The sequence below is a fragment of the Amycolatopsis echigonensis genome (assembly GCF_014174495.1).
Lineage (GTDB): Bacteria > Actinomycetota > Actinomycetes > Mycobacteriales > Pseudonocardiaceae > Amycolatopsis > Amycolatopsis echigonensis.
This window is the reverse complement of the sequence record NZ_JACJHR010000056.1, coordinates 1-56,040: the sequence shown is the minus strand read 5'-3', so window position 1 is coordinate 56,040 and position 56,040 is coordinate 1. Positions and strand designations below refer to the sequence as shown.

Sequence of the window (56,040 nt, the reverse complement as noted above, 5' to 3'; positions counted from 1 at the left end):
GGTGAAGGTGCCGCCGATCAGCTCGTCCGGCTTGATCTTGTTGGCCCGGGCCCGCGCCGCCAGGTCGGCGATGCGGTGCGCGAGACCGGCCAGGCTCAGCTCGCCCGCGTCGTGGATCACGACCGAGAGCAGGCCGCGCTCGGTGTCCACCGCGATGCCCAGGTGCACGGCGCCGTGGTAGGTGATCTCCTTCGTTTCCTCGTTGTAGGACGCGTTGACGTTCGGGTGCTGCTTGAGCGCCTCGACGGTCGCCTTGGCGAAGAACGGCAGGAACGTGAGGTTGACGCCCTCGCGCTCCTTGAACGCCGCCTTCGCGCGCTGGCGCAGCTTGGCGATCTTGGTGACGTCCACCTCGTGCACCTGCGTGAGCTGCGCGGAAACCTGCAGCGACTCGCGGGTCTTGGTGGCGGTGATCTGCCGGATCCGGCTCGCCTTCTGCACGGTGCCGCGCAGGGCGGCGACCTCCGGCGAGACCGCGGCGGCGCGCGGCGCGGACGGAGCGGCGGCGGCCGGAGCGGACGGGGCGGCAGCAGCCGGGGCCGGGGCTTGCTTCTGCTTGGCCTCCGCCGCGGCGAGCACGTCCTGCTTGCGGATGCGGCCGCCGACTCCGCTGCCGGTCAGCGACGCGAGGTCGATGCCGTGCTCGGAGGCGAGCTTGCGCACCAGCGGCGTGACGTACGGGCCGTCCGCGGAGCCGTTGTCCGCCGGGGCCTGGGCGGCCGGAGCGGGCTTGCTCTCCTGAGCAGGTGCCGGAGCCGGAGCGGCGGGCGCGGGGGCCGGAGCCGCCGGGGCCGGGGCGGGCTTGCTTTCCTGGACCGGGGCCGGGGCGGGCTCGGGTTCGGCAGCGGGCTCCGGCTTGCTTTCCTGAGCCGGAGCGGCGGCCGGGGCGGCGCTCGCGTCGCCGATGACCGCGAGCACTCCGCCGACCTCGACGGTCTCGTCCTCGCCCGCGCGGATCTCCAGCACGGTGCCGGCGACCGGCGACGGGACCTCGGTGTCGACCTTGTCGGTCGAGATCTCGAGCAGCGGCTCGTCGACCTCGACCGAGTCGCCGACCTGCTTCAGCCAGCGGGTGACGGTGCCCTCGGTGACGCTCTCGCCCAGCTCGGGCAGCTTCACCTCGGTGCCCGAACCGCCGGCGGCCGGCGCGGTGTCCGGCTGCGACGGAGCGGACTCGGCCGGGGCGGCCGACTGAGCCGGAGCAGGGGCTTCCTGCTGCTGCGGGGCGGGCTCCGGCTCGGACTGCTGGGCGGGCGCGGAGGACTCGGGCACGCCGCCGGTGCCGTCGTCGATCACCGCCAGCTCGCCGCCGACCTCGACGGTGTCGTCTTCCTTGGCGCTGATCTTCACGACCGTGCCGGCGACCGGCGACGGTACTTCGGTGTCGACCTTGTCGGTCGAGATCTCGAGCAACGGCTCGTCGACCTCGACGGTGTCGCCCTCCTGCTTCAACCACCGGGTGACGGTTCCCTCGGTGACGCTCTCGCCGAGCTCCGGCAGCGTGACGGAGTAGGCCATTGTTCGCTGGCTCCCTTGATCGCTAAGACGTGGTCTGGATTGTGCTGGTTGCGCGTCAGCTGTGCACGTGCAGCGGCTTGCCCGCGAGGGCGAGGAACGCTTCGCCGAGTGCCTCGGTCTGCGTGGGGTGCGCGTGGATCAGCGGGGCGACGTCCTCCGGGAACGCCTCCCAGCTGTAGATCAGCTGCGCTTCGCCGATCAGTTCGCCGACCCGGTCGCCGACCATGTGCACGCCGACGACGGGGCCGTCCGGCGCCTTCACCAGCTTCACGCCGCCGGAGGTCTTGAGGATCTGGCTCTTGCCGTTGCCGCCGAGGTCGTAGGTGAACGTGGTGACGTCCGAGCCGTACTTCTCCTTGGCCTGGGACTCGGTGAGCCCGACGGACGCGACCTCGGGGTGCGAGTAGGTGACGCGCGGGATGCCGCGCTCGTCGATGGCGCGCGGGTTCAGCCCGGCGATCTCCTCGGCCACGAAGATGCCCTGCTGGAAGCCGCGGTGCGCGAGCTGAAGGCCCGGCACGATGTCGCCGACCGCGTACACGTTCGGCAGGTTGGTGCGCAGCCGGTCGTCGGTGAGCACGAAGCCGCGGTCGATCTTGACGCCCGCCTCCTCGTAGCCGTGCCCGGCCGAGTTCGGGCCGCGGCCGACGGCGACCAGCAGCAGGTCGGCTTCCAGCGTCTCGCCGGACTCCAGCGACACGCTGACGCCGTTGTCGTCCTGCTTCGCGCCGGTGAACCGCACGCCGGTCTTGAAGGCGATCTTGCGGCGGCGGAACGCGCGCTCGAGCTGCTTGGAGGCGTACTCGTCCTCGTTCGGGACGAGCCGCGGGAGCGCCTCGACGACGGTGACGTCCACCCCGAAGGAAGCCCACACGCTGGCGAACTCCACGCCGATCACGCCGCCGCCGAGCACGACGACCTTCTTCGGCACGTAGTCCAGCGTCAGCGCCTGCTCGCTCGCGATGATGCGGCCGCCGAGCTCGAGGCCGGGAAGGGTGCGCGAGTACGACCCGGTGGCGAGGATGACGTTCTTGCCGGTGTAGCGCGTGCCGTCGACCTCGACGGTCGTGCCGCCGACGAACCGGCCGGTGCCCTCGACGAGGTTCACCTTGTGCGCCTTGGCCAGGCCCTGGAGGCCCTTGTACAGCCGGGAGACGATCCCGTCCTTGTACTTGTTCACCCCCGCGATGTCGATGCCCTCGAACACGGCCTTGACGCCGAAGGTCTCGGCGTCGCGGGCCTCGTCGGCGACCTCGGCGGCGTGCAGCAGGGCCTTGGTCGGGATGCAGCCCCGGTGGAGGCAGGTCCCGCCCAGCTTGTCCTTCTCGATCAGCGTGACGGAAAGGCCCAGCTCGGCCGCGCGGAAGGCCGCGGCGTAGCCGCCCGATCCGCCTCCCAGGATCACGAGGTCGGCGGAGGTGTCGCTCACTTCAATAACTCCTCGGCAGCGATAGGGGTGGAGCTTCGGTCGCCGCGGCACCCGGTATAACCGCGCGCGCGACAACCGCCATCTTGTCACTACGCCGATCGGCGTTGCGACCTAGCCGGGCCAAGGCGGCGCTGCGACACCGGCCACACACGCGGCCGGGAATAATGAAGTCGGGACTCTCGCCGGAAGAAAGGTGGTCGAAGTGGGGATCTTCGACTCGTTGCGCCGCCGCGGCAGACGCGGTCCGGCCGCTGGAGCAGGCCGCTCCGGCAGCTCGGCCGACACCCGCTACCTCGAAGAATGGGCGGCCGCGCGACGCGGCGTGGAGGCGTACGTCGAGCCGCCGACCACGGTGACCGACACCACTGTGGTGCTGGTCGCGCACGACGGCGAATGGACCCGCCGCCGGATCGGCAGCCTGGCCGCCGCCCAGCGGTTCGGGCACAAGCACACGATTCCGGTGTACGAGGCCGCGCGCGTCGGTTACCCGAAGCGCATGCGCGAGTACACCGAACGGCAGAAGCGCCGTCCGGCCGGCTGAGTCAGGCGTTCGCTTCCCGTGACTGGGGTGCGTCGGCTGTTCGCGAGCTGTCGCCCGGCCCAAAGGGCTGCCGCCGAGTCCGCGGGCTGGCTCGGCATCACCGCCCGCGGCGACAGCCGCGCTCCGCGATCGTGCCCGGGCCGAACGCGGGAGCGAGGTCCGGCATTCGAATCAGGCACTCGCTTCGAGCAGCCGGTGGTGGTGTTCCAGCAACGCGCGGAACGACTCGTGCGCGGTGCTGCCGAAGGCGAGATCCACTTCGACCGTTCGCCAGCTGTCGCCGGTGTGCGCGAGCAGGACGGTCGCCGGGTCGGAGATGATCACGACCGTGCCGTCGGCGCGCAGTTCGCGGGCGGGCAGCAGCCGCGGGAACACCACGTCCGCGGGCAGTCCGTCCGCGATGGTCAGGAATTCGCGGTAGTCGCCGGGCAGGCGGAAGCCGAGGCGGTGTTCGGTCTCGGCGAGATCCTCGGGCGACGCCGGGGCGGGGGCCTGCTGCCCGCGCAGCCGGAGGATGGCCGCGACCAGTTCCGGCAGGCTGCCCGGGCCGGTCGGATGGCGTTCGCGCAGCGCGGCGATCAGCGCGCCCGCGCACTGGTCCGGCCACTCGGTCCCGAGGCCGAGCGGGTCCGCGCCGGCCGCCAGCCGGGCGGCGAGCGGGCGGGTGGCGGCGAGCGTCGCGACGTCCGGGTCCGGGTGGTTTTCCACGAGCGCGGCCCACGCGTCGAGGTCGCCGGCGGCCAGTGCTTCGCGCACCGGATCGGGGCGCTCCGGAGCGAGCGCGGAGACCGCGCCGGCGATCGGAGAACCGTCGAACAGACCGTCCAAATCGGACGTTCGGCGGGCGAGAAGTGCGTGGTGGGCTTGCTCTTCCGCGTCCAGATCGAGCGGAACCAGCGCGTCTGCCCATTGTGGACGGTCGCCGCGCGCCTCGAAGAGCATCGCCCAGGCGCGGGCGCGCACCGCGTTGTCGGCGAGCACGGACGCCGGGCGTCCGGTCACCGCGTGCCATTGCGTGACAAGGCGGTCCGCGGCGTCGGACGCGCCCGCGGTGGCCAGGAGAAGCGCGGCGTGGCCGATCCGGCGGTCAGCCGTGGCCTCGTCGCCGGTGAGCACGTCGCGAACGGCGGTCTCGAGATAGTCGTCGCGCTGCATGAGCGCGAGCGTGCCACACGGCCGCGGACACGACGGAGGCCCCGCACCGGCGTGGTGCGGGGCCTCCGGTCAAGCGTGGGGATCAGCCCTGGTCGGCGATGTCCGCCAGCACCGCGGCGATGGTCCGGACCGGGATGCCGGTGCCGCCCTTGCCGGTGTAACCCCACGGGCCGCCGGAGTTGAACGCCGGGCCCGCGACGTCGAGGTGCACCCACGGCAGGTCCGCGGGCACGAACTCGCGCAGGAAGACGCCCGCGACGAGCATGCCCGCCCAGCGCTGGCCGGTGACGTTCGCGATGTCGGCCAGCCGCGAGTCGAGGTCGCCGCGCAGTTCGTCGGGAAGCGGCATCGCCCAGCCGCCCTCGCCGGTGGCCTGCATGATGCCCGCGACGCGGTCGCGGAACTCGTCCGAGCCCATCACGCCGGAGATCCGGTTGCCCAGCGCGACCACCTGCGCGCCGGTCAGCGTGGCGGTCTCGATCAGGTAGTCCGGGTTCTCCTCGGCCGCGCGCACGATCGCGTCGGCCAGCACGAGCCGTCCCTCGGCGTCGGTGTTGAGCACCTCGACGGTCTTGCCGCCGTACATGGTCAGCACGTCGCCCGGGCGGTAGGAGGTGCCCGAGGGCAGGTTCTCCGCCAGCGGGATGTGGGCGGTGACCTCGAGCGGGTACTTCAGCTTCGCGGCCAGCACGACCGACGCGAGCACGGCGGCCGCGCCCGACATGTCGGAGGTCATGTGGTCCATGTTGGCGGCGGGCTTGAGCGAGATGCCGCCCGAGTCGAAGGTGATGCCCTTGCCGACCAGCGCGACCTTCTTGCGCGCCTTCGCCGGCTTCCAGCTGACCCGCAGCAGGCGCGGCGGCCGCGACGAACCGCCGCCGACGCCGAGGATGCCGCCGAAGCCCTTGCGCTTGAGGATCTTTTCGTCGAGCACCTCGAACTCGAGGCCGTTCGCGTCGGCGAGCTTCTTCGCGCGGTCCGCGAAGGACGCCGGGAACAGGTCGTTCGGCGGGGTATTGATCAGGTCGCGGGCGATGATCACCGATTCGGCGATGAACCCGGCCGCCTTCAGCGTGGCCTTGTGCTCGCGCGCGGTGCCCTCGGCCGGGCTGACCAGGTCCGCCTTCGCCAGCGGGCCGTCGCCCTTCTCCGAGCGGTACTCGGTGAAGACGTACGCGCCCAGCGCGATGCCTTCGGTGGCGGCGTGCAGGTCGACGGCCGAGAGCGTGACGAAGGCCCGCTCGGTGCCGTTCAGCGCGCGGGCCGCGGCACCGGCCGCGCGGCGCACCTGCTCGGGGGTGATCGCCCCGTCCTTCCGCTTGCCGAGGCCGACCGCCAGCACGACGCCCGCGGGCAGCTTGCCCAGCGTCGGCAGCTTCACGATTTCCTCGGCCTTGCCGGTCGCGCCGAGCGTGCCCAGCACCTCGGCGAGCTTGCCGTCGAACGCCGCGTCGGCGACCTCCGCACCGGCGGCCAGCTCGAGGCCGTCCTCGCCCTGCAGGGTGCCGATCACGACGACGTCGGCGCGGGTCTTGCCCACTGCCGCATCCGTGTTCTCGGTGAGGGCAAGCTTCGGCACGGTCACTTCTGGCTCCTCGCGACGTCGCGGTGGCGCCGGGCGATCTGCCCGGTCGATCGTGAGCCATGCTAATGACAAAGCCATCCGGACGGGGGGAGGGGGATCGCGGTGCGGCTCGCGGGAGCACTCCTGGTGACGCTGGCGGCCGGTGCCGCCGGGGCCGGGTACTGGGTTCTCGCCGGGGTCGTGCTCGCCGCGCTGGTCGCGGTCGGAGGCTCCCGGCTGCCCGCGCTCGGCGACGATCCGGCTGGCCGGATCGTCGGCGGATTATCCCGGCTGGCTCAGGTCGTCGTGCTCGCGCAGGCGTTCGGCGCGTACGTGTTTCCGCTGCGGCCCGGATACGCCGCCGCTGCCCTGGTGGTGTTCGTCGCCGCGGCGGCCCTCGCCGGGCTTCAGCTGCCGGATCTGCTGGTCAAGTGGGTAATCGGCCTGCTCCTGGCCGCCGCGGCGGTCCTGGTGGCGATGTGCCTGGTGATCGCTCCGGTGTCGCAAGCGGGCGGAATCGGGACGCCGAACGCGGCCGGGATCGTCGTCGCGGCGTTGTTCCTGCTGCCGTTCCTGGTTCCGGAACCGGGCGAGCGGAGCACCGGACGCGCGCTCGTTCTGAGCCTCGTCGCGCTCGCCGTCACGGCGGTGACGCTGCTGCAGCTGGGCCCGATCCGGCTCGGATTGTCCGGGACGGCGATGCGGGATCTGCTCTCCGCCGCGGACGCCGGACAGCTCCAGCCGTTGCTCACGGTGATCGCAGTCCTGGCGACTCTCCCCGCGGCATTCACGACTTTCGTCGGGGCACGACAGCGATTCGCGCCGTCCGGCGGGGCTCCGGTCGCAGTGGGCGCGCTGCTGGCAGTGGTCGCCGCGGCGTTCGCTCCGCTGCCGGCGGTGCTGCTCGCGGCAGGCCTCGGCGCAGTCGCGGAACTGCTGCTGCGGATGCGGGTTCGCCGCTACCGTGGCGTGCATGACTGAGCACCGCTGGGCGCCGGGACAGACAGTCGTCGAACGTTTCGTCCGCCCGGACGGCAGCATCGGCCAGCATCATCCGCTGCGCGTGATCTCCGACGACGGCGAGACGCTGCTCGGCTGGCTCCCGCTCGGCACGCCGATCGTCGGCAGCAGGCTCGCGGACGGCCGGACTCTCCGGGAAGCGCCGCTGGGACAACGGTTTCGCGAGCCGCGCGTGTGCGTGCCGGACGTCTGGCACGGCACCTCGACGCTGCGGCTGATTCCGGACCGGGCCTGGTCGTCGGTGTGGTGGTTTTTCGAGGCGGACGGCCGGTTCCGCGATTGGTACGTGAACCTCGAGGTGCCGCGCGGGCGCACCGAAACCGGCCCGGACCGGATCGACGGCATTCTCGACCTGGTCGTGACGCCGGGCGCGGGCTGGAAGTGGAAGGACGAGGACGAAGCGGAGGCGGCTGTCGAGGCGGGGCGGCTCACCGAGGCCGACCTTGACCAGCTGCGCGCCGAGGGTGAACGGCTGGGCGCGCTGGCCGAGCGGGGCGCGTACCCGTTCGACGGCACGCACACCGATTTCCGGCCGGATCCGGACTGGCCCGCGCCGGCGCTGCCCGCCGGACTGTGCTGACCTACTGGGCCAGCAGGACCAGCGCGCCGAACAGCACGATGTCGACGACGAGCAGGATCACCACCGATTTGGTCGGCAGGTCCTTCGCGATCACCCTGCCGTGCAGGTTCTTCCACCAGTAGATGCCGAAGCCGGCGACTACGAGGCCGAGGAAGAAGCCGAACCCGCTCGAAAGCAGGCCCCAGCCGACCATCCCGAGCAGCCCGGCACCGAAGGTCAGCAGGGCGGCGGTGCCGAAGGTCTTGACGTCCGGCCCGGCCCCGGCCCCGGCCTGGCGTGCTGGTTGAGTGCTCACAGCGTTCATCGTAGTGGGGTGACGCTGCGAGCGCGGGTCTGTGCGGCGAGTGAAACCACAGGACTTCCGACTAACGTGCTTCCGACCAAGCGCTATCGTTTATGCATGACGACAGCGACGCAGTTCACCCACGTTCCGAACCCGAGCCCCGCGAGTCCTGAACGCGTCGCCGAGGTACTTGCCAAGCCGGGGTTCGGCACGCACTTCACCGACCACATGGTCACGGTCAAGTACAGCACCGAGAAGGGCTGGCACGACGCCAAGGTCGGGCCGTACGAACCGTTCACCCTCGACCCGGCCACGTCCGTGCTGCACTACGGACAGGCGATCTTCGAGGGCCTCAAAGCCTACCGTCAGCCGGACGGCTCGATCGCCGCGTTCCGGCCGGACGCCAACGCGCGCCGGTTCCGGGACTCCGCCGAGCGGCTGGCGATGCCGCAGCTGCCGGTGGAGACCTTCATCGACTCCCTGCGCGAGCTGATCGCCGTGGACGAGCGCTGGGTGCCCACCCGGCAGGGCGATTCGCTGTACCTGCGCCCGTTCATGATCTCCACCTCGGCCGGTCTCGGCGTGAACAGCCCGGCTGACGAGTACGTCTTCGCGGTCATCGCTTCGCCGGCCGGCTCGTACTTCACCGGCGGCGTGAAGCCGGTCAGCGTGTGGCTGTCCACCGAATACGTGCGCGCGGCCCCCGGCGGCACCGGCGCGGCGAAGTGCGCGGGCAACTACGCGGCGTCCTTCGTGGCGCAGGCGCAGGCCGTGGAGAAGGGCTGCGACCAGGTGGTGTGGCTGGACGCGGTCGAGCGTCGCTGGGTCGAGGAGATGGGCGGGATGAACCTGTTCTTCGTCTTCGGCTCGGGCGACGACGTCCGCGTGGTCACGCCGGAACTCACCGGTTCGCTGCTCCCGGGCGTCACCCGGAAGTCGTTGCTGCAGCTGGCGAAGGACGCCGGGCACAAGGTCGAGGAGCGCCGGATCTCCACCGACGAATGGGAGAAGGCGGCCGCCTCGGGCGAGCTGACCGAGGTGTTCGCGTGCGGCACGGCGGCGGTCATCACGCCGGTCGGCCACGTGAAGCACGGCGGCGGCGAGTTCTCGATCTCCGGCGGGCAGCCGGGCCCGGTCACGATGGCCCTGCGCGAGCAGCTCGTCGGCATCCAGGAAGGCACCCGCCCGGCCCCCGAGGGCTGGATGGTCCCGCTCACCTGACGCTCTAGCTGTCCGTGAAGGGCTCCTTGCGGGAATCTGATTCCCGCAAGGAGCCCTTCACGGCTATCAGGACGTGAGCGGGCCGGATACGCCGGACTGCTCGTGGGTGGTCATTTCCGCGAGCACGCGGCTGGCCATCATCAGCAGCGGGAGTGCGGTGACGGCACCGGTGCCTTCGCCAAGGCGGACGTCGAGGTCGAGCAGCGCCCCGAGGTCGAGGTGTTCCAGCGCGAGGGCGTGCGCGGGTTCGCCGGTGAGCTGCCCGGACATCCACCAGCGGCGGGCGCCGGGGGCGAGTTCTTCGGCGACGAGCGCGGCCGAGCAGACCACGAGTCCGTCGAGCACGACCGGGGTGCGGCGGACCGCTGCCTGCGCGAGAAAGCCCGTCATCGCGGCGATGTCCGCGCCCGAGGACGTCCGCAGCAGCGCGAGGGGGTCGGCCAGTACCGCGCGGGCCCGGCGCAGTGCGTCGCGGACCGCGGCGGCTTTGCGCATCCAGGTGTTGTCGTCGATGCCCGAACCCCGGCCCACCACGGCGACCGGCTCGCTGCCGGTCAGCGCCGCGACCAGCACCGACGCCGGGGTGCTGTTGCCGATCCCGAGGTCGCCCGCGATCAGCAGGTCCGCGCCGCCGTCGACTTCGGCGTCGGCGATCGTCCGGCCGGCGTTGACCGCGGCTCGTACCTCGGCGTCGGTGAGCGCGTCCTCGACGTCGATCGAGCCGGAACCACGGCGCACCTTGAACTCGCCGATCGACCGCATCGCGGATTCCTCGGTGTCCACGGCCATGTCGACCACGCGCACGCCCGCGCCCGCCGCCGCGGCGAGGACGTTGATCGCCGCGCCGCCGGTCAGCATGGTCCCGACGAGCTGCGACGTGACCTCCTGCGGATACGCCGAGACGCCCTTCTTCGCGATGCCGTGATCGCCGGCGAACACGACGACGCGCGGCCGGGTGAACGGCCGCGGCGGCGCCTGGCCCTGGCACGAGGCGATCCACACGCCCAGCTCCTCGAGCCGCCCGAGCGAGCCGGCCGGTTTGACGAGCTTGTCGTGCAGCGCGATCGCGCCCGACCGGGCCTGCTCGCTCGGCGGTTCGATCTCGCCGAACTCGATGCCCGTTTCGCCGGTGTCCACAGCCAGGTTTCCTTTCGCCGCGGGGAGTCCCGGCGCCCAACCTACCGTCGGCCGGACCGGGCCCTTAGGGTCGGTCGGCGTGCGGGAATCGACGGCGGCCGGGGTCGTGCTGGCCAGTGGTGCGGGGACCCGGGTCGGGGCCGCGCTGAACAAGGTCTACCTGCCGGTCGCGGGCCGGCGCGTGGTGGCGTGGTCGCTGGACGCGTTCGCCGCCGCGCCCGGGATCGGCGTCCTGGTGCTGGTGATCCGGCCCGAGGACGCGCCGCTGGCCGAGGAAGTGGTGGCCGAACTGCCCGTTCCGGTGGAGATCGTGACCGGCGGCCCGACGCGGCAGGCTTCCGAGCTGAACGCGCTGCGCCATCTCGCGCCGCGGATCGCCGACGGGACAGTGGATTCGGTGCTGCTGCACGACGGGGCCCGTCCGCTGGTGAAGCCGGAACTGATCTCCGCGGTGCTGGAGCGGACCCGCGAAGACGGGGGAGCGGTGCCGGGCCTGGCCGCGGACGACGTCGTCTCGATGGCCGGACCGGACACGGTCGCGGGCCCGCTGCCGGGCGCGATCCGGGTCCAGACCCCGCAGGGCTTCCGGGCGCGACCGCTGCTCGCGGCGTACGAACAGGCTGCCGCGGAAGGGTTTCTCGGCACCGACACGGCTTCGTGCATGGAGCGGTTCTCCGCGCTGCCGGTGCGGTGGGTGCCCGGCAGCGCGGAGAACGTGAAGATCACCTATCCGCACGACCTCGCGGTGGCGGAACGGTTTCTGCTGCGCTGATCAGGGGGAGACGGTGAGCGCCGGGTCGGTGACCACGACGTCGCCCAGCGCCTCGTCGATCGCCGTGAGCAGCTCCGGCTCGAGCTTCACGCCGGAGGCCTTGACGTTGTCGTAGACCTGCTCCGGACGCGAGGCCCCGATGATCGCCGACGCGACGTTCGGGTTCTGCAGCACCCACGCGACAGCCAGCTGCGCCATCGACAGACCGGCGTCGGCGGCCAGCGGCTCCAGCTTCGCGACCGCGGTGAGGGTCTTCTCGTCGAGGAAGCGCTTCACCATGTTCGCGCCGCCGTTCTCGTCGGTCGCGCGCGAACCGGCGGGCAGCGGCTGGCCCACCTTGTACTTGCCGGTCAGCACGCCCTGCGCCACCGGCGACCAGACGATCTGGCTCAGCCCCTCGCGCTCGGAAGCGGGCACGACCTGCGCCTCGATGACCCGCCACAGCATCGAGTACTGCGGCTGGTTCGACACGAACGGGATCTTCAGCTCGCGGGCGAGCGCCGCGCCGCGGGCGATCTGCTCGGCGTTCCACTCCGAGACGCCGATGTAGAGCGCCTTGCCCTGGCGGACCAGGTCGGCGAACGCCTGCATCGTCTCTTCCAGCGGCACCGTGCGGTCGAAACGGTGCGCTTGGTAGAGGTCGACGTAGTCGGTGCCGAGCCGCTTCAGCGACGCGTTCGCCGACTCGAGGATGTGCTTGCGCGAGAGGCCCTTGTCGTTCGGGCCCTTCGGGCCGGTCGGCCAGAAGACCTTGGTGAAGATCTCCAGGCTCTCCCGGCGCTGGCCCTTGAGCCCGCGCCCGAGCACCGACTCCGCGGCGGTGTTGGCGTAGACGTCAGCCGTGTCGAAGGTCGTGATGCCCGCGTCGAGCGCCGCCTTGATGCAGGCCTGCGCCTGGTCCTCCTCGACCTGGGACCCGTGGGTCAGCCAGTTGCCGTAGGAGATCTCACTGATGTTGAGGCCGCTGCGGCCGAGACGTCGAAACTCCATGCCGACAGCGTAAACGTTTCGTTCGCGAGGCTAACGACCCGTGTGCCGCACGGCTCAGTTCGGGATCGGGTCCCCGGCCTTCAGCCGCGGCTTCGGGACCCGCAGCTTCCGGATCTGGCTCGCCCGGACGAACGCGTACCAGCCGACGCCCCGCGTGGCCGCCGGCGGCTCCTTCGGGAAGCGCTCGCGGACCAGCTTCGAGATCTTGCGGCCGTTCACGAAGCCCTCGATGGCCATGACCAGCAGCATCGCCATGCAGACCAGGGTGATGTACTGCTGCACCGCCGGCGCGGGCACCAGCAGCGCGAGGAACACCAGGATCGCCAGCGGCATGAACAGGCCGAGGATGTTCCGCCGGGAGTCGACCAGGTCGCGGACATACGCCTTGACCGGGCCCTTGTCGCGCGGCGGCAGGTACTTGTCGTCGCCCGACATCATCCGCTCGCGGCGCTGCCGGGCGGCTTCCCTGCGCTCTTCCTTGCTGACCGGATTGGCCTTGCGCAGTTCCTTGTTGCGCTTCATCGCCTCGCGCATCGAGGTGGGCGGCGGCGCGACCGGTCCGCGCTTGCGCCCCTCGGCCTCGCGCCGCTTCGGCGTCGCCTTGCCCTTGCCCGGCGTGTACGACTTGCTCGTGACCGCGGAATCGTCGGCGGCGGTCTCGGCCGCGGACTCGTCGGCGGCGGGGTCAGTGGTGCTTCGGCGCAGGAACCTCACCTCACCAGGGTATTGCAGGCGTCACGGCTTTGTTCACCAGGTCGTTCCATATGCGACGATGGAGGGGAACAGATCGGGCGAGTCCCGTGTTGTGCCTAGGACACGAGATGTACCCGCAGCGAGTTCGACCAAGAGGGAGTGCCATGACGACCGCTGAGCAGACCGGTGCGGCTGCGGCCGAGACCGCCGAGGAGACCCACGGCGTGACGTTGACCGACGCCGCGGCCGCCAAGGCGAAGGCGCTGCTCGAACAGGAGGGCCGCGACGACATGCACCTGCGCATCGCCGTGCAGCCCGGCGGCTGCGCTGGCCTGCGCTACCAGCTGTTCTTCGACGAGCGCACGCTCGACGGCGACCTGTTCCGCGACTTCGACGGCTTGCGGGTCGCCGTGGACCGGATGAGCGCGCCGTACGTGTCCGAGGCCGTGATCGACTTCGTCGACACCATCGAGAAGCAGGGCTTCACGATCGACAACCCGAACGCCACGGGCTCCTGCGCCTGCGGCGACAGCTTCCACTGAGCCCAGAGCCGACAACGGGCCCCGGCGCGTCTGCGCTGGGGCCCGTTCTCGTTTCCGGGCTCAGGACGTTCGGCTGCCGCGGTGCGCCGGCTCAGACGTAAGCGTCGAGGTCGGCGACCTGCGCGTGGCAGGCGTCGTCGACCGACCACGGCTGTGCGGCCCGCGGGCGCGGCAGCCGGGCCTGGTCGGCGGGGCGCTCGGGCCGCAGCGCGGACGGAAGATGGGCGCAGTCGGCGATCAGGTCGCCGATGGTTTCCGGTTCGGTCGCGAGGTTCACGGATGCCACGCTATTGAGCCGGATGCGAACGGGAAACGAGTACCGGCCGGTAGTGTCGGAACGTGGCGCGGAAAATACCCGGAAGGGTCATGACCAGCGGGTAACTTGCGTCAGGGCGCGAAAACGACAGCTCATCCACCTCGTGAGGAGAACCGGTGGCAGACAAGCCCAGGATCGCCGTGTCGGGCAGCATCGCGACGGACCATCTGATGCACTTCCCGGGGAGGTTCGCCGAGCAGCTCGTCGCCGAGCAGCTGCACCGGGTGTCGTTGAGCTTCCTCGCCGACGACCTCGTCGTGCGCCGCGGCGGCATCGGCGCGAACATCGCCTTCGGCCTCGGCGTGCTCGGCGTGCAGCCGGTGCTCGTCGGAGCCGTGGGCCAGGACTGGGCCGACTACCAGTCGTGGCTGCAGCGGCACGGCGTCGACACCTCGGGCGTGCTGGTGTCCGAGGTCGCGCACACCGCGCGCTTCGTGTGCACCACCGACGAGGACATGTGCCAGATCGCGACGTTCTACGCCGGCGCGATGGCCGAGTCCCGCAACATCGAACTGGGCCCCATCTCCGACCGCGTCGGCGGGCTCGGACTGGTGCTGATCAGCCCGGACGACCCCGAGGGCATGGTCCGGCACGCGCAGGAATGCCGTCAGCGCGGCTACACGTTCGCCGTCGACCCGTCGCAACAGCTCGCCCGCATGGACGGGGCGCAGGTGCGCTCCTTCGTCGAGGGCGCGAAGTACCTGTTCAGCAACGATTACGAGTGGGAGTTGCTGCTGCAGAAGACCGGCTGGACCGAGGCGGACGTGCTGGAGCGCGTCGGGCTGCGGATCACCACGCTGGGCGAGAAGGGCGTGGAGATCGTCGGTCGGGACGGGACCGCGCTGCAGATCGGGGCGGTTCCGGAGCGCGGGAAGGCGGATCCGACCGGGGTCGGGGACGGGTTCCGGGCCGGCTTCCTCGCCGCGATCGACGGCGGGCTGAGCTTGGAGCGGGCGGCGCAGCTGGGGTGTTTGATCGCGGTGCTCGTGCTGGAGACGGTGGGGACGCAGGAGTGGCGGCTGGAGCGGACGGGGGCGCTGAGCCGGTTGGGGGAGGCGTTCGGTCCGGAGGCGGCTGAGGAGATTTCGGCGGTTTTGCCTGGTTGAGGGGTGGCTCGTCGCCTGGCGGCGACAGTGCGCCCGGGTGGTGCGTGGGGGCACCCCGAAGCTTGATTGTGCTGACGGACGGCGGGTGTTTGTCAAGGCGGGAAAGATGCCTTGACAAACACCCGCCGTCCGCAGCTTGGCTTCGTATCGGGGTGCGGGGGTGGTGTGGGTGCACCGCTGGTTGGGTGCGTCGGCGGTGGTTTTGCTGGTGCGGGGTTGGCGCGCCAATGTGGCGTTGGGTGAGTTAGTGCGCCCAACGCCACATTGGGCGGTGCGGGGGGCTGGTCGTCAGAGTTTGACTGGGTAGACCGGTTCCGGGATTTCCGGCTTGATGCGGTGTTCCACGAAAATGCCGTGCCACAGCATGAACACCAGCAGTGCCCACAGTTGGCGGCTGCGGTCGAACTGGCCCGCTTTGTGCTCTTCCAGCAGGGCTAGCACGGCGTTCTTGTCCAGCAGCTCGTCGGTCTTCGAGTCGTTGATGATGCCGCGCGCCCAGTCGTACATCTCGTTGCGCAGCCACAGCCGGATCGGCACCGGGAAGCCCAGCTTCTTCCGGTTCAGCACGTGGCCGGGGATGATCTTCGCCAGCGCCTGGCGCAGCGCGTACTTCGTGGTGCCGTGCGCGAGCTTCTGGTCCAGCGGGATCGACGCGGCGACCTTGAACACCTCGGCGTCCAGGAACGGCACCCGCAGCTCCAGCGAGTTCGCCATGGTCACCTTGTCCGCTTTGACCAGGATGTCGCCGCGGAGCCAGGTGTACAGGTCGACGTGCTGCATGCGGGCCACCGGGTCCCAGCCGCGGGAGACGTCGTACCAGGGGGCGGTGACGTCCTTGAAGCCGACGCCTTCCTGGTACGTCCGCAGCACGGCGCGCAGCTGCTCGTCGCGGAAGTTGCGGGCGTTGCCGTAGTAGCGGTCCTCCAGCGGGAGCGCGCCGCGGCGGAGCAGGTCCTTGCCCCGGGTGCCTTCCGGAATCTTCGTGGACACCTTGCCCAGCAGCTTGCGCACGCTGCCGGGGATCTTCTCGAACGGGGCCAGCGAAATCGGCTCGCCGTAGATCGTGTAGCCGCCGAACAGCTCGTCCGCGCCTTCGCCGGACAGCACCGCCTTCACGTGCTTGCGGGCCTCGCGCGCGATGAACCACAGCGGGACCAGCGCCGGGTCGGCGACCGGGTCGTCCAGGTACCAGACGATGAGCGGCAGCGCCTCCATCATCTCGTCCGCCGACACCGTGCGGACCACGTGCTTCACGCCGATCGCGGCGGCCGATTCGGCGGCCACGTCCACCTCGGAGTAGCCCTCGCGCTCGAACCCGGTGGTGAACGCGATGAGGTTCGGGTTGTGCTCCTTGGCGAGCGTCGCGGTCGCGGTGGAGTCGATGCCGCCGGAGAGGAACGCGCCGACCGTGACGTCCGGGTCGGAGATCATGTGCTTGCCGACCGAGTCGCGCATCACATCGGCGATGCGCTCGTACAGGGCGTCGGCCTCGGCCTGGCCGTTCACCGGCTTCGCGGCGAACTTCGGGTGGAAGTAGCGGGTGAACTCCGGCTTCCCGCCCGGCGAGAGCCGGAACGAGGTGCCGGACTCGACGCGGCGGATCGCGGTGTGCAGCGACTCCGGCTCCGGCACGTACTGCAGGACCAGGTAGTGCTGCAGGGCCGTGCGGTCCAGCTCCTGCGCGACGCCGAGCGTGTCCGACAGCTCCAGCAGGCTCTTCTTCTCGCTGGAGAACGCGGTGCCCTTCGGGCCGGAGCTGTAGTAGAGCGGTTTGATGCCGAACGGGTCGCGCGCGCCGAAAACGACCTTTTCCGCCGAATCCCAGATCAGGAAGGCGAACATGCCGCGCAGCTTTTCGACCGCTTTGTCCCCGAGGTAGTGATATGCCGCGACGATCGCCTCGCCGTCGCCCTCAGTGGCGAATTTCGCACCGAATTTTTCGGCCAGCTCGTCGCGCAGCTCGCGGTAGTTGTAGATCTCGCCGTTGAAGTTCAGCGTGTACCGGCCCGGGGCCTCCGGCGGACCCCACACCAGCGGCTGGTGCGCGTGGTCCACGTCGATGAAGGCGAGCCGGTTGAAGCCGTACACGACCTCGGCATCCGCCCAGGTGTCCTGCTCGTCAGGGCCGCGGTGGCGCTGGCAGCGCATCGCCGCGCCGACGCTGCCGCGGGCGTCCGCGGCGTCGTTTTCGGTCGCGCAGATCAGTCCAAGCAGGCCGCACACGTGTACTCACACACCTCAGGGTCGGGCCGGTCCGGGGAAGGGCCCAGTATGCCGGGGCGGGGCCGGTCGCGCGGAAAGCGGGTGACGCGTGGCGCAACTGGTCACCCCTTGGTCAGCGGGAGCGGCCAACTCGGCTAGGCTCCGCCTGTCACGAAGATCGGTCGAAGAAGGCCCGGTGTGAGAGGGCCTGTTGGGTGAAAGGGCAGGGCGCAGTGGGAAAACCAGAGCGCACCCCGGTGGGTAAGCGGGTCGGGCGTGTCGCCGCGCTGGCCGTGCTGGTGGCGCTGACCGCGACGGGCTGCTCGGGAGACGAGATCCTCCGCTTCGGCTGGCCCAAGGGCGTCACGCCGCAGGCCGACCAGATGCGCACTCTCTGGACGTGGACGGTCATCGCCGCGCTCGTCGTCGGCGCGATCGTGTGGGCCCTGATCTTCTGGACCGCGATCTTCCACCGCAAGAAGAAGGGCGCGGCCGTCGAGGGCCCCGAGGACCTGCCCCGGCAGTTCCAGTACAACATCCCGCTGGAGATCTTCACGGTCGTCCTGCCGACGATCATGGTCTGCGTGCTGTTCTTCTTCACCGCGACGACCGAGAGCAAGGTCCTCGACAAGAAGCCGAACCCGGACGTCGTCGTCGACGTGGTCGCGTTCCAGTGGAACTGGGAGTTCAAGTACGAGGGCGACGCCGCGAAGCGCCCCGACGGCACCCAGGTGAGCACCGTCGGCTCCTCCGGCGAGATCCCGCTGCTCGTGCTGCCGACGAACAAGACCATCGAGTACCGGCTCCGTTCGACGGACGTCATCCACTCGTTCTGGGTCCCCGAGTTCAACTTCAAGCGCGACGTGATGCCGGACCCGGAGAAGAACAACCAGGACAGCTCGTTCCAGAACTCGATCGACCGCGAGGGCTCGTTCGTCGGCCGCTGCGCCGAGCTGTGCGGGACGTACCATTCGGTGATGAACTTCGAGGTGCGGGCCTTGTCCCCGGACAAGTTCGACCAGTACCTCAAGCTGCGCACCGAAACGAACCCGAAGACCGGCAAGCCGAACACCGCGTCCGAGGCGCTGGCGGCGATGAACTGCGGCGAGCTGTGCAGCCCGTACGCGGTGACCACGAAGCCGTTCAACACCGACCGCACCGCGCGCACCGCGTCCAACTGACGGCGAACCCAGAGGAGTAGGGGACCAATCCCATGAAGGTCGAAGCCCGGATTTTCTACATGGTGGCGGGATTCGCCGTCCTCATGACCGCCGTCTACTGGGTCATGACCGCGCTCTTCACCACCAACCAGAAGGCGGAGCCGGTCGGCATCGTCGCGCTGTTCCTGACCGGCGGCCTGGCGTTCCTGGCCGGCAGCTACATGCAGTTCGTGTCCCGCCGGATCGAGGAGCGCCCGGAGGACCGCGAGGACGCCGAGATCAGCGACGGCGCCGGCGAGCTGGGCTTCTTCAGCCCCGGCAGCTACTGGCCGATCGCGCTGGCTGCGGCGGCCGGGCTGGCCGGCCTCGCCCTCGCGTTCTTCCACATCTGGCTGCTCGTGATGGCGATCGTGGCCCTGCTCATCGCCGTGGGCGGCCTGGTGTTCGAGTACCACACCGGTCCCGAGCACGACTGAGCTTTTCCGCTTCACCGAGACGCCCGGCTGGGAATTCCCGGCTGGGCGTTTCGCATGTCTGCCTTGGTGCGCTGCGGCGCCAGCGCCGCGGCGAGGACCGCCAGCATCCCCAGGCCTTCGGGCCAGGTCAGGCGATGGCCGAACGCCGCCATGTCCACCACGACCGCGACCACCGGGTACAGGTAGGACAGCAGCGCCACCGTCGTGGTCGGCAGCTTGCCGATGCTGGCGTACATCAGCACGTACATCACCGCGGTGTGCACCGTGCCCAGGAGCAGCAGCCACAGCAGGCCCGGAGCCGTACTCGGCAGCGGCGTGAACATCAGCGCGGGTGCGAGCACGATCGCGCCGACCGTCAGCTGCAGCGCCGCGAGCAGATGCGGGCGGATGTGCTTGAGCTGCTTCGCGATGAAGGACGCACCGGCGTAGAGCAGGGCCGCGCCGAGCGCCAGCGCGATCCCCGCGAACCGCACTGGGTGACCGTCATCTCCTTGTGCGGAAAGGGAAATCACGACGACTCCGGCGAACGCCACGCCCGCGCGCACGAGGTGCGAACGGCCGACTTTCTCGCCGAGGAACATCGCGGCCATCCCGACCAGGATCAGTGGTTGCGTGTGGTAGACGACGGTGCTGACGCCGATGGACGACAGCGAGTAGGACGCGAACAGCAGCACCCAGTTGCCGACCAGCAGCAGACCGCCCGCGACGGCGAGCAGCAGGTCGCGGCGGGTCGGCCGCCAGTCGCGGAACCAGCCTCGGGCCAGCGACCACACGACCAGCAGGACGCCGCCGACCAGGCAGCGGGCGAACGCGACAGCCGGGGCGGCCGCGCCGCTTTCGAGCACGACCGCGCCGATCGTGCCGGACAACGCCATCGCCGCGGACCACTGCAGGACCGGGCGGGATTCGGGGTTCGTCATGCGACCAAGACTCGCCTTCGCGGCGACGCTCAACCAGTGTCAGAGATGACAATGACCGCAAAACTTGTGACATGCTGGCTCGCATGGACGTGCACCGGGTGGCCGTGCTGCTCGCGGACCGGGTTTCGCCGTTCGAGCTGGGGGTCGCGTGCGAGGTTTTCGGCACCGACCGCAGCGCGGACGGCATGCCCGGCTGGGACTTCGGCGTGTGCTCGCCGGGCGGGGCGGAAGTCGCCAGCTGGTCCGGATTCGGCCTTGCCGGACTGCGCGATCTGGACTTCGCGGAGACCGCTGATTTGGTGATTGTGCCCACCCAAGCGCCGCGGACCGCGCCGCCGCCGGAGCCGTTGCTGCACGCGTTGCGCGCCGCCCGGGAACGCGGCGCATGGGTGGCCGGGTTCTGCGCGGGTGTGTTTTCCCTTGGCTACGCAGGACTTCTGGACGACCGCCGCTGCACGGTGCATTGGATCTACGAACCGGAATTCCGTCGCTTGTTCCCTTCGGCGGAAGTGGACCCGCAAGCGCTCTACGCGGACGACGACGGCGTCTTCACCAGCGCCGGGACAGTCGCCGCGGTGGATTTGTGCCTGCACCTGGTGCGGCGGTTGCGCGGAGTCGCGGCGGCGACGGCGTTGGCCCGGCGGATGGTGGCCGCGCCGCACCGTGCCGGTGGGCAAGCCCAGTTCGTGCAAGCCCCGGTGCCCGCGACGGCCGCACCGGACGACGCGGTGGTCGCCGAAGCGCTCGAATGGGTGGAACGGCGGTTGGATCAGCCGTTCACGGTCGCGGAACTGGCTCGCCGCAGCGGACTGGGGGAGCGGACGTTCCTGCGCCGCTTTTCCGCCGCGACCGGGACGACTCCGCACCGCTGGCTGACCGAACGCCGCCTCGACCGGGCGCAGGCGTTGCTGGAGGAAGGTTCTCTGTCGGTAGAGGACATCGCGGTGGCGTGCGGGTACGCGTCCGCGGCCGCGTTGCGGCACCAGTTCTCGCGGCTGCGCTCGACTACGCCCAGCGCTTACCGGACCGCCTTCCGCTCCTGACCGGACCGCAGAGGTCCGTGAAGGGCTCCTTGAGGGAATCAGATTCCCTCAAGGAGCCCTTCACGGACGCGCCGAATGCCTCGTGGGGCGGGCGAACGCTCAGCGAGCAGCCGAGGAGAACGCGATCCACCGGTCCAGCAGCGCCGCTGCCGCGCCGCTGTCGATGGCCTGGCGTGCTCGGTCCAGCCCGGCCGCCAAGTCGTCCTCGAGCGAATCCGAGAAGCCCGCGAAGGCGGCCAGCGCGGCGGCGGCGTTGAGCACCACCGCGTCGCGCACCGGGCCGGTTTTGCCGTTGACCAGTTCCCGGACGACCTCCGCGTTCGCCGCGGCATCCCCGCCGCGCAGGTCCTCGGCGGTGGCGCGCGGGATGTCGAGCGCCTGCGGGTCGAAGGTGCGTTCCGTCACCGTGCCCTCGGAGACCACCAGGACGGACGTCGTCGTCGTGGTGGTGATCTCGTCCAGCCCGTCGTCGCCGCGGGCCACCAGCACCGACATGCCCCGGTCGGCGAAAATCTCCGCCAGGGCACGGGTTTTGTCGGCGTAGGCGCACCCGATCAGCGCGCTCCGCGGCTGCGCCGGGTTGGTGAGCGGGCCCAGCAGGTTGAACGTGGTCGGCACGCCCAGTTCGCGCCGCGGCGGGCCGGTGTGCCGGAACGCCGGGTGGAACGCGGGCGCGAAGCAGAACCCGATGCCGATCTCCTCGAGCGACGCGAGCACCGCCTCCGGGGGCAGGTCGATCTTCACGCCGAGGGTTTCCAGCACGTCGGCCGCGCCGGACTTCGACGACGCGCTCCGGTTGCCGTGCTTGGCCACCGGCGCGCCCGCCGCCGCCGTGACGATCGTCGCCATCGTGGAGATGTTCACCGAGTTCGACCGGTCGCCGCCGGTGCCGACGATGTCCACCGCGGGACGGCTCAGCGTGATCCGCCGGGCGTGCGCCAGCATCGCGTCGGCCATGCCGGAGATCTCCGCGGGCGTTTCGCCCTTGGCGCGCAGCGCGACCGCGAAGCCGCCGATCTGCGCCTGCCCGGCGCTGCCGGACATGATCTGGTCCATCGCCCACGCCGTGTCCTCCGCGGACAGGTCCTCGCCCGCGATGAGCCGGGTGAGCAGCGCGGGCCAGGTGTGCGGGGTGGCGCCCACCGGGCTCAGCCGCCGTTGACGGCGGGGACCCGCCCGGCGCGCAGCACGCCGGCGACGGTTTCCGCCGCGGTCAGCGGGTCGAGGGGGTGCACCAGCACGGCGTCGGCCAGCGCCCAGGTGGCGAGCCATCGGTCGTCGCGGCGGCGGACGGCGACGACGATCGGCGGGCAGTCGTCGATCTCGTGCTTGAGCTGGCGGGTCAGGCCGATGCCGCCGGTCGGCTGCGCCTCGCCGTCGAGGATCGCGAGGTCGACCGAGCCCGCGTCCATTTCGGCGAGCACGTCGGCGATGCCGGCCGCCTCGACCCACTCGACGCGGCCGAGGTCGGCCGCCGGGCGCCTGCCGACGGCGTTCATGATCGCCTCGCGGACCTCGGCCTTATGGCTGAACACCAGGATCCGCTGGGACTGCTCGCTCATTGAGCACGCCTCCGTCTCGTCACGGGTGGAACAGCCGCGATCGTATCCGCCGAGACGCATCTCACGCGGACGCGGTGGGCTAGTCACCCGGTTGCCACGCCTCCCAGCCCGGGGCGTCGCCGCCGAGCCGCTGTGCCAGCCCGGCCATCCGGGACCGTTCCTGGGCGCAGTGCAGGGCGTCCAGCACCTGCACCCGCCGGGCGTGCGCCAGCACCCGGTCGCCGTCGCGGCTTTGTTCGCGCAGGTCGTAGCCGTCCTGCGCGAGGATCGCCGCCGCCTCCTCGACGCGCTCCGCCGGGAGGACGAGGTGATGGACGAGCACCGCGGGCGCTTCGCTTGCCCAGCCGGGTGAACCGCCGAGAACCGCGGAGTCCGCGACGGCCGGATCGAACGCCGAAACGACGACCCGCAGACCGGGCGAGTCCGGGTCGAGAACCGCCTTCTCCGGCTTTCTCACCAGGTCACGGAGCTTCTCCAGCCAACTCACGAGTAGCTCCTTCCGTCGCTGGTCCGCGTCTCGCGCGCGGGTGTGACGCGAAGCTCCCACGACCCGCCGCAGACCCGGCGGGCGGGGTGCGGTCGCGAGAGGACATAATGCGATTCGTGACAACGGCAGCTCCCACCATCAGCCAGCGGGTCCACTCGCTGAACCGGCCGAACATGGTCAGCGTCGGCACCGTCGTGTGGCTGTCCAGCGAACTGATGTTCTTCGCCGGACTGTTCGCCATGTTCTTCACCGTGAAGGCGCAGAATCCGGCCGGGGCGTCCTGGCCGCCGCCGTTGCACGGCGAGGAGTTCCACCTCAACGTCGGCTACGCGATCCCCTTCACGGTGATCCTCGTGCTGTCGTCGCTGACCTGCCAGTTCGGCGTGTTCGCCGCGGAGCGGGGCGACGTCTACGGCCTGCGGCGCTGGTACATCGTGACGCTGATCATGGGCGCGATCTTCGTGGCCGGACAGGGGAACGAGTACCACAACCTCGTCGAGGAAGGCCTGACGATCCCGTCCGGTCCGTTCGGCACGGTTTTCTATCTCGCGACCGGTTTCCACGGCCTGCACGTGATCGGCGGGCTCATCGCCTTCGTGTTCCTGCTGATCCGCACGAAGCTCAGCAAGTTCACTCCGGCGCAGGCCACCTCGGCGATCGTCGTGTCGTACTACTGGCACTTCGTCGACATCGTGTGGGTAGGCCTCTTCGCGGTGATCTACATCCTTCCCTGATCTCCGCACCGCCCACCACAAAACGGCCTGAACTGACAGCAAGGGTTGCCGCAAGATGACCACCAGCACCAAATCCTCGGAGCGCCGGTTCCGCGCGCGCTCGAAGATGCGCAGGCGCCTCGCGGGCGTGCTCGCACTCGGCGTCGCCCTGGTGGGGGCCGGCGCCCTGTACGCCGTCTTCGCCCCGGAACCGCAGACCGCGCAGGCACAGGGCGACCCGGCGCTGCTGCGCCAGGGCGAGCAGGTCTACAACAACACCTGCATCGAATGCCACGGCGCGAACCTCGAGGGCGTCAAGGACCGCGGTCCGAGCCTCATCGGCATCGGCGACGCGGCCGTCTACTTCCAGACTTCCTCCGGCCGGATGCCCGCGGCGCGCCAGGAGGCGCAGATCGCCCGCAAGCCGCCGAAGCTGACGCCGAGCGAGATCGACGCGGTCGGCGCCTACGTGCAGGCGCACGGCGGCGGCGCGCAGCGTCCGCAGGAGCGCGGCGAGGCGCTGCGCGGCAACGACCCGGCGCGCGGCGGCGAGCTGTTCCGCCTCAACTGCGCGTCGTGCCACAACTTCACCGGCCGCGGGGGCGCGCTGTCGGCGGGCAAGTACGCGCCGCCGCTGGACCCGGCCACCGAGGAGCAGATCTACGACGCGATGCTCACCGGGCCGCAGAACATGCCGAAGTTCTCCGACCGCCAGCTCAGCGCGGAAGAGAAGAAGGACATCATCGCCTACGTCAAGTCGGTGTCCGACGGCAACAACGACCCGGGCGGCAACGGTCTCGGCGGGGTCGGCCCCGCCTCCGAAGGCGTCATCGCCTTCGTCGTCGGAATCGCCGCGCTCGTCGGCATTACGCTGTGGATTGGATCGAAGGCATGAGTGCCGAAGGGCCCAAGCCGCCCTCGGAGGCGGAGCTGGCTGAGATGGACCGCGACGAGCTGCTCAAGCTCGGCGGTCAGCTGGACGGCGTCGAAATCGTCGAGTACCCCGAGCCGTGGCCGGTCAAGGACACCCGCGCGGAACGGCGCGCCCAGCGCCGCGTCGCGTTCTGGTTCGCCCTGTCCGCGCTCGCCGGCCTGGCGTTCGTGGTCGTCATGGCGTGGCCGAAGTGGTGGGAGTACAAGGACCCGAGCGACCCGAGCGGGCACGCGACCTACAGCCTCTACACCCCGGCGCTCGGCGTCACGCTCGGCCTCGCGGTGCTGTCGCTCGGCATCGGCGTGATCCTCTACACCAAGAAGTTCGTCCCGCACGAGGTCGCGGTGCAGCAGCGCAGCGACGGCCCGTCGGCCGAGGTCGACCGGGCCACCATCCTGGCCCACCTGGCCGACGCCGGGACCCGCAACGGCATCGCCCGCCGGTCGCTGATCAAGCGCACCGCCGGCGCGAGCGCGGGTGCGCTCGGCCTCGCGGTGGCGGCGCTGCCGATCGCGTCCTTCATCAAGGACCCGTGGAAGGACAGCGACAACGAGAACGGCCTCTGGCACACCGGATGGCAGCCGAAGTTCCCGGGCGAGAAGGTCTACCTGCGGCGCAACACCGGCAACCTCGAAGAGGACGTCAAGAAGGGCGTCGCGCTGGTCAAGGCCGAGGACCTCGACGCGGGCGCGATGGAGACGGTCTTCCCGTACCGCGAATCGGAGAAGGGCGACGAGAAGGCCCTGTCCGAGGCGCTGATGCGGGTCGACAACCCGGTCATGCTCATCCGGCTGCGCCCGACCGACGCCGCGCGCGTGGTCAAGCGCAAGGGCCAGGAGGACTACAACTTCGGCGACTACTACGCGTACACGAAGATCTGCAGCCACGTCGGCTGCCCGACCTCCCTGTACGAGCAGCGCACGAACCGCATCCTCTGCCCGTGCCACCAGTCGCAGTTCGACGCCCTGCACTACGCGAAGCCGATCTTCGGCCCGGCGACCCGTCCGCTGGCTCAGCTTCCGATCACGGTTGACGAAGAGGGATACTTGATCGCGAAGGGCGACTTCAACGAGGCCATCGGACCGGCCTTCTGGGAGCGTAAGTCATGAGTTCACTCACCACGCCGACCAAGGGCACGAGCGCACTCCAGAAGCACCTGGGCGAGGCCGCGGACAACGCGGACCAGCGGTACAAGCTGGCCAAGGGCCTCCGGCACCAGATGAACAAGGTGTTCCCGACCCACTGGTCCTTCCTGCTGGGCGAGATCGCCCTGTACAGCTTCATCGTCATCCTGCTGTCCGGGGTGTACCTGACGCTGTTCTTCGACCCCTCCATGCAGGAGGTCACGTATCACGGCAGCTTCACGAACATGCAGGGCATGCAAATGTCCCAGGCGTTCCGCACCACGCTGGACCTCTCGTTCGACGTGCGCGGCGGCCTGTTCGTGCGGCAGCTGCACCACTGGGCGGCGCTGATCTTCGTCGCGTCGATGATGGTGCACATGCTCCGGATCTTCTTCACCGGCGCGTTCCGCAAGCCGCGCGAAGCGAACTGGGTCATCGGCGGCCTGCTGCTGATCCTGGGCATGTTCGAGGGCTTCTTCGGCTACTCGCTCCCGGACGACCTGCTGTCCGGCACCGGTATCCGCGCGACCCTGTCCGGCATCGTGCTGTCGGTGCCGGTGATCGGCACCTGGATCCACTGGGCGCTGTTCGGCGGGGAGTTCCCCGGCGACCAGATCATCCCCCGGCTCTACACGCTGCACATCCTGCTGGTCCCGGGCATCATGCTGGCCCTGATCGGCGCGCACCTCGCGCTGGTCTGGTACCAGAAGCACACCCAGTTCCCCGGCGTGCGGCGCAAGGAGACCAACGTCGTCGGCGTGCGGATCATGCCGTACTTCGCCCTCAAGGGCGGCGCGTTCTTCACCCTGGTCGTGGGCGTGCTGGCGCTGATGTCCGGCCTGTTCCAGATCAACCCGGTGTGGAACTTCGGGCCGTACAACCCGTCGATGGTGTCCGCGGGATCCCAGCCGGACTACTACATGGCCTGGGCCGACGGCATGCTCCGGATCTGGCCGGCCTGGGAGGTCTACCTCGGGAACTACACGATCCCGGCGGTGTTCTTCCCCGGCGCGATCGGCATGCCGATCCTGTTCGCGCTGCTGCTGACCTACCCGTTCCTGGAGCGCAAGCTGTCCAAGGACACCGCGCACCACAACCTGCTCCAGCGGCCGCGCGACGCACCGGTCCGCACCGCGCTGGGCATGATGGCGCTCGGGTTCTTCGCGGTGATCGAGCTGTCCGGCTTCAACGACATCATCGCCGACCAGTTCGACATCTCGCTGAACGCGACGACGTGGGCCGGGCGCATCGGCGTGCTGATCGTGCCGCCGCTGGCGTACTACTTCACCTACCGGATCTGCCTGGGCCTGCAGCGGTCCGACCGGGAGGTGCTGGAGCACGGCGTCGAGACCGGCATCATCAAGCGGCTGCCGCACGGCGAGTTCATCGAGATCCACCAGCCGCTGGGCGGCACGGACAGCCACGGCCACGCGATCCCGCTCGAGTACCAGGGCGCGGCCGTGCCGAAGAAGATGAACAAGCTCGGCACCGCGGGCAGCGCCGTCCCGGGTTCGCTCTGGACGCCGGACCCGGCGGACGAGACGAAGGCGCTCGAGCGCGCTCGCGGCAACGGCCACGGGGCCGGGCACGGGAAGCTCGAAGGCTCCGAGGAATCGACCACCGAGGTCGGTTCCGGGCACTGAGTCCCTGAAGTCAGCGCAGAACGCCGGAAGGCCCCTTCCTCAACGCGAGGGAGGGGCCTTCTTGCTGGTGCGTCGGCGTTTTCAGAGCCGGATGCGGGCGACGATCTCGTCGTCGTCCATTTCGCCGGTCGGCTGGAAGCCCAGCCGCAGGTAGAAGGGGCCGGGGCTGTGCTTGCCCGGCATCCAGCTGACCGTCACGGATTCGGCGTCGCGGCGGCGAGCTTCGGCCAGAACCGCTTCGACCGCGAATCGGCCGTAGCCTTTTTTCTGGTGTTTGGCGGCGATGTTCAGCCGCCACAGATAGGTGCGGTAGTAGTCGGTCGGGTTGTCCGGGTCGAAGGCGGCCATGACGAAGCCGACGAGTTTCTTCCCGGCGTAGATCAGCCTCGGCCAGGCGACGTCGTACCGGACATAGGCTTCGGCGAGCGAGCAGGCGACCGGGGCTACGTAGTCCCGCTGGTGTTTCGCCACTTTGAGATCGCAGGCGTCTTCCACATTGTCGACCGTGACTTCGACCAGTCTCGGGGTCGTCATGCGAAAACGGTAGCGCGGTCCGCGGGGTTCAGAGCCGGATGCGGGCGACGACCTCGCCTTCGTGGAGCTGGCCGGTGGGCTGGAATCCCAGCCGCAGATAGAACGGCTCAGGGCTGTGCTCGCCGGGCGCCCAGAGCACCGTCGCCGATTCGGCTCCGCGGCGGCGTGCTTCGGCCAGGACCGCTTCGACGGCGAACTTCCCGTAGCCCTTCTTTTGGTGCTCGGCCGCGATGGCCAGCCAGATGCCGCAGCGGAAGTAGTCGATCGGACAGCCCGGATCGAAGGCGGCCATGACGAACCCGACGAGGTTGTCTCCGGCGTAGACCAGCCTCGGCCAGGCGACGTCCGGCTGGGTGCAGGCCTCGGCCAGCGAGCGGTCGACCGGGGCCACGTAACCCTGTTGGTGCGGTGCCACCGACAGATCGCAGGCCGCGCTCACGTTGTCCCTGGTGACCTCGGCCAGCCGCGGTGCCGTCATGCCCCGGACGTTAGCCCGGGGGCAGGACAATTCCCGGCGGCTCAGGCTCCTTCGACGCCGATCTCGAACGCGGAGTCGGTGTCGGCCCGCGAGTAGGACCGGAACGCGATGTGGGTGACGGTGTCGAGCACGCCGCGGACCTTGCCGATCCGGCCGGGGATCAGGTCCGCGAGGTCTTCGTGGGCCTGCACGCGCACGGTGGCGATGAGGTCGACGTCCCCTGCGCACGAGTAGACCTCGGACACCTGGTCGAGGTCCGCGATCGCCTGCGCGGCCTGCGGGATCTCCTCGGCCTCTACGTTGATCAGCACGATCGCCGTGATCACAGCGTTCCTCCCACTTCCTGGCGGTAACCGACGAGCGCGATCGTAGCCGGGAACGCGCCCGAGCACGCCGCAGCGGGGCGTCTCAGGCCGCGACGTGTTCGGTCCCGGCGCGGGCGGGACGTCAACGTCAGGGACCTTGAGCGGAGCGGTCTCACCGGCCGCTGAATGTCCACAAAGGACACCAGGTTCCGCGAAGTGCCCGTTTCGTCGCTATCTGCCTGGACAACGACCCCGATTCCGGCCGCCGGTCGGCCCGTCCCGGTCATGGGGCGGGACGTCGGCGGAGGTTCCCTGACGGCCCCCCGGCCTCGTCCGCCGCGGGGCGCTTCATCCGGCGACGTGTTCGAGGGAGCGGGCATCGGCCACTCGCGCGAGCCAGGACTGCCAACCGGCGACAGCGGCGGGCTCGGCCCACGGCCGCGTGGTGCGGACGAGCCGGGTGCCGGGGCGGGCGAGCCAGCGCAGCAGGATTCCGACTTCCTCGCCGGGGGCACCGCGCAGCGGACCGTCGCCGGGCAGCACGGTTTCGCCCGCGGCGACGAGGGATTCGACCACCGGCATCGGCGGGACCCCGCGGCGGGCGACCCCGGCGGAGGCGAGTCTGCCGTAGCGGATGACGGACAGTTCCCAGCCGCCGTTGCCGTCCGGGGCGGCGGCGATGAGCTCCGCGACCGACGCGAGCGCGGCCTGCCGGTGCGCGCGGCCGACGGCGCGGACGAGCCCAGCCAGTTCGTCGCGGTGGCGGGCGGCCTGTTCGTAATGCCTTCGTGCCGACATCTCCTCCAGCCTCGCCGCGGCCAGGTGCAACGGACGGCCGTCGTGACCGGCGATCAGTCCGCGGGCGGCCTCCACGGCGGGGGAGTACTCGGCGACGGTCTGCCTGCCCGCGCACGGGGCCCCGCAGCGGCCGAGTTCGGCCAGGACACACGGCGTGCCGGACGCGGAGGTGGCGGAGATGCGCTGGGTGCAGGTGCGCAGACCGGAGGCGTCGGCGAGGGTGTCGGCGGCGGTGCGCGCGTCGGCCTGGCTGCGGAACGGCCCGAGCGTGCCCGCGCGCGGCAGGCGCACCACGGAAAGCCGCGGAAAGGCTTCGTCGGTGAGGCTGATCCACCAGCCGTGGTGCGGATTTTTCGAGCGCCGGTTGTACGCCGGCCGATGCGCGGCGATCAGGCGCAGTTCGCGGATCTCGGCTTCGAGGGAGTGCGCGCACTCGATGGCGTCCACGCGCTCCGCCAGCGCGACCATTTCCCGGATCCGGCCCCGGCTCTCCGAACCGGTGAAATACGTCCGCACGCGTCGTCTCAGGTCGCGCGCGGTGCCGACGTACAGGACTTCGTCGCGCGGTCCCTTGAAGAGGTACACGCCGGGCCGCGACGGGAGGTCGGCAGCGAGGTTTCGCTTGCGGCGCTGGGCCGGCGTGACGTCCGGGAGGTAGTCGATCAGCTCCTCGACGGTGTGCACGCCGAGGTTGCCGACGCGCTCCAGCAGCGCGTGCAGGACGTCGGTGGTGGCGCGGGCGTCGTCGAGCGCGCGGTGCGTCGGCCGGGTGCGCGCGCCGAGCAGCATGGACAGCGACGACAACCGGTAGCTGCGTGCTTCTTCGCGCGGGATGACGCGGCGCGCGAGCTTCACCGTGCAGACGACGGTCGGGCGCGGCCAGACGTAGCCGTGCCCCTCGCAGGCCGCCTTCATGAAGCTGGTGTCGAAGCCGGAGTTGTGGGCGACCAGCACGGCGCCGCCGATGAATTCCAGAAAGGCCGGCAGCACGCGTTCGATCCGCGGCGCGTCGTAGACCATCGCCTGCGTGATCCCGGTCAGTTCGACGATCTGCGGCGGGATCGGCGTGCCCGGGTTGACCAGCGTCGCGAACTCGCCCAGCACCTGACCGGCGCGGACTTTGACCGCGCCGATCTCGGTGATCCCGTCCGGGCCTGGTTTGGTGCCGGTGGTCTCGAGGTCGAAGACGACGAACGTGGTGTCCCGCAGCGGGGTGCCGAGCTCGTCGAACGCCAGCTGAGCCTGGTCCGGCCTCGGTCGGGTCTCCATGATCGCGCACAGTAGGACCGACCACCGACAATCTTCGCGCGCACCGCCCGTGGCCCGATGGTGACCAGCGGAACGGGCCGGTGCGGCGCGGGATCCGGCGGCGGGGCCTACCCTGGACCAATGCACCCCCAGCCCGTCGAACCGGAGGAAACCGAGGAGGCCGTCGGCCCCTCGGCGGTTCCGGCGCGGGCGGACGAGGACGCGGAGGCCCCGGAAGCGGGGACGTGTCCGGAACCGGCGACGTGGACGAGCCTGCCGGAGGCGGTGCGCGAGCGGATCGCCGAACTGGCCGCGGCCGCGGTCGCGAAACTGCCGGTCGCGGACGTGCCGCGGCAGCTGCGGCCGGTCGCGAAGTTCGCCCCGGCCAAGCGTGCGAAGCTCGGCGGCACCGCGCTGCTGACCGCGTTGGGGGACTCCGCGCAGTTCCGGACCGCGGTCCTGGAGTGGCTGCGAGAGCACCGGACCGACGCGCTGGACCCGAACGTTTCGGACTCCGTCGCGGCAGCTGCCGCCGCGGTGCTGCTCGGCGAATCCGGCGCGGCCGGACGCGTCCGGCTGGTCGCGAAGAACGCCGAGGAAACCGCGCTGCGCGCTGAGCGGGACGCGGCGCTGGCCCGGAATCAACGTCTGGAAGCCGAAATCGCCGATCTGCGGGCCGAGCTGGAAGAGGCGCGCGCGGCGGTCGAGAGCGCCCGAGGCGAACGCGAGGCCGAGGTCGAGAAGCTGCTGCGCCGGCTGCGTGAGCAGGGCGTGCAGCTGCGGCAGGCGAAGGACGCGGCCGAGGCGGCGCGGGCCGAGCTGGCCGACGGAGGAGCGACGCGGGAACGCGAGATCGAGATGCTGAACGCGCAGCTCGATCGGGAACGCCGCCGGGTCGCCGCGGAACGCACACGTGCCGAGCGGGCGGTGGCGGACGCCGAGATGGCCCGGCAGTCGGCGCGCGAGGCCAGGGAGGCGGACGAGGTCCGGCTGGCGTTGCTCGTGGACACGATCGACGGCGCCGTGCACGGCCTGCGCCGCGAACTCGCTTTGGGCGACCGCGGCGCACGACCCGCCGACATGGTGAGCGGCGCGCGGTCCGGACTCGGCCCGGGCGGGCGGATCCAGGACGTCACGGCGCTCGACCGGCATCTGGCGCTGCCGAACGTCCATCTCATCGTGGACGGCTACAACGTCACTAAAACGGGTTATCCGGAACTGGCGCTGGCCGATCAGCGGGACCGGCTGGTGCATCAGCTTTCGGCGCTGGCGGCGCGCACGTCGGCGGAGGTCACGGTGGTGTTCGACGGGGCCGGCGTGCTGTCGGTGCCCGCCGCGGTGCCGCGCGGGGTGCGAGTGCTGTTTTCCGAGCGTGGCGTGCTTGCCGACGACGTGATCCGGTCTCTGGTCGCGGCCGAGCCGAAGGGCCGTCCGATGGTCGTCGCGACGTCCGACCGGGCGGTGGCGGACTCGGTCCGCGCGGCCGGTGCGCATCCCGCTCCGGCGGCGGTGCTGGTCAGCCGATTGGGTCGAGTCTGATCCTGCCCGACGTGCGGGCGTCCGAAATTGTCGGTGGTGCTTCCTACCGTTTGTCCCGAGGCGATTCCCGGAAGCGGTCCGGGAGCCTCGCGGACGGACGGAGGCTCGGCAATGGGCGAGAACAAGCAGGAGCGGTTCGGGACTGGTTCCGGCGTGCGGGCGAACCCGGACGGCGGGAGCGCGGGAGTTCGTGCTGAGGCCGGTCCGGGGGATCGGGCCGGGGTGCGGGCGCGGCGGCGGAACGGTCTCGGCCGCCGGACCGGGGCGGTCACCCGGGTGGGGCGGATCCGATGGTGAGTCTTGCCACTGGGGTGAGTCCGGCCACGGCCGAGGCACGGGACCGGGACCTCGAAGCGCGCCGGGAAAGCGGCGTTTCGGCTGGTTCCGACGGAAAGGAGCCGGGCGCGGCTGGTGCTCTGCGGCGGCACGGCGAGGGGATCGGTGCGGAGACACAGCCGAGCGGAGAGGCGGCGGGTTCGCTGAGCGCGGAGCAGGTGCGGCTGGATGAACAGGCGTCCGCGGACTCGCCAGGCGAAGTCGCCGACCTCGCCGAGCCTCGGCGCTCGATGCGGCGGCGCGCGGGAGCGCCACGGAGCACGAAACCCGTTGCCTCCCTCCGGGAAGAGCGGCGGCCAGCCGGTGCGGTGGACGTCGCGGTCGAGGACATCGACACGTTCGTCGTCGACTGCGACCGGTGTGCGGTGCGCGGGGCGGCGTGTGCCGATTGCGTGGTCAGCGTGCTGCTCGGGCCGCCGGTCGGCCTCGTCTGGGACGCGGACGAGCGGCGGGCTGTCGACGCGCTCGCCGAGGCGGGGATGGTGCCTCGGCTGCGCCTGGTTCCGGAGACTGACAGTAGGTCGGCGTGACACCAGTGGGTGACACTGGCTCGCCGAGCGGTCGCTGGGGTGCGGTGAACGGTAAGTAGTCGAGAGGCTCGTTTGAGCTGCCGCAGCGTATGACCTAAGTCACATCCAGCTGCCGTGCTGGTCCGATGGTGTTTCGCCGGACTACGGAGAGTTTTTACGGGGGGCCCGGTGGACGCGCCGAAGGTCTTTTCGTAACCTAGCCGAGATCTCGCGCCAGGCAGCCGTCGAACGACGGCGACGCGGGATCGCCGCCGGTTCGGCTTTGTCGGGGAGTCAGGACCGGAACCAAACACCGTGCGCGGAAAAGCTGTTGTGGAACACGACGGCCGGAACGCGGACGGACAGCGTGCGCGAAGAGGGCCCCCGACCTCTTCCGCGCCCGGGGTTCCGGCCACGGCGGCCCGACGAGCAAAGGAGACCCGCGCGGCCGTGCAGTCGCATCCAGTCAAGCGCGTGGTGTCAGGCGCCCTCGCGGCCGCCTCGGTGATCGCGATCGTCACCGCGGCGCAGCCTGCGGGCACCGCAGCCGCTTCCCCCCTCCCCGTCCTCCAGGCCCCGCCGGACTCCGGTTCGGACGCTCTCGCCAAGTACCGCGACCTCGCGGCGCAGGCGGAGAAGGCGAACGAGGATCTCCTCAAAGCGAAGGACGACCTCGCCGCCCGGCAGGGCGACCTCGACAAGGCCAACGGAGACGTCGCCAACGCTCACAACCTCTCCGCGCAGGCCGCCGAGAACGTGAAGAAGTACAAGGTCGACGTCGACAAGTTCGCGAACGCGTCGTTCCTGTCCGGCGTGCAGATGAACAAGCTGTCCGCGCTCCTTGCCGGCACGTCGACGCAGGAGTTCCTCGACCGTTCCTCGGCGCTCGACCAGATCGCCGGGCAGAAGGCCGCCGCGCTCGAGAAGCTCCAGGGCGCGGTCGACCAGGCCAACGCCGCCGAGAAGCTGGCCGCCGACGCCGCGCAGCGGGCCACCGCGGCGCGCGACGCCGCGGCGAAGCTGACCGACGACATCACCGCCAAGAAGAAGACGCTCGACGACCAGGTCGCCGAGCTGAAGAAGACCCAGCCGCTGCTGAGCCAGTCCGACCGCAACGCGCAGAAGGACACCGGCGGCGACATCTCGGTGGACCTCGCGAACGCGGGCCCCGCCGCCGCGGCGGCGGTCCAGGCGGCGCTGAGCCAGCGGGGCAAGCCCTACGTGTGGGGCGCGACCGGACCGGATTCGTACGACTGCTCGGGCCTGATGCAGTGGGCCTACAAGCAGGCCGGCATCTCGCTGCCGCGGTCGAGCGAGCAGCAGAGCACCACCGGCACGCCGGTTCCGCGCAGCCAGCTGCAGCCCGGCGACCTGGTGTTCTACTACTCGCCGGTTTCGCACGTGGGCATGTACATCGGCAACGGGATGATGGTGCACGCGCCAACCAGCGGCGACGTCGTCAAGGTCTCGCCGCTGCTGAGCCAGTACGTGGGCGCGCGCCGGGTCGCCTGACCGGACGTTCTCGCTTCCGCCGGGGCGGTGCCGCACATGCGGTGCCGCCCCGGTGTTTTGTGTGGGCTGTTCGCCGGATGCGCAGGTCGAGGTTCGTTGCTGCTGAGCCGGTAGGTGGCCGCGCTGGGTCGTTTGACCGGACGTTCTCGCTGTCGCCGGGGCGGCACCGCGAATGCGGTGTTGCCCCGGTGTTGCTGGTGACGTGGTCGAGGTGTCGTTGCTTCTGAACCAGTCCGTGGGCGCGCCGGGTCGCTTGACTGGTCGTTCTCGCTGTCGCCGGGGCGGTGCCGCGCCGGTGTCGTCTCCGACGACAAGCGCTCGTCGGTAGCCTGCGGGGGTGCTGAGGACCCTGCTCGTGACGAACGACTTCCCGCCGCGCCCTGGGGGCATCCAGAATTACCTCAATTCGCTGGCCACTCGGCTGCCCGCGGACGACCTCGTCGTCTACGCGCCGTCCTGGGAGCGCAGCAGCGGTTCGCACGTCGAGTTCGACGCGGCCGCGCCGTTCGAAGTGGTCCGTCATCCGACGTCGCTGATGCTGCCCACGCCCGACGTCCTGCGCCGCGCGAAGGAGATCATGCGCGCCCGCGACTGCGAGGCGGTCTGGTTCGGCGCGGCCGCCCCGCTCGCTCTGCTGGGCCACTCGCTGCGGCAGGCAGGCGCGCGCCGGATCGTCGCGTCCACGCATGGGCACGAAGTCGGCTGGTCGATGCTGCCGGGCTCGCGGCAAGCGCTGCGGCGCATCGGCGAGACGGTCGACGTCGTCACGTACGTCAGCAAGTACACGCGTAGCCGGTTCGCCGCCGCGTTCGGTCGGCATGCTGGGCTGGAAATGCTGCCGAGCGGCGTCGACACCACGGTTTTCGCCCCGGACCCGGCCGGTCGGGAGGAAATCCGCGCTCGGCACGGGCTCGGCGACCGGCCGACCGTCGTGTGCGTTTCGCGGCTCGTTCCACGCAAGGGCCAGGACATGCTGATCTCCGCGCTGCCCGCGATCCGCGAGCGCGTGCCCGGCGCGGCGCTGCTCCTCGTCGGCGGCGGCCCGTATCGCAAGCGCCTCACTCAGCTGGCCGCGGCGCTCGGCGTGACCGACGACGTGGTCTTCACTGGCTCGGTGCCCTGGGAGGAACTGCCCGCGCACTACAACGCGGGCGACGTCTTCGCGATGCCTGCCCGCACGCGGGGCAAAGGGCTCGATGTGGAAGGGCTCGGCATCGTCTACCTGGAGGCGTCGGCGACCGGGCTGCCGGTGGTCGCGGGCATGTCCGGCGGCGCTCCGGAGGCGGTGCTGGACGAGGTGACCGGCCACGTAGTCGACGGCCGCGACCCGGGCCAGCTGGCGGAAACTCTCTCGGCCCTGCTGTCCGACCCGGTCCGGGCCCGCAGGATGGGCGAGGCGGGCCGTTCCTGGGTCGGCGAGAGCTGGCGCTGGGACACGATGGCGCACCGGCTCTCGGCTCTCCTGGACGGCGATCCGGTGGCGGTGCGCTGATCCCCGGTCAGGGTTCGTAAATCGCCGGGTGGCGCGGGTCGTCCACGCGGACCACGACGTCCGCGAGGGCGCTGGGATCGACTTCGTTTTCGTAGCGTTCGAAAGCGGGCAGCGCCCATTCGTCCGGCACGCGACGGCGCAGCGCACCCGGCGAAAGCCACAAATGCACCACGAAATCGAACGCCAATCCCGCGCCCAGCAAGAATTCCCCGTCGACCAGGACGACGCCGCGGTCCGGGACCGGGACGCGCGGCAGCCGGGTCGCCCGGTCGCGTTCGGCGTCCCACAGCGCGGGCAGCACTTCGCCGCTTCCGTCGTCGGCGAGCGGGTCCAGGACTTCCCGGCGCAGACCGCCTAAATCGAGCCAATCGGTATACCGCGCATCCGGATTCCGTTTCCCGTGCTCGAAACGGAGTGACGCTGGTCGCAAAAATCCGGCCGCGGGCACGCGCAGCGCGGCCCGGCCGAGCAGCTTCAGCGGGTCGATCAGCGCCTCGGCGAGCGGGCCCGTTCCCGCCGCACCGTCGATCGCGACGGCGATTCGTCGGCGCTGGGTAAGCGCGTTGACGCGCTCGGTCAGCTCGGCGGCGAGGGCGTCGGGGGAGATGGGGCGGTAGCGCACGATCGCATGATCCCGCACCGGTTTCCGTCGGTCCCCGATGCCATGATGGCGGCATGGCCAACGAGGCGGGCAAGACCGGACGGAGTGGTTGGGAGACAGCCGTTTCCCGCACGATGCCGTACCCGGGCAGCCGGGTGTGGGAGTTCTTGGTGGGGGACGGCGTGGAGATCTGGCTGGGCCCTGGCGTCGAGCTGCCGCGCGAACGCGGGGCCGGATACGAGACCGAACACGGCACGACCGGCGAAATCCGCAGCTATTCCGAGGACCGCTTGCGGCTCACCTGGCGTCCGACGGACTGGGACCACGATTCCCTGCTGGAGCTCGAGGTCGCGGACCTCGGCAAGCGCAGCACGCTCAAGATCCGCCAGGAGCGGCTGGCGGACGTGGCGGAAAAGGCCGAGCAGCGGGCATATTGGAAGCAGGTGGTCGAGCGCGTCGAGGCGGCATTGGCCGAACGCTGACCGAACTGCACTGGGGGCCAATCAGTGAGCGTCGACGAACGAACCGGGGAACTCCCTTTCGCGGGCGAGGAATTGTGGCAGAGCACGCACGAATGGCTGGCGCGGCGGCGCGAATCCGGTGCGGTGTGCCCGATTACCGCCGGGCGCGGCATTCCGTCCTACCTGGTCACCGGATACGAGCAGGCGCGCGAGCTGCTCAACGATCCGCGGGTCAGCAAGGACAGCACGGACGTGCAGCGGGTGATCGCGGCGAAGGTCGGCCAGGACATCCAGGGGCCTGACTTCGGCACTCTGCTCACCCGGCACATGCTCAACAGCGACCCGCCGGTCCACACCCGGCTGCGCAAGCTCGTGAACAAGGCGTTCACCGCCCGCACCGTCGCCCGGCTGCGGCCGCGGATCCAGGAGATCGCCGATGCGCTGCTGGACGAGATGGCCCGGCACGACGAGATCGACCTGGTGCAGGCGTTCGCCGAGCCATTGCCGATCACGGTGATCTGCGAGTTGCTCGGCGTGCGCGTCGAAGACCGCAGCGAGTTCACCGCCTGGTCGCACACGCTGCTGTCGTTCGCGATGGACCAGGAGTCCCAAGCCGCCGCGGCGCGGGCCATGCAGAACTACCTGCAGCAACTGGTCGCGAGCAAGCGCGCCGAGCCGGCCGAGGATCTGCTGTCCGACCTCGTGCACGCGAGCGACGAAGGCGATTCGCTCGACGAGAACGAACTGATCTCGATGGCGTTCCTGCTGCTGGTCGCCGGGCACGAGACCACGGTCAACCTGATCGCCAACGCCACGTTCGCGTTGCTGCGCGCGCCCGAACAGGCGGAGAAACTGCGCGCTGACCCGAGCTTGATGCCCGGCGCGGTCGAGGAATTCCTCCGGTTCGACGGGCCGATCAACTTCGCGACGCTGCGCTATACGGTCGAGGACGTCGAGGCGGGCGGCACCACCATCCCGGCCGACGAGTTCCTGCAGATCTCCCTGCTGTCGGCCAACCGGGACCCGGAGAAGTTCCCCGACCCGGACACGCTCGACGTCACGCGCCCGCCCGGCGGGCACCTCGCGTTCGGGCACGGCATCCACTACTGCGTCGGCGCGCCGCTGGCCCGGCTGGAGGCGCAGATCGCGCTGGGCTCGCTGCTGGCGAGGTTCCCGAAACTCAGCCTCGCGGTGCCGGCCGAGAGCATTGTCTACCGGCCGAGTTCGCTGGTGCACGGCGTGCTGGCGCTGCCGGTCCGGCCGAACGGGGCGTAGCGGCGGTCACTGCGGAGCCGCCCGCCGCCCGGTTAGGGTCGGCGGGTGGAACCCAGTGCTGCCGATCTCCTCGCTCTCGACGCCGCGCACGTCTGGCATCCCTACGCGCCGATGCCGGGCCGCGTGCCGCCCCTGCTCGTGGAAGAGGCGAGCGGGGTGCGATTGAAGCTCGCCGACGGGCGAGAACTGGTCGACGGCATGTCGTCCTGGTGGGCGGCGGTGCACGGCTACCGGAACCCGGTGCTCGACGCGGCGCTGGCGCGGCAGGCCGGGCGGATGAGCCACGTGATGTTCGGCGGCCTGACCCACGAACCGGCGATCACGCTCGCGAAAACCCTGGTCGAGATGACCCCGGACGGGCTCGAGCACGTGTTCCTGTGCGATTCGGGTTCGGTTTCGGTCGAGGTCGCGGTGAAAATGTGCCTGCAGTACCAGCGTTCCCGCGGGCTGCCCGGCAAACACCGGCTGCTGACCTGGCGCGGCGGCTACCACGGCGACACATTCACGCCGATGAGCGTCTGCGATCCGGACGGCGGCATGCATTCGCTGTGGCGCGGAGTGCTGCCGGAACAGGTTTTCGTGCCGGTGCCGCCTCCCGGGTTCGACGCGCCGGTCGATCAGTCCTATGTGGACGAATTGGCGAAGGCGATCGATCAGCACGCGGACGAACTGGCCGCGGTGATCGTGGAACCGGTGGTGCAGGGCGCGGGCGGCATGCGGTTTCACCATCCCGGTTACCTGCGCGCGCTGCGCGAAGTGACTCGTGAGCACGACGTCCTGCTCGTGTTCGACGAGATCGCGACCGGATTCGGCCGTACCGGCAAGCTTTTCGCCGCCGAACACGCCGGCGTGACGCCCGACGTGCTGTGTCTCGGCAAGGCGCTCACCGGCGGCTACCTCACGATGGCCGCCGCGTTGTGCACGCCTGAAATCGCCGACGGCATCACGCGCGGCGAGCTGCCGGTGCTCGCGCACGGCCCGACGTTCATGGGAAATCCGCTGGCGTCGGCGGTCGCCAACGCTTCGCTCGGTTTGCTGGCTGAAGGTCGATGGCAGGCCGACGTCGCCCGGATCGAAACCGCGCTGCGGCAAGGACTCGAACCGGCTCGGGAGCTGCCGCACGTCGTGGATGTGCGGGTGCTGGGCGCGATCGGCGTGCTGCAGCTCGATCACGAAGTGGACCTGGGCGTCGCGACCGAAGTGGTGACGGCCGAAGGTGCTTGGCTGCGACCGTTCCGGGACCTGATCTACGCGATGCCTCCGTACGTCAGCACCGACGCCGACCTGGAGGTGGTCACGTCGGCGATGCGGGCCGCCGCGGCGAAGGCCTGAGGTTGCTTCGGGCTTGGCCTAGCCGCCTGTAGTGGATATGTCCGATTTGTGCAACCTGATCGTGGGTTATTCGATAAAGATCCACTCCGTGGAGTGGTACATAGCGGACATTTCACAGGGTTGCCGGTTTCCTGGTGATCATGAGACGACTTGCCGTGCTTCGCCACGACGTGCCCGCCTCGCTCGTGGTCTTCCTCGTCGCGGTCCCGCTTTCGCTCGGGATCGCGCTCGCGTCCGGCGCCCCGATCGTCGCCGGCCTGATCGCCGCCGTCGTCGGCGGTGTGGTCGCCGGTGCCCTCGGCGGCTCTCCGCTGCAGGTCAGCGGGCCCGCCGCCGGGCTGACCGTGCTGATGGCCGAGACGATTTCCACCTTCGGCTGGGCGGTCACCTGCCTGATCACCGTCCTCGCTGGTGCGCTGCAGATCCTGTTCGGCCTGAGCCGCGTCGCGCGGGCCGCGCTGGCCATCTCTCCTGCGATCGTGCACGGGATGCTCGCCGGCATCGGCGTCACGATCGTGCTCGGCCAGCTGCACGTGCTGCTCGGCGGAAAGGCGCAGAGTTCGGCGCTGGAGAACATCGCCCAGCTGCCCGCGCAGATCGCCGCGCACCACGACGCCGCCGCGCTGATCGGCGTCCTGACCCTCGCCATTCTGCTGGGATGGCCCAAACTTCCTTCAGCGGTAAGGAAAATCCCCGGACCGCTGGCCGCGATCGCCGTCGCGACGCTCGTGTCCGTTGCCGCCGGGATGACGCTGCCGCGCGTCGAACTGCCCGGTGATCTGCTGCAGATCCGCTTCGCGCCGCAGCTGCCGGACGGCGGATGGGGCCAGGTCGCGGTCGCGGTGCTCACGATCGCGCTGATCGCCAGCGTCGAGAGCCTGCTGTCCGCGGTCGCGGTCGACAAACTGCAGAACGGCCCGCGCGCCGACCTGAACCGCGAACTGATCGGCCAGGGCACGGCGAACATGGTGTCCGGTGCGCTCGGCGGACTGCCGGTCACCGGCGTGATCGTGCGCAGTTCCACCAACGTCGCGGCGGGGGCGCGCACGCGGGCGTCGGCCGTCCTGCACGGCGTCTGGGTGCTGGTGTTCGTGGTCGCGCTCGCCGGGCTGCTGAAGTCGATCCCGCTGGCCGCGCTGGCCGGGCTGCTCGTGCACGTCGGCGCGAAGCTGGTCAATCCCGGACATCTGCGGCAGGTGCTGCGACACGGCGATCTGCCGCTCTACCTGGTGACCGTCGCCGGGGTGGTCGTGTTCGACCTGCTGACCGGGGTGCTCGCCGGGATTGTCCTGGCCGTGCTGCTGATGCTGCGCCGGACCGTGTGGTCGGGCGTGCATGCCGAGCGCCACGGCGGCGAATGGCGCGTGATTGTCGAAGGCGTGCTGACGTTCCTGTCCGTGCCGCGGCTGACGAAGGTGCTCGGCACGATTCCGGCGGGCTCGAAGGTGACGCTGGAGCTGGTCGCCGATTATCTCGACCACGCGGCGTTCGAAAGCATCTCCGCCTGGCAGCAGGCGCATGAGCGGACCGGCGGCACCGTGGTCGTCGACGAGATCGGGCATCCGTGGTTCGCGAAGGGCAAGGAAGGCCGCCCGACGCTCCAGCGCACCGCGGCGGCCGGTGCGATGCCGAGGTGGCTGGCTCCGTGGTCGGCCTGGCAGGCCGCCGACGTGCGGGTGCCTGGCCAGCGCACCCACCGGGGCGCGACCGAGTTCCAGCGCCGGGCCGCGCCGCTGCTGAAGGACGTCCTCAGCGGGCTCGCGCACGCGCAGCAGCCGCACACGCTGTTCATCACTTGCGGTGATTCGCGGATCGTGCCGAACCTGATCACCACGTCCGGTCCGGGCGATCTGTTCACCATCCGCAACATCGGCAACCTGGTGCCGCCCGGACAGGCCGATCCGTCGACCAACGCGGCGATCGAATTCGCCGTCGGGGTGCTGGGGGTGCGGGAAATCGTGGTGTGCGGGCACTCCTCGTGCGGTGCGATGGGCGCACTGGCCAGCGGTCCGCCCGCGGACACCGCCCTGGCGACCTGGCTGGTGCACGCGGAACCGAGCCGGAAGCGGGCCGGGGCGGTGACCCTCGACGGGGAGCGGCCGGAGCGCGAACCGGACCGGCTGGCGTTGCACAACGTCCTGCAGCAGCTGACGCATTTGCGGCAATACCCGCGGGTGGCCGAGGCGGAAGCGCGCGGCGAGCTGGCGCTGACCGGGCTGTACTTCGACGTGGGCGCGGCGCAGGTGTACCTGGCCGACCCGGCGAAGGGCGAGTTCGTGGCCGCGGGAGCGCCCGCGGCGGCCCCGGCCGGCTGACCCGGGCCCTCGCGCGCGCCCTCGGGTGCGCGCGAGGGAACCCCGAGTGTTGACATCGGGGAGCACGTCAATATCTTGATGGCTCGTGACGACGCTCGTGATGACCGGAACCGGGACCGACGTCGGCAAAACGGTCGCCACCGCGGCGATCGCGGCGCTGGCCCTCGCGCAGGGGCAACGCGTCGCGGTGCTGAAACCCGCGCAGACCGGCGTGCTCCCCGGCGAGGACGGCGACCTCGCCGAGGTGGTGCGGATGGCAGGCAAGGACCTGACGATCCGCGAGCTGCGGCGCTACCCGGATCCGCTGTCGCCGGAAGCCGCGTCCCGCCGCTCCGGGCTCCCGACCGTCGGGCCCGGCGAGATCGCCGCCGCGGCCAGCGAGCTGGACGCGGAGCACGATCTGACCCTGGTCGAGGGCGCGGGCGGGCTGCTGGTGCGGTTCGATCCGCAGGGGAGCACGCTGGCGGATGTCGCGTGGTCGCTGGGCGCGCCGGTGGTTCTCGTCGCGCAAGCCGGACTGGGCACGCTCAACACGACTGCCCTGACCGCCGAGGTCGCCACTCGGCGCGGGTTGAACGTCGTGGGCGTCATCATCGGCTCCTGGCCCGCTGATCCGGACCTGGCCTCCCTGGAAAACCTCCACGACCTCCCCGTGGCCGCCGGTGCTCCCTTGCTGGGCGCCCTCCCGGCCGGACTGGGCGCCGCGGACCCCGACACCTTCGTCGAACAAGCCCGCCAAGGCCTGTCGCCGTGGTTCGGCGGAGAGTTCGACCCGGAAGCCTTCACCGCCGCCTCCACCCAGAACTAACCCTTCTTTCCCGCACTCAGCTCCGGCACTTGACGTCCTCACTTGCCCGGCACGAGAAATCGCCCCGGTTTCTGGACTGAGCGATCCGCTCGGCCCCCAGGCCGAGCGGATCGGGAGGGAAGAAACCGGATAAAGGCGATTTCTCCGCCGCGACGGAGTCGCGGCAATCCAACACCGAGTCGCGGCAATCCAACACGGAGTCGCGGCCATACAACGGAGCACAACCAGTTACTCTCGGTCCCGCACACTCGCAGGGAACGCACGCGCAGGGAAGGGAGCCTCGGGTGGTCGATTCCGCGGGCAAGGCGGCGCATCGGTCGTCAGCGGTGGCTGAGGGTTGGTCGGTGCCGGTGTTGTTTCCGCCGCAGCGTCCTCGCGTGGTGGTGAAGGCTGATCTGCTGCCCGCGGTGAGCGTTCTCTCGACGGCTGCGTTGCTGGGGATTCCGATGGGCTGGCTGTGGTCTCTGCTGGCTCCGGCTGAGCGGGTGCGGGTGATCGGCACGAACGGCCAGCTGGCGCCTTTGGAGTTGGAGAGCTGGCATCGGTTCGACGATCTGGCGGTGTTCGGGTTTCTGGCGATGGCCACCGGGTTGCTGATCGGGCTGGTGGTGTGGTTCCTGCGGGAGCGGCGCGGGCCGGTGGTGCTGGTGGCCGCTGCTGGCGGGGCGTTGGTGGCGGCTTGGCTGGGGACGCAGATGGGGCCCGCGTTCGCCAATTCGAAGTATTCGGTGGACGCGCCGCCTGCGTTGGGGGCGGTGCTCGAGCAGGCGCCTCGGATCGAGACCGGGTGGGTGGTGCTGGCCGCGCCGTTGGTGACGTGTTTGGTTTACGCGTTGATGACCGCGTGGAACGGCCGCGAGGATCTTGGGCGGCGGTTGGGGTGAGTTGTTCTTAGGTCCTTTCGGCTCGTCGCCTGGCGGCGACGTTGCACGTGGGCCTCGTTGGGGCACCCCGAAGCTTAATTGTGCTGACGGTCTGGGGGTGCTTGTCAAGGCGGGAAAGATGCCTTGACAAGCACCCCCAGACCGCAGGGGAGGCTTCGTATCGGGGTGCGGGGGTGGTGTGGGTGCCTCGACTGTTGGGTGCGTCGGTGGCGGTTGGTGAGTGGGGTGCGCGGCTTGGGTAGGGGTCGCGTGGGGTTCGCGGCGTGCGGGTGGCACCCCAATGTGGCGGTGGGTGCGTTGCGGCGGCGGCGGGGTCCGTGAAGGACTCATTGAGGGAATCTGAGTCCGTGAAGGGGTCCCTCACGGAGGGAGCGGAGCGCCAGGCGGGCGGCTAGTTCAGGTCTGCGGGCTTGCTGAAGGTCGCCAGTTCGGTCGGCGGCAGCGGCACCGCGCCCAGGGTTTCCAGGAAACCGGCTTCTCGGGTGAGCAGGCGGCAGACTATGCGCAGGCGGCGAAGCGGGTGCGTTTCCTCCAGCAGCAGTTGCCGGTCTTCCAGCGGGAGCAGGCAGTCTGCGGCTAGCTGGTAGGCGAGTTCGCCCAGGTCGGCGTCGTCGTGTGGGGGGTGCCAGTCGTCTGCGTGCCAGGCGGCTTCGCAGTATCGCTGGTGGGCGCTTCGGGCTACTTCGGCTAGTCGGCGGGCTGTCGATACCGCTGTGGCGGGGACTGGGCCGTCAGGGAGCCAGTCGACCACGCCCATCAGGTAGGGCGCGGACGCTCGGTGCAGTTCGCGCAGGCGGAAGCGGCGGGCGGCGCGCGTGACTACGTCGTAGCGGCCGTCGGGGAGGCGTTTCGCTTCGCGCAGGATCGTGCTGCAGCCCACGCTGTACACATGGTCCAGACCACTGACCTCGCGAACGAGTGGCGCGCGCAGGGCGACCACGCCGAACTCGTGCTCCGGGACGGTGCCGGTGACCAGGTCCGCGGTCAGCTGCCGGTAGCGCGGTTCGAAGATGTGCAGCGGCAGGTGCGTACCGGGGAGCAGCACCGTTTGCAGCGGGAACAACGGCAGTGTCGCCGTTCCGCTGGGGCATTGCTCTGGCTCGGTCACGCGTCCACGGTACGGGCTGCCGAGCCCCGGCGCAGTTCGTGTTTACCGTCGCGGCGGGGGCTTCAGGACGGCGAAAGGGTCGGTGATGTGCATGTCTTTCGCGGCGAAAGAAAACAGCGCCGCAGGTCGTCCGCCGGTGCGGCCGGGGGCGGCGGTGTGTCCGGTGGGGATGAGCAAACCACGTCGCTGAAGTACCCGTTGAAGATTTGTCGCGGACACCTTGTAGCCGAGTGCGGCGGAGTACAGCCCCCTTAACGCGGAGATGGTGAATTCCTCGGGGGCCAGTGCGAAACCCAGGTTGGTGTAGCTCAATTTCGACCGCAACCGGTCGCGGGCGCGCAGCACGATCGCCTCGTGGTCGAACGCGGTGCGCGGCAGGGCGTCCACGTCGTGCCACTCGGTGTCTTCGGGGACCGCCGGGTCGACGTCGGAGGGGACCAGGCCGAGGAACGCGGTGGCCACGACCCGCGGACCGGGGACGCGGTCGGGTGCGCTGAACACGGCGAGCTGCTCCACGTGCTTCAGCTGGCGCACGTCCACCTTCTCCGCGAGCTGGCGCCGGATCGACGTCTCGACGTCCTCGTCGGGGCGCAGCCGGCCGCCGGGAAGCGACCAGCGGCCGAGGTGCGGATCGAGCGCTCGGCGCCACAGCAGCACGCGCAGTGTGTCCGAGCGCACTTGAAGGACTGCCGCCAGAACCTCGTGGGCTAGGGGGGCTCGGGTGTTAAGATGGCTTCGCACGGTTTTCGATTATAAGGCGAAAACCGGATGGGGCGGAACCGGGGTCGATCCGGTTCGCCAGGCCGGCGAAAGTCGAGAGGGCCGAAGACATGACCACCACGCTTGACCAGGACCTGACTCCCTACGGCGGGGTCGAGGCGGACGCGGACTGGGCGGCCCGCGTGCGGGAGCTCGCCCGCAAACGCGACGCGGTGCTGCTCGCGCACAACTACCAGGTCCCGGAGATCCAGGACATCGCGGACTTCACCGGCGACTCGCTGGCGCTCAGCCGCATCGCGGCCAGCAGCGACGCGTCCACCATCGTCTTCTGCGGCGTGCACTTCATGGCCGAGACCGCGAAGATCCTGGCCCCGGAGAAGACGGTGCTGATCCCGGACGCACGGGCCGGCTGCTCGCTCGCCGACTCCATCACCGGCGCCCAGCTGCGCGAGTGGAAGTCCGAGCACCCGGGCGCGGTGGTCGTCTCGTACGTGAACACGACGGCCGAGGTCAAGGCCGAGACGGACATCTGCTGCACGTCGTCGAACGCGGTCGACGTGGTCGCGTCCATCCCGGCTGACCAGGAAGTTCTCTTCCTGCCGGACCAGTTCCTCGGCGCGCACGTCAAGCGCGTGACCGGGCGCGAGAACATGCACGTCTGGGCCGGGGAGTGCCACGTGCACGCCGGCATCAACGGGGCTGAGCTGGCCGCGCAGGCTGAGGAGAACCCGGACGCCGACCTGTTCATCCACCCCGAATGCGGCTGCGCGACGTCGGCGCTTTACCTGGCCGGCGAGGGCGCGGTGGCCCCGGAGCGGGTCAAGATCCTCTCCACCGGCGACATGGTCCACGCGGCGCGCGACACCAAGGCGACCTCGGTGCTCGTGGCCACCGAGATCGGCATGATCCACCAGCTGCGCAAGGCCGCGCCGGAGATCGACTTCCGCGCGGTGAACGACCGGGCGTCGTGCCGGTACATGAAGATGATCACCCCGGCCGCGCTGCTGCGGAGCCTCACCGAGGGCGCGGACGAGGTCCACGTCGACCCGCAGACGGCCTCGCGGGCCCGCGCGTCGGTGCAGCGGATGATCGAAATCGGGCAGCCTGGCGGTGGGGAATGAGCGGCCTAGTTAACGCCGATCAGGCGAAAACCTCACCAGATCCGCGCTGGGAGGCACGGGCCGACGTCGTGGTGATCGGCAGCGGCGTGGCGGGGCTGTCCGCGGCGCTGCGGGCCCGTGAACTGGGGCTGCACGTGCTGGTCGTAACGAAGGCGGCGGTCGCCGACGGCAACACCCGGTGGGCGCAGGGCGGCGTGGCCGTGGTGCTCGACGGTGAGCGCGACGAGGGCGACACGGTCGAGAAGCACACGGCTGACACGCTCACCGCGGGAGCCGGGCTCTGCGACGAGGACGCCGTGAGGTCGATCGTTAGCGGTGGTCCGGCCGCTGTCACCGAGCTGCGGCACAACGGTGCGGTGTTCGACCACGGCTCGGGTGGGCTGTCGCGCGCTCGCGAGGGCGGGCACAGTGCGTTCCGGGTGATCCACGCGGGCGGCGACGCGACCGGTGCCGAAGTCGAGCGCGCATTGGTCGCGCAGGCTGGTGAGCGGCGGATTCCAGTTCTGGAGCACCACATCGCGGTCGATGCGCTGCGCACGGCCGCGGGCGAGGTGGCCGGAGTGACGGTGCTCGACCGCAACGGCGTCCCGGGCGTCGTGCGCGCGTCCGCGGTGGTGCTGGCCAGCGGCGGGTTCGGGCAGCTGTACCAGGCGACCTCCAACCCGGAGATCGCGACCGGTGACGGGCTGGCGCTCGCGTTGCGCGCCGGCGCGGCGGTGGCCGACATCGAGTTCGTGCAGTTCCACCCGACTGTGCTGTACACGCCGGGCGCGCGCGGACGGTGTCCGCTCGTCACGGAGGCGGTCCGCGGCGAGGGTGCGACGCTCGTGGACGGTGCGGGCGCGTCGGTGATGGCCGGGGTGCATCCGCTCGGCGATCTGGCTCCCCGTGACGTCGTCGCGGCGGCGATCACCCGGAGGCAGGCCTTGGCTCCCGGTGGCATCGACGATCACGTTTTCCTTGACGCCACTGGCATTCCGGGCTTCGCGAAGCGGTTCCCGACGGTGCACGCGGCGTGCGCGGTGCTCGGGATCGACCCGGCGGTGGACGCGATCCCGGTGACTCCGGCGGCGCACTTCGCGTGCGGCGGCGTGGTGGCCACTGTGGACGGACGCTCGACCGTGCGCGGACTGTACGCGGCGGGCGAGGTGGCTAGGACCGGGCTGCACGGGGCGAACCGGCTGGCGTCCAACAGTCTTCTCGAAGGTTTGGTCGTGGGGCAGCGGACCGCTGAGGCGGTCGCCGCGGATCTGGCCGCTGGGTTGCTGCCGGATCCTTCGCGCGGCCGGATTCCGGCAAGGACAGTCGCGCCGACGGCGGAACGTGATGCGCTGCAACGGGTCATGAGCCGGTACGCGGCGATCGGCCGGGACGCGGACGGGCTCGCCGCCGCCGGATCGGTGCTCGATTTGTCGACAAAGGACAGTCCGTTGTGGACGCACCGCGCGGTTGAGGACGCGGCGCTCACCGTGGTGGCACAGGCGTTGCTCGCCGCGGCGGAGCGGCGGACGGAATCGCGGGGATGTCACGTGCGGACGGACTTCCCGGAGCGGGACGAAGGGCTGCGGCGGAGCCAGCTGATCCGGCTGAGCCCGTCGGGACAGCCAGTGCTGGTCGAGGCGGCGTCGCTGGAAGGAGTGGCATGAGCGGGGAATTCTCCGAAGCAGTTGTCCAGGCACTGGTGGTGGACGGGCTGGACGTCGCCGACGTGCGGCGCGTCGTGACCACCGCGCTGGAAGAGGATTTGCGGTACGGGCCGGACGCCACGACGGCGTCCACGGTCCCGGCGGACGCCCGTGCGGTGGCGGAGCTGACGCCGCGCGTCGCCGGTGTCGTGGCGGGGATCCCGGTGGCGCTGGCCGTTTTCGACGAGGTGCTCGGTGACGACTACGAGGTCGTCTCGATCCGCGAGGACGGTTCGCCCGCGGTCGCGGGGCAGCCGGTGCTCGTGCTGCGCGGTCCGGTGCGCGGGCTGCTCACGGCGGAGCGTACGGCGTTGAACTTGTTGTGCCACCTGTCCGGAGTGGCGACGGCGACCGCGGCGTGGGTGTCCGCGCTCGAGGGAACCGGTGCCTCGGTACGGGATTCGCGCAAGACCACGCCGGGGTTGCGGCTGCTGGAGAAGTACGCCGTGCGGTGCGGAGGCGGCGTGAACCACCGGATGGGCCTTGGCGACGCGGTGCTGATCAAGGACAACCACGTGGTCGCGGCCGGCTCGGTCACCGCGGCTCTCGCTGCGGCGAGGCAACACGCGCCGCAGCTGCCGTGCGAGGTTGAGGTAGACGATCTGGCCCAGCTGGACGAGGCACTGGCCGCCGCGGCGGACGAGGTGCTGCTGGACAACTTCACCCCGGAGGAGTGCGTGAAGGCGGTCGTGCGGCGGGACGAGCTGTCGCCGAAGACGCGGCTGGAGTGCTCCGGCGGGCTGACGCTCGACCGCGCGCGGGCGTACGCCGAGTCCGGTGTGGACTATCTCTCGGTGGGCGGGCTCACGCATTCCTCGCCCGCGCTGGATCTCGGGATGGACCTGCGTTAACCCTGTCGCCGCGGCCCGCTCTCCACTAGAATCTCCTTGTCGGACAAGGGGAGGGGGCCGCGGTGCGGGGAATTGCCGCCGGAGCGGTGGCCGCGCTCGTGGCGCTCGGCGTGCCCGTCACGGCGACCTCGGCCGGAGCGGCTTCGTGCGCGAATCCGTCCGGTCCGTACACCGGGCCGGTGTCCTGGGGGCAACGGCTGGTCAACCCGCCGCGGCTGTGGGCGCTGACCAGGGGCGAGGGCCAGACCGTCGCGGTGATCGGCACCGGCGTCGACAAGCAGAACGCGCAATTCGGGCCGGGACAGGTGCTCGGCGGCGCGGGCACCGCGGATTCCGACTGCGACGGCCGCGGCACGATCGCCGCGGGCATCGTCGGCGCGCAGCCGGCGAACGAGACCACCTTCACCGGCGTCGCGCCCGGGGTGAAGCTGCTTCCCTTGCGCTACACCGAAAGCAACGGCTCTTCCTCGGACGGCGGCGGCGATCCGGGCGCATTGGCGGGCGCGATCGACACGGCGGTCGACCGCGGCGCGGGAGTGATTCTCGTGGCGGTACCGGCGGGTTCGGACAGCCCGGCGCTCGGCGCGGCGCTCGACCACGCGAAGGCGCGCGGGGCCGTGGTGATTTCGGCCGCGGCGGCCGCTCAGCAAGGGGCGCATACTTATCCGACGGCGTCGGCGGGCGTGGTCGCGGTCGGCTCGACGGACGAATCCGGCGCGCCGGTCCAGACCGAAGCCGGGGATTACCTCGGAATCGCCGCGCCGGGCGCGAATCTGGTGAGCACGTCGGCGGGCGGCGGGGGCGCGGTCGCGCACCGGTGGCCGATCACCGACCCGGGCCTGGCCGCGGCGTATGTCGCCGGGGTGGCCGCGCTGGTTCGCTCGGCGCATCCGGACCTGAAGGGCGAGCAGGTGGTGAACCGGTTGCTGCTCACCGCTTCCCGCCCGCCGTCCGGGGCACACGATCCGCGCCGGGGCTGGGGAATGGTCGACGCTTACGCCGCGGTGTCTTCGGCATTGCCAGCCAACGCGCCCGGTCCGAGCGCGGCGGCGGTGCGGTCTGAGCTGCCCGAGGTGGTTCCCGCTGCGGCGCAAGCTCGGCCGACGTCGGATGTGGCGGCCGGGGTCGTCGCGGTGGGCGGGGTCGCGGTGGCTGCTGCGGCCGGGATTGGCGTGGCGGCGTTCCGGAGGGGACGACGGCGCGGGTGGCGGCCCTCGCGGTTCCGGGGGTGAGGTCTCGTGAGCGGCGATCGCGGTTCTAACCGGGATTAGTGCGCACGAGGCGGGTCGAGCCGATGATCGCCACGCCGCGTCCGTCGCGGGCGATGTGCACGCTGAAATCCGCGCCGTCGCGGGAAAAGCGCGCGATCACTTCCCGGTAAGTGCTGCGGTCATACGATTCCCAGCCCGCCGCTTCCAGCGTCGGACGCACAGCTTCGCCCAGCACTCGCAATGCGGCCGGGCTGTCTTCCATCCGGACGCCGTACTGCCAGCACACCAAATGCCCCGGCTGCGCGGGATCGCAGTCCAGCTCACCGTCCACTGTGGGCAGTGCGCGCCGGCCGAACGCGGCAGCGACACTGTCGATGACGTTCGTCAGCTCGGCGGCCAGGTCCTTCAACTCGCGCGTGATCACGGCAGCACCGCCGGAACCGGCACGGGTGCCTCGGTGACGTGGCCGCCGGTCAGCACGCCGTAGATGTTCTCCCATGAATCCGAACCCGGTTTGAGCACGCCGCTGTGCGAGGACAGGCCCCACTGCACGTCGCCCGCGGCGTCGTGGCCGGTGGTGAGTTCGGTGACGCCCGGGAAGGTGTCCGGGTCGGCCCCGTGGCCGATGCCGGTCCATTCCAGCGCACCGGCGTTGCCCTGGGCGAGGATGATTGGGTCCAGCGGTGCGGTCATCGAGTACCGCTGCACGCCGGCCTGGCTCGGCGGCAGGTCCGCGGGGCTCCATACGCCGTGTCCCATGCCCGCCGACTCTACGTGCAGCACCCGGTCCACTGGCAAGCCTTGCTGGTCAGCGAGCCCGACGGTGGCGCCGCCGTAGCTGTGGCCGATCGCGGTGATCGTGGCCGCGCCGCCGGTCTGGGCGTCGACCTGGACGCGGAGTTCGTCGCCGAACGCCTTGAGGTTCGGGGCCATCGTCTGCGCGTAGCTGGCTTCGGCGCCCTCGGTGGTGACGTTCTGCGGGAACACCCCGTCGGCCCACACGACCATCGCGGTCCGGCCGCTCGGGTCGGCGGCGACGAGGCTGCGGCCGAGGTCGGCGTAGGACTGAAAGGTGTCCATCCGGGTGTGCACACCGGGCACGAACAGCCCGACATTGCGTGTGCCCGGCTGGATCGAGCCGACCAGTTCGGCGATCCGGCCGTTGCCGGACGGATCGAACCGCAGGATCTGCCGGTGGTCGTCGAGAATGCTTTGGTACAACGCGATCCGCCGCTTCGAGCGGGCGACGGCGTCCGGATCGGACAGCCCGGCCAGGCGGGTCCGTTCGGCGGCGAGCGCGTCGGAAACCTTCGTCCGGTTGGCCGCGATGGTCCCGGCCCATCCGCCGCTGCTGGCGGATTTTCCGGCTGACGGCACCGGATCTTCGGGCAGGAGCGAACGGTACATCGCCGCGACCTGCTCGTCAGCGCGCCGGTAACCCGCCGACGACGCGGTGAGGCCGTCGCGAAGGACTTGGGCGCGCACGATGCGCTGGTCGACGTCCGCGGCTAGCGCACTGAGCGTTTTCGCCAGCCCGGCGGCGCATCCGGACGACGCGGACACCTGGCCGAAGGCCGTGGCGGGCACGCGTTCGCCCGCCACGGCCTGCTGCACGGTCCGGAGCGCACCGGCACGACCGTCCAATCCGGACGCCGCGGTCGCGAGTTTCGCCGGGACGACCCGGTAGCCGTCGGTCACGGCTGGTCGGCCGGCTCTTCGCCGATGACCGAGGGCGCGACCGGAGCTTGCTGGCCCCATACGTTCTCGGTTTCGACGAGCCACGCCGGAATCCGGCGGCCGGACCCCAGGTCGGCACCGGCGCCCATACCCATCGGCATCATGGGCATCATCGGCATGGCGCTCTTGGCCGCCGCGCCCGCCGCACCGGCGGCACCGCCCGCGAGTCCACTGAGGACGTTCGACGGCGCGTTCCCGGCGAGCCCGGAGTGCGCGGCCGGAGCTTCCCCGGAACCGCTGAGGCCGCCGCCGGACGGAATGCCGCCGCCGTCGATCGACGGAGCTTCCCCGCCGCCGACCGGAATTCCGCCGCCGCCACCGCCTGCCGGGCCGGCTCCGGCGCCGAGCTTCGTGCCCGGAGGGACGACCGGCTCGTCCCCCTTCTTGCCGTCCTGGTCTTTCTTGTCGTTTTTATCGTTCTTGCCCGACGCCCACGACGGAACTTTCGGCATGATCGAGCCGAAGCGGCCGAACGCGGCGGCGGACGCGGCCGCGAGACCGGCGGTGAACATGTCGCCGAAGAGCGGGCTGCCCGCCGAGGTCTGGCCCGGCTGCCCGGGCTCGGCACCGGGGAGCTGCCCGCCGTCGGTGGGCAGCGGGTGCGAGTCGATCGGGGCGCCGACCGCGGTTCCGCCGTCCGGGCTGTTGCCGATCGCGCCGATGCTTCCGGCGCCAGTGCCGCCGGTCGAGGCGCCGCCGCCGGGAAGCTGCTTAGGAGGCGGGGCGGCCGCGTTCGGCGAAACCGGGATCGAATCCTCGGCAGTGTCGTAATTCGTCGCGAGGTTGTTCATGACGACGATCGCCTTCGCGTGTGCGGACCCGGCGGCGTTGGCGGCCTGTTGCTGCGCTTCGACGTTGGCGATCGCCTGCTGCCGCTGCTGTGTCGCGGCGATGATCGTGGCCGGCGGGGTGTCCGGAGGGAGCAGCGGCGGGTTGACCGCCAGCGCGACGTCGGCGGGGGAGACGTCCGGCACCGCGACCGGCGGCGGCATCTCGGCCTTCGCTTTGACCAGCGCGTCCGCGGCGTCCTCCAGCATGTCGCGCATGCCCTGCGCGGTGACGGCGACCTTGCGGATGCCGCCGACCAGGTCGGTCATCATGGTCCGGTACTGGTCGGCCGCGCCGCCGGTCCACGAGCTGGAGAAGTCGGTGAGCTGATCCGACAGGTTCTCGGCCTGGTCGTACAGCCCGCGCGAGGCCGAATTCCACTGTTCGGCCGCGGCGCGCGCGGTGGTCGGGTCGCCCGCCTGCAGCATCGCGTAAAGCTGCTGGTGGGTGTAGCCGGCGAAGTTGGTGCGAGGGCCGCTCATGCGTTCTTACCCCCTGAAGAATCGAGGCCCAGCAACGAAAAAACCGGGTCCAGCAGACCAGTCTGCTGTCCCGATCGGTGCAGGTCGCCCGCGACCGACTGGTCGGCCTGGGCGTATCCGTCGGCGACGGTGGTGGTGACGTCCTGCGCGAACGTGATCGCCCCGCGGACCTGCTCCAGCAGGCCCTGCATTTCGGCGACCGCGGCGCGGTGGGCGTCGGCGAGCGAAGCGGCTTCCCCGAACTCCCCGAACAGCAGCGGATGCTCCCCGAGGGTGCGCAGGAAGTCGTTCGGCCGGGACATCGCGTGGATCTGGGTTTCCAGCTCCCGGACGAAGTCCGTCAGCGATTCCAGGTGGACGTAGTACGACTGGTCGGGCATCGGCCGGTGACCTCTCGTGCGGCAGGACGCGGGAAAGCCGGCCGTCCGGAGCGGGCGGGGGTGGTCCCGCCCCGGACGGCCGGCGTCGGGGCCGGATCAGGCGAACAAGCCCTGGTTGCGGTTCTCCAGCTGGTGCTGGAGATCGTGCGCGTCGCCGACCTTGGCGCCGAACTGCGCGATGATCGCGACGATGTCGGCGGTCGCCTGGCGGAGCCGGGTCTCGGACGCGCGCGCCGCTTCACCGGCGGAGCTGCCCGAGGCGTACCAGGTCTGGGTGATCGGCTGCAGGTTCTGGTGCAGCTGCTCCAGCTGGGAGGTCAGCGCCTTCGCCTTGGCGGCGAGCGACGCGGAGCTGTGCTGCAAGGCCCCGAAGCTGATTTCTACGACGTCAGCCATGGTGTCTTGTCCTCTCTCAGGGGTTGAGGCGAGGGATCACGTTGCCCTCGACGGTGTGGCTGACGCTCTGGAAGCTCTGGTGCACGTCGGCGTCGCCCGCGTTGTAGTTCGCGTGGCTGGTGTGCACGAGCTGCGACATGGTGTCGAGCTCCCGGACGGCGGCGCCCATCTTCTCCTGAAGCCTGCGCTGCAGGTCCCAGAAGGCGACCGCCTGGTCGCCCTTGTAGTTCCGCAGCGTTTCGGTCAGCTCGGATTCCAAGCTGGCCATCGTCGTCTTCGCGTTCGAAGCGGTTTCCTCGAAGCCCTGGACGGCGCGCGTCATGGCAGCGGAATCTGCCTGGAATCCCGGACTGGACATCTGACGGGCCACCTCCTTCCCTCTCGTGGAAAATCCCGGTGCGCGGCGGGCCGCGCGGTGTGAATGTCACGCTAGAAAAAGAGCCGGTCCGGTCAAACGGCACAACTGCCGGTCGCTTTGACGGCACTATTACCCACAGGTGGGGCGCGCCCTACCCTCGAGACGGGGGACTACGCCAGTGCTCGTCTCCCCGCGTGCGGCCAGGCTGGCCGCATGGCTTCCTGGGGATTGCGACTGTTCCGGCTGCACCGCCCGCTCGGAGTGCTGGCCGGGGCGATGGTGCTGCTGGCGGTCGCGTGCGTGTTCGGGCTGCTGCTGGATGATCGCACGCTCGTCAACGCGCCGCTTTGGGCTAAACCGTTCAAATTCGCGGTTTCGGTGGCGTTGTACGCGCCGACGCTGGCGTGGCTGTTGTCGCTGGTGAAGCGTGGCCGCCGGGCCGGCTGGTGGATGGGCACGGCGTTCGCGGTCGGCATGGGCACGGACATGGCGCTGCTGGTGTGGCAGGTGCTCGTCCAGGACCGTCCGCTGCACTTCAACCACGAGACGGCCGCCGACGTGACGATCGGCAACATCCTGGCCACCGGTGCGTTCACCGCGTGGGGCGCGACCGCGGCGGTGGTCGTCCTGCTGCTGTTCCAAAAGCTCCCGGATCGCGCGCTGACCTCCGCGCTGCGGTGGGGAACAGGGCTTGCGGCGGGCGGAATGGGTCTGGCGCTGATGATGTTCTCGGCCAGTCCGGCGCAGCAGCGGGTGCTGGACAGCGGCGGGACGCCGTCGATGATCGGCGGCCACACGGTCGGTCTCGAGGACGGCGGGCCGGGGTTGCCGCTGCTGGGCTGGAGCACGGTCGGCGGGGATCTGCGGATCCCGCATTTCGTGGGGATCCATGCGATTCAGGCGTTGCCGCTTCTGGCGCTCGCATTGGTCGCGTTGTCTCGGCGGTATCCGGCGCTGTCGAACGAACTCGTGCGCCGTCGGCTGGTGTGGACCGGTGCGGTTGGTTACGCGGGGGTCATCGCGATTACTGCTTGGCAGGCCATGCGCGGACAGTCGATCGTGCGGCCGGATTTCTGGACGCTTGCCGCGACGGCCGGGTTGGTCACGGTGGTGGCGCTGGGCGGCGTGCTGGCGGCGCGTGTTCCCGCTGAGCGGCATGCGTTGAGGGGATTCTGAGATCTCTCCGGTACCTGTTGCCGGGTCAGTCGGGGTCGGCTGGCCGGACGGGAGGACGGTGTCATGGCATTTCCCCAGGGGTTGCTGGATTCGCTGCGGCGCGCGCCGGAGGGGTGGGCCGCGCAGGTGGCTGTGCGGGCGCTGGGGCTCGGGTGCTTTCGGTGGGGCCGGTGCTCTTTGCCGCGTATGAGGAACCGGTGCCTTGTGGAGGTGTGAGGAGATCGGTGGGTCGTTTCACGAGCGGCAGCGCGGGGGTGCCCAAGGGGGTTGCGTCTCGGTTTGACGCGTTGGGGGAGTTCGGGTCTCGAGCAGCGGAGCTGTTGCGGGGGTTGTGCTTGGGGTCCTTTCGGCTCGTCGCCTGGCGGCGACATTGCGCCCCGGGGTTGCGTGGGGCACCCCGAAGCTGAGTGTGCTGACGGTCTGGGGGTG

At 70.5% G+C, this 56,040-nt stretch carries 57 protein-coding genes (1 of these 57 only partly in view); 30 read left to right on the top strand and 27 right to left on the bottom strand.

All coding sequences use genetic code 11. From position 1 onward, the window contains the following. A protein-coding gene (gene sucB, locus H5411_RS31250) for a 2-oxoglutarate dehydrogenase, E2 component, dihydrolipoamide succinyltransferase (protein ID WP_101435014.1) crosses the window boundary here: on the bottom strand, nt 1-1,518 show its 5' portion. 270 nt of this gene lie to the left of the window's left edge; the window shows 1,518 of its 1,788 coding nt (coding positions 1-1,518); its start codon is at nt 1,516-1,518; its stop codon lies off the left edge, out of view. 55 nt (nt 1,519-1,573) lie between these two features. Then, nucleotides 1,574-2,947 carry a dihydrolipoyl dehydrogenase gene (gene lpdA, locus H5411_RS31245; protein WP_101435013.1) on the bottom strand — a complete coding sequence of 458 codons (1,374 nt, stop codon included), beginning with the start codon at nt 2,945-2,947 and terminating at the stop codon, nt 1,574-1,576. A gap of 193 nt (nt 2,948-3,140) precedes the next feature. Between lpdA and H5411_RS31240 the strand changes: the two genes are divergently transcribed. Next, the gene (locus H5411_RS31240; RefSeq protein ID WP_101435012.1) at nt 3,141-3,488 is read left to right on the top strand and encodes an oxidoreductase; all 348 of its coding nucleotides are present in this window, start codon (nt 3,141-3,143) and stop codon (nt 3,486-3,488) included. A 171-nt stretch (nt 3,489-3,659) separates the two neighbouring features. Here the strand turns inward: H5411_RS31240 and H5411_RS31235 are convergent, their stop codons facing one another. Together H5411_RS31235 and H5411_RS31230 are read right to left on the bottom strand one after the other, a co-directional pair. Next, the gene (locus H5411_RS31235; protein WP_183125895.1) at nt 3,660-4,643 is read right to left on the bottom strand and encodes an SMI1/KNR4 family protein; all 984 of its coding nucleotides are present in this window, start codon (nt 4,641-4,643) and stop codon (nt 3,660-3,662) included. An 82-nt stretch (nt 4,644-4,725) separates the two neighbouring features. Beyond that, on the bottom strand, nt 4,726-6,228 hold the full coding sequence (locus H5411_RS31230; RefSeq protein ID WP_101435010.1) for a leucyl aminopeptidase: 1,503 nt from the start codon (nt 6,226-6,228) through the stop codon (nt 4,726-4,728). Nucleotides 6,229-6,330: 102 nt separating this feature from the next. Between H5411_RS31230 and H5411_RS31225 the strand changes: the two genes are divergently transcribed. Together H5411_RS31225 and H5411_RS31220 are read left to right on the top strand one after the other, a co-directional pair. Further along, a complete protein-coding gene (locus tag H5411_RS31225; protein ID WP_101435009.1) occupies nt 6,331-7,188 on the top strand; it encodes a sulfatase in 858 nt (285 codons plus the stop codon). Further along, nucleotides 7,181-7,807: a ribonuclease FAU-1 family protein gene (locus tag H5411_RS31220; protein WP_101440693.1), complete on the top strand. Its 627-nt coding sequence runs from the start codon at nt 7,181-7,183 to the stop codon at nt 7,805-7,807. Before H5411_RS31225 ends, H5411_RS31220 begins: the two co-directional genes overlap by 8 nt. Nucleotide 7,808: 1 nt before the next feature. Here H5411_RS31220 and H5411_RS31215 read toward each other — a convergent pair whose 3' ends face one another. Next, on the bottom strand, nt 7,809-8,111 hold the full coding sequence (locus H5411_RS31215; protein WP_101435008.1) for a hypothetical protein: 303 nt from the start codon (nt 8,109-8,111) through the stop codon (nt 7,809-7,811). Nucleotides 8,112-8,207: 96 nt separating this feature from the next. On the opposite strand from H5411_RS31215, the gene H5411_RS31210 reads away from it, so the two are divergent. After that, nucleotides 8,208-9,311: a branched-chain amino acid aminotransferase gene (locus tag H5411_RS31210; protein WP_101435007.1), complete on the top strand. Its 1,104-nt coding sequence runs from the start codon at nt 8,208-8,210 to the stop codon at nt 9,309-9,311. A 66-nt stretch (nt 9,312-9,377) separates the two neighbouring features. Here the strand turns inward: H5411_RS31210 and cobT are convergent, their stop codons facing one another. Continuing rightward, the gene (gene cobT / locus H5411_RS31205) at nt 9,378-10,448 is read right to left on the bottom strand and encodes a nicotinate-nucleotide--dimethylbenzimidazole phosphoribosyltransferase (RefSeq protein ID WP_101435006.1); all 1,071 of its coding nucleotides are present in this window, start codon (nt 10,446-10,448) and stop codon (nt 9,378-9,380) included. Between the two features lie 79 nt (nt 10,449-10,527). Between cobT and H5411_RS31200 the strand changes: the two genes are divergently transcribed. Continuing rightward, the gene (locus tag H5411_RS31200) at nt 10,528-11,220 is read left to right on the top strand and encodes an IspD/TarI family cytidylyltransferase (protein ID WP_183125894.1); all 693 of its coding nucleotides are present in this window, start codon (nt 10,528-10,530) and stop codon (nt 11,218-11,220) included. Here the strand turns inward: H5411_RS31200 and H5411_RS31195 are convergent, their stop codons facing one another. Next, a complete protein-coding gene (locus tag H5411_RS31195) occupies nt 11,221-12,210 on the bottom strand; it encodes an aldo/keto reductase family protein (RefSeq protein ID WP_183125893.1) in 990 nt (329 codons plus the stop codon). A gap of 54 nt (nt 12,211-12,264) precedes the next feature. Next, nucleotides 12,265-12,924: a DUF3043 domain-containing protein gene (locus tag H5411_RS31190; RefSeq protein ID WP_101435003.1), complete on the bottom strand. Its 660-nt coding sequence runs from the start codon at nt 12,922-12,924 to the stop codon at nt 12,265-12,267. 143 nt (nt 12,925-13,067) lie between these two features. Here H5411_RS31190 and H5411_RS31185 point away from each other — a divergent pair, with 143 nt between their 5' ends. Then, a complete protein-coding gene (locus tag H5411_RS31185) occupies nt 13,068-13,445 on the top strand; it encodes a HesB/IscA family protein (RefSeq protein ID WP_009074796.1) in 378 nt (125 codons plus the stop codon). Between the two features lie 91 nt (nt 13,446-13,536). Here the strand turns inward: H5411_RS31185 and H5411_RS31180 are convergent, their stop codons facing one another. Further along, nucleotides 13,537-13,722 (bottom strand): hypothetical protein, encoded by a 186-nt coding sequence (locus H5411_RS31180; RefSeq protein ID WP_101440692.1) that lies wholly within the window; start codon nt 13,720-13,722, stop codon nt 13,537-13,539. A 155-nt stretch (nt 13,723-13,877) separates the two neighbouring features. Between H5411_RS31180 and H5411_RS31175 the strand changes: the two genes are divergently transcribed. Next, on the top strand, nt 13,878-14,867 hold the full coding sequence (locus tag H5411_RS31175) for a carbohydrate kinase family protein (RefSeq protein ID WP_183125892.1): 990 nt from the start codon (nt 13,878-13,880) through the stop codon (nt 14,865-14,867). Nucleotides 14,868-15,155: 288 nt separating this feature from the next. Here H5411_RS31175 and asnB read toward each other — a convergent pair whose 3' ends face one another. Further along, nucleotides 15,156-17,090 carry an asparagine synthase (glutamine-hydrolyzing) gene (asnB, locus tag H5411_RS31170; protein ID WP_101435001.1) on the bottom strand — a complete coding sequence of 645 codons (1,935 nt, stop codon included), beginning with the start codon at nt 17,088-17,090 and terminating at the stop codon, nt 15,156-15,158. Between the two features lie 212 nt (nt 17,091-17,302). Here asnB and ctaC point away from each other — a divergent pair, with 212 nt between their 5' ends. Both ctaC and H5411_RS31160 read left to right on the top strand, forming a co-directional pair. Further along, the gene (gene ctaC, locus H5411_RS31165) at nt 17,303-18,250 is read left to right on the top strand and encodes an aa3-type cytochrome oxidase subunit II (RefSeq protein WP_183125891.1); all 948 of its coding nucleotides are present in this window, start codon (nt 17,303-17,305) and stop codon (nt 18,248-18,250) included. Nucleotides 18,251-18,282: 32 nt separating this feature from the next. Then, entirely contained in the window at nt 18,283-18,705 is a 423-nt protein-coding gene (locus tag H5411_RS31160; RefSeq protein ID WP_101434999.1) for a cytochrome c oxidase subunit 4, read from the top strand. Between the two features lie 11 nt (nt 18,706-18,716). On the opposite strand, the gene H5411_RS31155 is transcribed toward H5411_RS31160, so the two are convergent. Further along, on the bottom strand, nt 18,717-19,625 hold the full coding sequence (locus H5411_RS31155; protein ID WP_101434998.1) for a DMT family transporter: 909 nt from the start codon (nt 19,623-19,625) through the stop codon (nt 18,717-18,719). A gap of 83 nt (nt 19,626-19,708) precedes the next feature. Between H5411_RS31155 and H5411_RS31150 the strand changes: the two genes are divergently transcribed. Beyond that, a complete protein-coding gene (locus H5411_RS31150) occupies nt 19,709-20,668 on the top strand; it encodes a GlxA family transcriptional regulator (protein ID WP_183125896.1) in 960 nt (319 codons plus the stop codon). A gap of 99 nt (nt 20,669-20,767) precedes the next feature. On the opposite strand, the gene trpD is transcribed toward H5411_RS31150, so the two are convergent. The 3 genes from trpD to H5411_RS31135 all read right to left on the bottom strand — a co-directional run bounded on the left by trpD (nt 20,768) and on the right by H5411_RS31135 (nt 22,717). Beyond that, nucleotides 20,768-21,811 carry an anthranilate phosphoribosyltransferase gene (gene trpD / locus H5411_RS31145; protein ID WP_183125890.1) on the bottom strand — a complete coding sequence of 348 codons (1,044 nt, stop codon included), beginning with the start codon at nt 21,809-21,811 and terminating at the stop codon, nt 20,768-20,770. Nucleotides 21,812-21,816: 5 nt separating this feature from the next. Continuing rightward, nucleotides 21,817-22,230 (bottom strand): hypothetical protein, encoded by a 414-nt coding sequence (locus H5411_RS31140; protein ID WP_009074814.1) that lies wholly within the window; start codon nt 22,228-22,230, stop codon nt 21,817-21,819. 79 nt (nt 22,231-22,309) lie between these two features. Next, nucleotides 22,310-22,717: a ribonuclease E inhibitor RraB gene (locus tag H5411_RS31135; RefSeq protein ID WP_183125889.1), complete on the bottom strand. Its 408-nt coding sequence runs from the start codon at nt 22,715-22,717 to the stop codon at nt 22,310-22,312. 107 nt (nt 22,718-22,824) lie between these two features. Here H5411_RS31135 and ctaE point away from each other — a divergent pair, with 107 nt between their 5' ends. The 4 genes from ctaE to qcrB are packed head-to-tail and all read left to right on the top strand — an operon-like array spanning nt 22,825 to nt 27,131. Next, nucleotides 22,825-23,451 (top strand): aa3-type cytochrome oxidase subunit III, encoded by a 627-nt coding sequence (gene ctaE / locus H5411_RS31130; RefSeq protein ID WP_167441854.1) that lies wholly within the window; start codon nt 22,825-22,827, stop codon nt 23,449-23,451. Between the two features lie 55 nt (nt 23,452-23,506). Further along, the gene (qcrC, locus tag H5411_RS31125; protein ID WP_101434995.1) at nt 23,507-24,325 is read left to right on the top strand and encodes a cytochrome bc1 complex diheme cytochrome c subunit; all 819 of its coding nucleotides are present in this window, start codon (nt 23,507-23,509) and stop codon (nt 24,323-24,325) included. Continuing rightward, nucleotides 24,322-25,473: a cytochrome bc1 complex Rieske iron-sulfur subunit gene (gene qcrA / locus H5411_RS31120; RefSeq protein WP_101434994.1), complete on the top strand. Its 1,152-nt coding sequence runs from the start codon at nt 24,322-24,324 to the stop codon at nt 25,471-25,473. The genes qcrC and qcrA overlap by 4 nt, the downstream gene beginning before the upstream one ends. After that, nucleotides 25,470-27,131 carry a cytochrome bc1 complex cytochrome b subunit gene (gene qcrB / locus H5411_RS31115; protein ID WP_101434993.1) on the top strand — a complete coding sequence of 554 codons (1,662 nt, stop codon included), beginning with the start codon at nt 25,470-25,472 and terminating at the stop codon, nt 27,129-27,131. Before qcrA ends, qcrB begins: the two co-directional genes overlap by 4 nt. An 81-nt stretch (nt 27,132-27,212) precedes the next feature. On the opposite strand, the gene H5411_RS31110 is transcribed toward qcrB, so the two are convergent. The 4 genes from H5411_RS31110 to H5411_RS31095 form a co-directional block, all read right to left on the bottom strand. Beyond that, a complete protein-coding gene (locus H5411_RS31110; protein ID WP_101434992.1) occupies nt 27,213-27,665 on the bottom strand; it encodes a GNAT family N-acetyltransferase in 453 nt (150 codons plus the stop codon). A 28-nt stretch (nt 27,666-27,693) separates the two neighbouring features. Beyond that, a complete protein-coding gene (locus H5411_RS31105; RefSeq protein ID WP_183125888.1) occupies nt 27,694-28,143 on the bottom strand; it encodes a GNAT family N-acetyltransferase in 450 nt (149 codons plus the stop codon). Nucleotides 28,144-28,184: 41 nt separating this feature from the next. Further along, nucleotides 28,185-28,469 (bottom strand): Lrp/AsnC family transcriptional regulator, encoded by a 285-nt coding sequence (locus H5411_RS31100; RefSeq protein WP_009074830.1) that lies wholly within the window; start codon nt 28,467-28,469, stop codon nt 28,185-28,187. Between the two features lie 327 nt (nt 28,470-28,796). Further along, on the bottom strand, nt 28,797-30,515 hold the full coding sequence (locus H5411_RS31095; protein WP_183125887.1) for a DEDD exonuclease domain-containing protein: 1,719 nt from the start codon (nt 30,513-30,515) through the stop codon (nt 28,797-28,799). A gap of 120 nt (nt 30,516-30,635) precedes the next feature. Here H5411_RS31095 and H5411_RS31090 point away from each other — a divergent pair, with 120 nt between their 5' ends. The 5 genes from H5411_RS31090 to H5411_RS31070 all read left to right on the top strand — a co-directional run bounded on the left by H5411_RS31090 (nt 30,636) and on the right by H5411_RS31070 (nt 35,882). Further along, nucleotides 30,636-32,033, top strand: a complete 1,398-nt coding sequence (locus H5411_RS31090) for an NYN domain-containing protein (RefSeq protein ID WP_183125886.1) — start codon at nt 30,636-30,638, stop codon at nt 32,031-32,033. A 111-nt stretch (nt 32,034-32,144) separates the two neighbouring features. Continuing rightward, complete coding sequence (locus H5411_RS31085) at nt 32,145-32,330, top strand: hypothetical protein (protein WP_183125885.1); 186 nt, start codon at nt 32,145-32,147, stop codon at nt 32,328-32,330. 347 nt (nt 32,331-32,677) lie between these two features. Beyond that, on the top strand, nt 32,678-32,899 hold the full coding sequence (locus tag H5411_RS49845; protein WP_037358162.1) for a hypothetical protein: 222 nt from the start codon (nt 32,678-32,680) through the stop codon (nt 32,897-32,899). 429 nt (nt 32,900-33,328) lie between these two features. Next, the gene (locus tag H5411_RS31075; RefSeq protein WP_183125884.1) at nt 33,329-34,390 is read left to right on the top strand and encodes a C40 family peptidase; all 1,062 of its coding nucleotides are present in this window, start codon (nt 33,329-33,331) and stop codon (nt 34,388-34,390) included. Between the two features lie 337 nt (nt 34,391-34,727). Further along, entirely contained in the window at nt 34,728-35,882 is a 1,155-nt protein-coding gene (locus H5411_RS31070) for a glycosyltransferase family 4 protein (protein WP_183125883.1), read from the top strand. A 7-nt stretch (nt 35,883-35,889) separates the two neighbouring features. On the opposite strand, the gene H5411_RS31065 is transcribed toward H5411_RS31070, so the two are convergent. Then, entirely contained in the window at nt 35,890-36,504 is a 615-nt protein-coding gene (locus tag H5411_RS31065) for a nucleoside/nucleotide kinase family protein (protein ID WP_183125882.1), read from the bottom strand. A 53-nt stretch (nt 36,505-36,557) separates the two neighbouring features. Between H5411_RS31065 and H5411_RS31060 the strand changes: the two genes are divergently transcribed. The 6 genes from H5411_RS31060 to H5411_RS31035 all read left to right on the top strand — a co-directional run bounded on the left by H5411_RS31060 (nt 36,558) and on the right by H5411_RS31035 (nt 43,558). Then, a complete protein-coding gene (locus tag H5411_RS31060) occupies nt 36,558-36,965 on the top strand; it encodes an SRPBCC domain-containing protein (protein ID WP_183125881.1) in 408 nt (135 codons plus the stop codon). Between the two features lie 24 nt (nt 36,966-36,989). Further along, on the top strand, nt 36,990-38,219 hold the full coding sequence (locus H5411_RS31055; protein WP_183125880.1) for a cytochrome P450 family protein: 1,230 nt from the start codon (nt 36,990-36,992) through the stop codon (nt 38,217-38,219). Nucleotides 38,220-38,264: 45 nt separating this feature from the next. After that, nucleotides 38,265-39,551 carry an adenosylmethionine--8-amino-7-oxononanoate transaminase gene (locus H5411_RS31050; RefSeq protein WP_183125879.1) on the top strand — a complete coding sequence of 429 codons (1,287 nt, stop codon included), beginning with the start codon at nt 38,265-38,267 and terminating at the stop codon, nt 39,549-39,551. A gap of 140 nt (nt 39,552-39,691) precedes the next feature. Beyond that, nucleotides 39,692-41,866 carry a SulP family inorganic anion transporter gene (locus tag H5411_RS31045; protein ID WP_183125878.1) on the top strand — a complete coding sequence of 725 codons (2,175 nt, stop codon included), beginning with the start codon at nt 39,692-39,694 and terminating at the stop codon, nt 41,864-41,866. An 85-nt stretch (nt 41,867-41,951) separates the two neighbouring features. Beyond that, complete coding sequence (bioD, locus tag H5411_RS31040) at nt 41,952-42,674, top strand: dethiobiotin synthase (protein WP_183125877.1); 723 nt, start codon at nt 41,952-41,954, stop codon at nt 42,672-42,674. 284 nt (nt 42,675-42,958) lie between these two features. Further along, complete coding sequence (locus tag H5411_RS31035) at nt 42,959-43,558, top strand: DUF2567 domain-containing protein (protein ID WP_101434982.1); 600 nt, start codon at nt 42,959-42,961, stop codon at nt 43,556-43,558. A gap of 391 nt (nt 43,559-43,949) precedes the next feature. Here the strand turns inward: H5411_RS31035 and H5411_RS31030 are convergent, their stop codons facing one another. Further along, the gene (locus tag H5411_RS31030; protein ID WP_183125876.1) at nt 43,950-44,666 is read right to left on the bottom strand and encodes an LON peptidase substrate-binding domain-containing protein; all 717 of its coding nucleotides are present in this window, start codon (nt 44,664-44,666) and stop codon (nt 43,950-43,952) included. A 42-nt stretch (nt 44,667-44,708) separates the two neighbouring features. Beyond that, nucleotides 44,709-45,362, bottom strand: a complete 654-nt coding sequence (locus H5411_RS31025; protein ID WP_220817736.1) for an NUDIX hydrolase — start codon at nt 45,360-45,362, stop codon at nt 44,709-44,711. A 134-nt stretch (nt 45,363-45,496) separates the two neighbouring features. Between H5411_RS31025 and nadA the strand changes: the two genes are divergently transcribed. The 4 genes from nadA to H5411_RS31005 all read left to right on the top strand — a co-directional run bounded on the left by nadA (nt 45,497) and on the right by H5411_RS31005 (nt 50,275). Further along, nucleotides 45,497-46,507: a quinolinate synthase NadA gene (gene nadA / locus H5411_RS31020; RefSeq protein WP_183125875.1), complete on the top strand. Its 1,011-nt coding sequence runs from the start codon at nt 45,497-45,499 to the stop codon at nt 46,505-46,507. Continuing rightward, the gene (locus tag H5411_RS31015; protein ID WP_183125874.1) at nt 46,504-48,153 is read left to right on the top strand and encodes an L-aspartate oxidase; all 1,650 of its coding nucleotides are present in this window, start codon (nt 46,504-46,506) and stop codon (nt 48,151-48,153) included. The genes nadA and H5411_RS31015 overlap by 4 nt, the downstream gene beginning before the upstream one ends. Beyond that, the gene (gene nadC / locus H5411_RS31010; RefSeq protein WP_101434977.1) at nt 48,150-49,043 is read left to right on the top strand and encodes a carboxylating nicotinate-nucleotide diphosphorylase; all 894 of its coding nucleotides are present in this window, start codon (nt 48,150-48,152) and stop codon (nt 49,041-49,043) included. Before H5411_RS31015 ends, nadC begins: the two co-directional genes overlap by 4 nt. Nucleotides 49,044-49,105: 62 nt before the next feature. Then, nucleotides 49,106-50,275, top strand: coding sequence for a S8 family serine peptidase (locus H5411_RS31005; protein ID WP_183125873.1), 1,170 nt, complete (start codon nt 49,106-49,108; stop codon nt 50,273-50,275). Nucleotides 50,276-50,300: 25 nt separating this feature from the next. Here the strand turns inward: H5411_RS31005 and H5411_RS31000 are convergent, their stop codons facing one another. The 6 genes from H5411_RS31000 to H5411_RS30975 form a co-directional block, all read right to left on the bottom strand. Then, nucleotides 50,301-50,678, bottom strand: a complete 378-nt coding sequence (locus H5411_RS31000; protein WP_183125872.1) for a hypothetical protein — start codon at nt 50,676-50,678, stop codon at nt 50,301-50,303. Next, complete coding sequence (locus tag H5411_RS30995; protein WP_183125871.1) at nt 50,675-51,952, bottom strand: alpha/beta hydrolase; 1,278 nt, start codon at nt 51,950-51,952, stop codon at nt 50,675-50,677. Before H5411_RS30995 ends, H5411_RS31000 begins: the two co-directional genes overlap by 4 nt. Next, entirely contained in the window at nt 51,949-53,301 is a 1,353-nt protein-coding gene (locus H5411_RS30990) for a WXG100 family type VII secretion target (protein ID WP_101434974.1), read from the bottom strand. The genes H5411_RS30995 and H5411_RS30990 overlap by 4 nt, the downstream gene beginning before the upstream one ends. After that, complete coding sequence (locus H5411_RS30985; RefSeq protein ID WP_101434973.1) at nt 53,298-53,681, bottom strand: hypothetical protein; 384 nt, start codon at nt 53,679-53,681, stop codon at nt 53,298-53,300. The genes H5411_RS30990 and H5411_RS30985 overlap by 4 nt, the downstream gene beginning before the upstream one ends. A gap of 96 nt (nt 53,682-53,777) precedes the next feature. Further along, complete coding sequence (locus H5411_RS30980) at nt 53,778-54,077, bottom strand: hypothetical protein (protein ID WP_020657677.1); 300 nt, start codon at nt 54,075-54,077, stop codon at nt 53,778-53,780. A gap of 16 nt (nt 54,078-54,093) precedes the next feature. Next, nucleotides 54,094-54,435, bottom strand: coding sequence for a WXG100 family type VII secretion target (locus tag H5411_RS30975; RefSeq protein ID WP_101434972.1), 342 nt, complete (start codon nt 54,433-54,435; stop codon nt 54,094-54,096). A 213-nt stretch (nt 54,436-54,648) separates the two neighbouring features. Between H5411_RS30975 and H5411_RS30970 the strand changes: the two genes are divergently transcribed. Next, complete coding sequence (locus tag H5411_RS30970) at nt 54,649-55,611, top strand: hypothetical protein (RefSeq protein ID WP_183125870.1); 963 nt, start codon at nt 54,649-54,651, stop codon at nt 55,609-55,611. Nucleotides 55,612-56,040 lie beyond the last annotated feature (429 nt).

Coding starts and splice junctions, on each gene's coding strand:
- H5411_RS31140 (WP_009074814.1), bottom strand. CDS start 22,230: ATGAGCGAGCAGTCCCAGCGGATCCTGGTGTTCAGCCATAAGGCCGAG.
- H5411_RS31210 (WP_101435007.1), top strand. CDS start 8,208: ATGACGACAGCGACGCAGTTCACCCACGTTCCGAACCCGAGCCCCGCG.
- H5411_RS31155 (WP_101434998.1), bottom strand. CDS start 19,625: ATGACGAACCCCGAATCCCGCCCGGTCCTGCAGTGGTCCGCGGCGATG.
- H5411_RS30990 (WP_101434974.1), bottom strand. CDS start 53,301: ATGAGCGGCCCTCGCACCAACTTCGCCGGCTACACCCACCAGCAGCTT.
- H5411_RS30975 (WP_101434972.1), bottom strand. CDS start 54,435: ATGTCCAGTCCGGGATTCCAGGCAGATTCCGCTGCCATGACGCGCGCC.
- H5411_RS31235 (WP_183125895.1), bottom strand. CDS start 4,643: ATGCAGCGCGACGACTATCTCGAGACCGCCGTTCGCGACGTGCTCACC.
- H5411_RS31085 (WP_183125885.1), top strand. CDS start 32,145: ATGGGCGAGAACAAGCAGGAGCGGTTCGGGACTGGTTCCGGCGTGCGG.
- nadA (WP_183125875.1), top strand. CDS start 45,497: ATGACCACCACGCTTGACCAGGACCTGACTCCCTACGGCGGGGTCGAG.
- H5411_RS31095 (WP_183125887.1), bottom strand. CDS start 30,515: ATGGAGACCCGACCGAGGCCGGACCAGGCTCAGCTGGCGTTCGACGAG.
- H5411_RS31015 (WP_183125874.1), top strand. CDS start 46,504: ATGAGCGGCCTAGTTAACGCCGATCAGGCGAAAACCTCACCAGATCCG.
- H5411_RS31060 (WP_183125881.1), top strand. CDS start 36,558: ATGGCCAACGAGGCGGGCAAGACCGGACGGAGTGGTTGGGAGACAGCC.
- H5411_RS31110 (WP_101434992.1), bottom strand. CDS start 27,665: ATGACGACCCCGAGACTGGTCGAAGTCACGGTCGACAATGTGGAAGAC.
- qcrC (WP_101434995.1), top strand. CDS start 23,507: ATGACCACCAGCACCAAATCCTCGGAGCGCCGGTTCCGCGCGCGCTCG.
- H5411_RS31045 (WP_183125878.1), top strand. CDS start 39,692: ATGAGACGACTTGCCGTGCTTCGCCACGACGTGCCCGCCTCGCTCGTG.
- H5411_RS30980 (WP_020657677.1), bottom strand. CDS start 54,077: ATGGCTGACGTCGTAGAAATCAGCTTCGGGGCCTTGCAGCACAGCTCC.
- H5411_RS31215 (WP_101435008.1), bottom strand. CDS start 8,111: ATGAACGCTGTGAGCACTCAACCAGCACGCCAGGCCGGGGCCGGGGCC.
- H5411_RS31160 (WP_101434999.1), top strand. CDS start 18,283: ATGAAGGTCGAAGCCCGGATTTTCTACATGGTGGCGGGATTCGCCGTC.
- H5411_RS31090 (WP_183125886.1), top strand. CDS start 30,636: ATGCACCCCCAGCCCGTCGAACCGGAGGAAACCGAGGAGGCCGTCGGC.
- H5411_RS31195 (WP_183125893.1), bottom strand. CDS start 12,210: ATGGAGTTTCGACGTCTCGGCCGCAGCGGCCTCAACATCAGTGAGATC.
- H5411_RS30970 (WP_183125870.1), top strand. CDS start 54,649: ATGGCTTCCTGGGGATTGCGACTGTTCCGGCTGCACCGCCCGCTCGGA.
- H5411_RS31150 (WP_183125896.1), top strand. CDS start 19,709: ATGGACGTGCACCGGGTGGCCGTGCTGCTCGCGGACCGGGTTTCGCCG.
- H5411_RS31220 (WP_101440693.1), top strand. CDS start 7,181: ATGACTGAGCACCGCTGGGCGCCGGGACAGACAGTCGTCGAACGTTTC.
- nadC (WP_101434977.1), top strand. CDS start 48,150: ATGAGCGGGGAATTCTCCGAAGCAGTTGTCCAGGCACTGGTGGTGGAC.
- qcrA (WP_101434994.1), top strand. CDS start 24,322: ATGAGTGCCGAAGGGCCCAAGCCGCCCTCGGAGGCGGAGCTGGCTGAG.
- qcrB (WP_101434993.1), top strand. CDS start 25,470: ATGAGTTCACTCACCACGCCGACCAAGGGCACGAGCGCACTCCAGAAG.
- H5411_RS31105 (WP_183125888.1), bottom strand. CDS start 28,143: ATGACGGCACCGCGGCTGGCCGAGGTCACCAGGGACAACGTGAGCGCG.
- ctaE (WP_167441854.1), top strand. CDS start 22,825: ATGCGATTCGTGACAACGGCAGCTCCCACCATCAGCCAGCGGGTCCAC.
- H5411_RS31185 (WP_009074796.1), top strand. CDS start 13,068: ATGACGACCGCTGAGCAGACCGGTGCGGCTGCGGCCGAGACCGCCGAG.
- H5411_RS30985 (WP_101434973.1), bottom strand. CDS start 53,681: ATGCCCGACCAGTCGTACTACGTCCACCTGGAATCGCTGACGGACTTC.